Source organism: Vibrio sp. Vb1026 (assembly GCF_033338745.1).
Classification (GTDB): Bacteria; Pseudomonadota; Gammaproteobacteria; order Enterobacterales; family Vibrionaceae; genus Vibrio; species Vibrio alginolyticus.
Genome location: NZ_JAWOTH010000020.1, coordinates 1 through 57,671 on the forward strand (window position 1 = coordinate 1; position 57,671 = coordinate 57,671).

Here is a 57,671-nt window from a genome sequence, read left to right on the forward strand (position 1 = left end):
GGAGCGACACACGAGGTTCGAACTCGTGACCTCAACCTTGGCAAGGTTGCGCTCTACCAACTGAGCTAGTGTCGCATCAACAACGTTTCCGCTGTTTAGGGCTGCGAATTATAAGAGCATTTTTTTGTGATGCAAGTCCTTCCTTCAAAAAAACTTTATTTTTTTACTGAACGACGAAAAAGCAATCAAAAGCGATATAAATTACAACAATTTGGATCGCAACCTTAACAGTTAAATCTTGAAAATAGTACCTCGATAGTACTTAAGTTCCGCGATGGACTCACGAATGTCGTCCAAGGCCAAATGTGTTCCCTGTTTAGTGAACCCATTTAGCACCTCAGGTTGCCAGCGACGTGCTAGTTCTTTAAGAGTACTAACGTCAACATATCGGTAATGGAAGAACTCTTCCAACTCAGGCATATGCTTGTATAAAAAGCGACGATCCTGCCCAATGCTGTTACCACATATTGGCGACGCCCCTTTTGGCACCCATTTTTCTAAAAATTCAATGGTTTGTGCGACTGCGTCTTGTTCTGAGATTTGACTGTTTCGAACGCGCTCAACCAAACCGCTTGCCGTATGCGTATTAGTACACCAGTCGTCCATTTTCGCTAGTTCTTCTTCCGGCTGATGAATCGCTAACACTGGACCTTCAGCCAAAATATTTAGTTCGCTATCCGTGACAATAGAAGCAATTTCGATGATTTTGTGCGTTTCAGGATCAAGCCCTGTCATCTCTAAATCAACCCAAATTAGGTTTTGATCGCTAAAGGACATGGTTACGCCGCCTATTTGTTTATCGATAAAAGAGGTACTATACCTCAAAATACGAGAAACACGATACTCATACACGGAGCCAAGAGTACGGCTCAACCATTTGAGTAAATTCACATAAAGTACAGAATTGTGGCAAAGAAGAAAAAGTTAACCAAAGGTCAGGTGCGACGCGTACGTAGCAACCAACAAAAGCGTTTGAAGAAGCAAGAAGATTCCATCCAGTGGGATGAAAACATGCTAGGCGCCAGCAAGCAAGGTCTCGTGATCACTCGTTTTGGTCAGCACGCGGACATTGAAGACCTTGATACAGGCGAAATTCAACGCTGTAACCTCCGCCGTGGTATTGAGTCTCTAGTATCTGGCGATCGTGTTTTATGGCGCGAAGGATTGGAGTCTATGGCGGGCATCTCTGGTGTTGTTGAAGCGGTAGAACCTCGCTCTTCAGTGCTCACTCGTCCAGATTATTACGATGGCCTAAAACCCGTTGCAGCCAATATTGATCAAATGGTCATTGTCTCTTCGGTATTACCAGAGCTATCGCTAAATATTATTGACCGCTATCTCGTTGCATCAGAAACACTGAATATTGCGCCATTGTTGGTCTTAAATAAAGTCGACCTTCTAGAAGCCGATGATCGTGCAATGTATGAAGAATGGCTCAAAGAATATGAACGCATTGGCTATAAAGTGCTTCTGGTCAGCAAGAAGTCTGGAGAAGGCATTGCTGAACTAGAAACCCTGCTGCGTGACCGAATTAATATCTTTGTTGGTCAATCAGGCGTAGGGAAATCCAGCTTAGTCAACGCGTTAATGCCGGAACTAGAGAGCGAAGTGGAAGAAGGCGAAGTCTCTGAGAACTCTGGCTTGGGCCAACACACCACGACGGCTGCACGTTTATACCACATTCCAACGGGTGGCGATTTGATCGACTCACCTGGAGTACGTGAATTTGGTCTTTGGCATTTGGAAGCAGAAGAAGTAACAAAAGCATTCGTTGAATTTCGACCATATTTAGGCGGTTGCAAGTTCCGAGATTGTAAACACAATGATGACCCAGGCTGCCTTCTACGCGAAGCTGTCGAGAACGGGGAAATTAACGAAACTCGCTTTGAAAACTATCATCGCATTTTGGAAAGCATGGTTGAAAACAAAGCAAATCGTCAGTATTCACGTAATAAAAAAGCCGATCTGTAATTGAGTTAAGGCTGTAACTGTGTAAAAAGTCTTCACCTAATACTGACAAGCAAATTAAATTTCAGTAACATCACGCGCCCTAAAGCGCGAATCTAACAGAAGTATCGGAATTAAAGATGGACAAGTTTAAAGTTGGACTGCAGTACTGGATCCCACAACACGGCCTCACTCGCCTAATGGGTAAACTGGCTTCAGCAAAAGCTGGCGGTCTAACAACAGCAGTTATTCGTTGGTTTATCAAACAATACAATGTGAATATGGATGAGGCAAAGCACTCAGATCCTAAGCATTTTAAAACGTTCAACGAGTTTTTCGTTCGTGAGCTAAAAGAAGGCGCACGCCCAATTTCTGAAGGCGAAAACGTCATCACTCATCCAGCCGACGCTTGTGTTAGCCAGTTTGGCCCTATTGAAGATGGTCAACTTATCCAAGCAAAAGGTCATCACTTCTCAGCACAAGAATTGCTGGGCGGTGACGCGAATTTAGCTGACGAATTTAAAGATGGTTCTTTTGCGACATTGTACCTATCTCCGCGCGATTACCACCGTGTACACATGCCATGTGACGGCACTCTGCGCCAAATGATTTACGTACCAGGTGACCTGTTCTCAGTAAACCCTCTGACAGCAGAAAACGTACCAAACCTATTTGCACGTAACGAGCGTGTGGTGTGTATCTTCGATACTGAGTTTGGTCCAATGGCACAGGTGCTTGTTGGTGCGACAATTGTTGGTAGCATTGAGCAAGTATGGGCTGGCACGATCACTCCGCCTCGTGGAAACACTGTCTACAAATGGGATTACCCAGCAGAGGGTGACAAGGCCGTGATCTTGAAAAAAGGCGAAGAGATGGGCCGCTTCAAACTGGGTTCTACTGTTATTAACCTGTTTGCCAAAGACGCGATTGAGTTTGACGCAAGCATGGAAAACGGTAAGCCAACCGTTATGGGCACACCTTACGCCTTAAAAAATTGAGTAAAACACCGTTAAGAGCCCTTTATTCAGGGCTCTTTTTATTGATAAAAAGCAAAACTCCGTTCGAAATTTAGCCTCTATTTCTCAAACTCATACCTGCCTCTAAGACCCTCATTCCACAATCAATTATCCTGCGCTTAGAATGAATATTTAGAGGGGCAGCCAATGCCAAAGATGAGTGTAAACACGTTGGCGAAATTGCTGGTGTGCTTTTTAATTCCGCTCGGTGTTTTGATGATGCCGATCGATGCTATTCCTATTGACGATCTCACTTTAATTCAGCATCGCCTGTTAGCTATTTTTCTTCTTGCTGCCCTACTTTGGGTTCTCGAGCCGGTTCCCGTTTTTGCTACGTCCATTCTTATTATCGCTCTTGAACTGATCATGATATCGGATAAAGGTTTGCATCTATTTCGCAATCCACCAGCGGGGCATGATTTAGGAGAGTTAATTGCTTACACCGATATTTTCTCGGCCTTCTCTTCACCGATCATTATTCTTTTTATGGGTGGTTTTGCTCTTGCGATTGCGGCTTCCAAATACGAGCTCGACAACAACCTCGCCCGAGTTCTATTAAAACCATTCGGCACCCAACCTAAGTTCATCATGCTGGGCTTGATGTTAATTACCGCCGTTTTTTCAATGTTTATGTCCAATACTGCCACGACCGTGATGATGCTAGCCCTGCTTGGCCCCATCGTCGCTTCAGCACCTAAAGGGGATTTAGGCATTAAAGCACTGGTGTTGTGTATTCCAATTGCAGCGAATACAGGCGGCATTGCGACTCCGATAGGCACGCCACCTAATGCGATAGCGCTTCAATATCTCACTGGAGAAAACGCGATAGACTTCCTATCGTGGATGACAATGGGTCTACCCTTTGTGTTGGTACAACTCACTGTAGCTTGGTTCTTGTTGCAAAAGCTGTTTCCGTCTAGCGAACCAGAAATGAAACTAAAGCTAGATGGTACATTCAAAAAGAGCTGGCGTGCGATCGTCGTCTACATCACTTTTGCACTAACCATTTTGCTTTGGATGACAACGAAAGTGCATGGCATGAATACATATGTTGTCGCGATTATCCCACTAGCAGTGTTCACGTTAACGGGCATTATGGGAAAAGAAGAGCTCAAGCTAATTAACTGGGATGTTTTATGGCTGGTTGCCGGTGGTATAGCAATTGGTATTGCCTTAGACAAAACAGGCTTAGCCGAAGCATTAGCGCACGCTATTGATTACAGCCTGCTATCACCATTTGCCGTTGTTTTAGCCCTATCGGTAGTGTGCTGGTTAATGGCGAACTTTATGTCTAATACCGCAACGGCAAACTTATTGATGCCTATTGCTGCCGCTATTGGTACATCCATGCCAAGCCTTATTGCGGTTGGCGGCCTACAAGGTTTACTGGTTGTCGTAGCCTTCTCCGCATCACTTGGCATGATCTTACCGGTTTCCACACCACCAAACTCTTTGGCTTATTCAACAGGCCTCATCGAGAGCAAAGACATGGCGAAAGTAGGCCTGATTCTCGGTTTGATTGGTCTACTTATCGTGTATGGCGCAGTTTTGGTACTGTTTTAATCGAAGAGCTCCATGAAAAAGCGTGTTGTCATGGAGCTGCTCTCCAGCTACTGCCCTTACAGAGCGGCTTTTACATCCCATAAATTTCGTGCATATTAAGACTCCTCTACTCTACAAGGACGTCGACACATCATGGGTTACGAATGGCTTGCTTTATGCGCCGCTTTTCTGTGGGCAGTTTCTAGCCTAATTTCGGTCATTCCTGCACAACACCTAGGCGCATTTTCTTACAGCCGCTGGCGTATGGGCTGCACAGCCGTGATCTTATCAACTATGGCCTGGATAACTGGCGGCTGGTTAACGGTTTCTTGGGAACATGTAACGCCAATGATGGCCTCAGGACTGATTGGTATTTTTATTGGCGATACCGCTCTATTCGCGTGTTTGAATCGTATGGGGCCAAGACAAGCCGGGTTACTCTTCTCTTGCCACGCCGTGTTCTCTGCCATCTTGGGCTACTTCTTATTTAGCGAAGTCATGACCACAATAGAACTACTGGGCGCATCATTGGTATTTAGCGGCGTGGTGATGGCGATATTCTTTGGCCGAAGAGGTCAAGTGAATAACGTCTTGGAAGACATTAAAGGTAACATCTGGGTGGGCATTGGACTTGGCTTAACCGCAGCAATGTGCCAAGCATTGGGCGGCATCATCGCCAAGCCAGTAATGCAAACCAGTATTGACCCAGTTGCGGCTTCTGCTATTCGAATGATCAGTGCCTTTTTCGCCCACAGCATGTTGTTAATTCTAGGAGTCAAAGTCGCTCGCTCGACGCAACACATTACTTGGCGCATATTTGGTATTACTGCGCTTAATGGTTTCTTGGCGATGGCCGTCGGCATGACGCTAATCTTATACGCACTGCAAGAAGGAAATGTAGGTATGGTTGCCCTTCTATCTTCAACCACGCCAATTATGTTGCTACCACTGCTCTGGATTTACACCAAACGCCGACCAAACCGATTTGCATGGTTGGGCGCAGCCCTAGCTGTGATTGGTGCGGGCATATTGGTTCAGTAACCTTGCAGACCAGTCCTTACTGCCAGATACAAAAAAGCCCGAGTTTAAACTCGGGCTTTTGTCATGCTGAGCCGTTAGTTAACTATTTAACTAATACTTCACCCGTCATTTCTGCTGGGATTTCCAGACCAGCTAGAGAAAGCATGGTTGGTGCAAGGTCAGACAGTTTACCGCCTTCTTTGAATTCAACCACTTTGTCACCTACATAGATTAGAGGCACTGGTAGGTTAGTGTGAGCAGTGTGGATGCCGCCAGTTTCAGGGTCGATCATCATTTCTGCGTTACCGTGGTCCGCAGTGATCAATAGTTGACCGCCAACTTCTTTGATTGCTTCAACCACTTTACCCACACTTTCATCTAGAGCTTCGATTGCTTTCTCAGCCGCTTCATAAACGCCAGTGTGACCAACCATATCTGCGTTCGGGTAGTTACAGATGATGGTATCGAACTTACCAGACTTGATAGCCGCAACCATCTTATCTGTTAGTTCTGGAGAGCTCATTTCAGGCTGCATGTCGTACGTTGCAACTTTTGGTGAAGCAACCAATTGACGCTCTTCGCCTTCAAATTCGTTCTCAACACCACCGTTGAAGAAGAAAGTCACGTGTGCGTATTTCTCTGTTTCAGAGATACGTAGCTGAGTTTGACCTTGTTTAGATAGCCACTCACCGTAAGTGTTTTCTAGAGACGCAGGTGGGAATGCGATAGCTAGAGGGATATCAGCCGCGTATTGAGTCAGCATCACAAAGTTGATTGCTGGGAATACTGCACGCTCAAAGCCGTCAAACGCAGGAACGAATGCACGAGTGATTTGACGTGCACGGTCAGCACGGTAGTTCATGAAGATAACCGCATCACCATCTTGCATGATTGCGTCTTCTTGACCTTCCGCTTTGATAGCTGTTGCTTTAACGAATTCGTCGTTTTCTTCACGAGCGTAAGCCGCTTCTAGACCTGCAACTGCCGTTTCTGCTGTGAACTCAGCTTTAGCTTGAGTTAGAAGATCGTAAGCAACTTGGACGCGATCCCAGTTGTTGTCACGGTCCATTGCGTAGTAACGACCTACTAGAGAAGCAACGCGGCCTTTACCTAGTTTCGCAAATAGGTCTTGGAAACGTTGTAGTGAGTTTTCAGCACTACGTGGTGGTGTGTCACGGCCGTCTAGGAAGCAGTGTAGGTAGATTTTCTCTGCGCCACGCGCCGCTGCCATTTCAACTGCAGCGTAAATGTGGTCTTCGTGAGAGTGAACACCGCCTGGAGACATCAGGCCCATGATGTGTACTGCTTTTTCAGCTTTCACAGCAGAGTCGATTGCTTCAACTAGCGCAGGCGTTTGTTCGAACTCACCATCAGCAATTGATTTAGTGATACGAGTCAGGTCTTGGTATACAACGCGGCCTGCACCAATGTTAGTGTGACCAACTTCAGAGTTACCCATTTGACCATCAGGAAGGCCAACATCCATGCCTGAAGCAGAGATTAATGTGTGTGGGTTATTCGCAATCAGAGCATCCATTACTGGTGTTTTCGCATTCGCAATTGCGTTACTTGCTGTGTCTTCACGGTAACCGTAACCGTCAAGGATAACTAGAGCCAGTGGCTTCTTAGCTGACATAGTGATGACCTCATCAAATTTAAGTAACTTTTGGCGTAGGGCCTCGCTGCCCTATCTAACCTTGAAACAAAACTAGCGTAATTTTACTACACTTTTTAACCAAAACTGTAGGTTAAGATCAAATAATGTTTGCGATTTATTGTTGCTATCTTACAAGTTAAGCGAACAACGAGTCAGTGCCGACAATCGTGTTCCACAAGCATAGTCATTTCTAATACGCTTTGTACACCCCAGTCTAAGTTCGGTTTTCTTACGCTTCTCATTCTTATTTTTGCACTTGAAACAGCGCTAATTTAAAGCAACATCAAACAAGATGGGTTAATACCTATTGTTCTCTTTTCTCAGTAAAACAGAAGTCACTTAAACCGATAAGTCCAATAGGCAAAAGCAATCAAGCTACCAGAGCGAAATGTACGGATAGTAAGGGCATAAAGGGTTTATAGAGATCTCAATTATTCGTTAGAAAATTTTAACCCTCTCGCCTAAGAGCCGTAACCTCGCTATACTCCTGCTTTATTTTTCCGCCAACAGCGTAAGAGCTCAAGACATGCAAGAGTACATTGAATTTTTCCAACAGAACATGATTCTATCTTTGGTTTGGGTAGGTCTTCTTGTCGCCTTTATCATGAACATCGTGAAGTCAGCGACAGCCGCATACAAAGAAATCAACGTAAACCAACTGACTCATCTTATGAACCGTGAAAACGGCGTTGTAGTGGATATCCGTACCAAGGACGAGTTCAAAAAAGGTCATATCACCGACTCACTTCACATTTTACCGTCAGACATCAAAGCGGGTAACTTGGGTAACCTTGAAAACCACAAATCAGACCCAATCATTGTGGTATGCAAGACAGGACAGACCGCTCAAGAAAGCGCAAACCTATTAGTAAAAGCTGGCTTCGAAAAAGTGAGCCTACTAAAAAATGGTTTGATTGCGTGGAACGAAGCGAACCTGCCGTTAGTTCGCGGTAAAAAGTAGGAACGTGGCAAGAACGAAAGTTCGCGTTTAAACGCGCTTTTACCAAGCCTCGCGGACAAAAAACTGAGCAAATTGAAAGCAGTTGGAGCACTAAGTTGTGACGCTTTGCACGTAATACACGCTTCATCTAGTCAAGGTAGATTGGCTCAGTTAGTCTCAGGACATACCAGTTTTCTGAGCTTAGACGTTTCTAGGCTCAACAAATATTGATTTAAGGATTAAAAAATGGCTGAAGCAGCACCTCAAGACGCACAACAAAACTTCGCAATTCAACGCATCTTCCTAAAAGACGTTTCTTTTGAAGCGCCGAACTCTCCAGTAATTTTCCAGAAAGAGTGGAACCCAGACGTTAAACTAGACCTAGACACTCAAAGCCGTGAGCTTGGTGAAGGCGTTTACGAAGTTGTTCTACGCCTAACCGTTACTGTGAAGAACGAAGAAGAGACTGCGTTCCTATGTGAAGTTCAACAAGGTGGTATCTTCACTGCTGAACAAATGGAAGCTGGTCAACTTGCACATTGCCTAGGCGCATTCTGCCCGAACATCCTATTCCCATACGCTCGTGAAACTATCTCAAGCCTAGTCGTTAAAGGTACGTTCCCTCAACTGAACCTAGCGCCAGTAAACTTTGACGCGCTATTCATGAACTACCTACAACAGCAAGCTCAACAAGGCGAAGCTGAAGCGTAATTCACGTTTTATAAGTGACGAATAGCCACAGTGCTGACGTCACCGAATCAAATAAAATGCACAGAGCGTCTACCATCCGATGCAATGTGCATTTTTTATTTCTGACAAAAGTTCCTAGTTCCTAATCGCCAGAAGGCGTAAAATTTGACGATTAGGAACTAGATTCTACTAGTAGCAAGACAATTAGGCGGTAGCATGACACAAGCAAATACAAACAATGCTTACGGTAAAGACATCGCAATGACTGTGATTGGCGCAGGCTCATACGGCACCTCTTTGGCAATCTCACTCGCTCGTAACGGCGCGAACGTTGTCCTTTGGGGACACGAGCCAGAGCACATGGCTCGCCTAGAAGCAGACCGAGCTAACCATGCCTTCTTACCAGGTGTTGATTTCCCTGAAAGCTTGATCATTGAATCGGATTTAGAAAAAGCCGTTCAAGCAAGCCGAGATTTGTTGGTTGTGGTTCCAAGCCATGTCTTTGGCATCGTGCTAAACAGCTGTAAACCATTCTTGCGCGAAGACTCTCGCATCTGTTGGGCAACCAAAGGGCTTGAACCTGAAACGGGGCGCCTACTGAAAGACGTCGCTTATGACATTATCGGTGAAAACTACTCACTAGCAGTATTGTCTGGCCCAACGTTTGCGAAAGAGCTCGCAATGGGTATGCCGACAGCAATTTCAGTTGCGTCTCCAGATTCTGAATTTGTTGCGGATCTACAAGAAAAAATCCACTGTAGCAAAACCTTCCGCGTATACGCTAATAGTGACTTTATTGGTATGCAACTGGGCGGCGCTGTGAAAAACGTTATTGCGATTGGTGCAGGTATGTCTGATGGTATCGGTTTTGGCGCCAACGCCCGTACTGCATTAATTACTCGTGGCTTAGCTGAAATGAGTCGCCTTGGTGCTGCGCTGGGTGCACAGCCAGAAACCTTTATGGGCATGGCGGGTTTAGGCGATCTTGTCCTGACATGTACCGATAACCAATCACGTAACCGACGCTTTGGCTTGGCATTAGGCCAAGGTAAAGACGTTGATACGGCTCAAGAAGAAATTGGTCAAGTGGTTGAAGGTTACCGCAATACAAAAGAAGTATGGCTACTTTCTCAACGTATGGGTGTTGAGATGCCGATAGTTGATCAAATTTATCAAGTATTGTATCAAGGAAAAGATGCGCGCTTAGCAGCGCAAGATTTACTTGCTCGTGACAAAAAAGCCGAAGGAAAGTAGCAATCTACCGCCCTTTGCAGCTCATCTGAGAAAAATTGAAGTTGTCGGGTCACGGAAGAACCACTCTGGATATTGAGAATGAAACACTGCGAAAAACAAAAAGTCTGGAACAAAATTGTCTCAGAAGCCCGTGAAATGTCAGAACAAGAGCCTATGCTGGCGAGCTTCTATCATGCCACCATTATCAAGCATGAAAGTTTGTGTGCCGCTCTGAGTTATATTCTGGCTAATAAATTGAACACCGCTTCCATGCCAGCGATGGCTGTACGTGAAGTGGTTGAAGAAGCCTTTGCAGCTGATCCAACCATCACTGACGGCGCGGCTTGTGATATTTGTGCCACGGTCAATCGCGACCCTGCTGTTTCAATGTACTCAATGCCATTGCTGTACCTAAAAGGCTATCACGCACTGCAAGGCTACCGAGTAGCAAACTGGCTATGGAAGCAAGGTCGTCACGCTCTTGCGACTTACCTACAAAATCAGATTTCGGTAGCATGTCAGGTCGATATCCACCCTGCAGCGCGCATTGGTAGTGGCATCATGCTCGACCATGCAACAGGCATCGTGATTGGTGAAACTGCCGTGGTCGAAAACGACGTGTCTATACTGCAAGATGTCACCCTTGGTGGTACTGGTAAAGAATGCGGTGATCGTCACCCGAAAATTCGCGAGGGTGTGATGATCGGAGCTGGTGCAAAGATTCTTGGCAATATCGAAGTCGGTGAAGGCGCGAAAATCGGATCTTGCTCTGTGGTATTGCAAGCCGTGCCTCCTCACACAACGGTGGCTGGCGTGCCTGCAAAAATCGTCGGACGTCCAAAAACGGATAAACCCTCTCTCGATATGGATCAAGGCTTTAACGGCAAGTCGCAAAGCTTTATCCATGGAGATGGTATTTAATCGTCAACAAACCTTTTTGACAACAACGTGGTAGGTAACTCTCAAGTGCGAAAACAAAATCACCCTGTTCTACGCTCGGCTATTTTATTAACTTGTGCTTTATCTGCCACTTATCCCATTACCTCCTCTGCTGTGAGTCAGCAAGAGCTCAAAGGCGTATCCAGTGAGATAAGCCGTCAGCGCAAATCGCTCTCTTCCCAAGAAAAGCAGCTCAATGAGTTACAGAAATCACTAAAAGATCAAGAGCTTGGTATTTCTAAGCTTGAGCGTGAAATACGACAAACCAAGTCTAACCTCGCACAAGCAGACAAAAACATAGAAAACCTGGAAGAGAAAATTGCCTTGCAAGAAGCACAGCGTCAAGAGCAAGAAGAAGAACTCAAACAGCTGCTGCAAACGTATTACGTAACCGAGCGAGCGAAGGCCAATGGTCACTTGTTAAATCAAGGTGTGGAAGAAGACCGCATGAGCCAATACTTCCAGCATTTAGCTAAAGCACGTGCTGAAGTGATTGATGCGATCACCAAAATAACCCAAGAATTAGCGCACAACAAAAACCAGCTCGAGCTAGAAAAAGAGCAAATCGAGACTCTGCTCAAGCAGCAATCCGAAAAACGTACAGCGCTAGCGAGTACACAATCCAAGCGTAAGCAAACCCTGAATAAAATTCAGAGCAGTATCAAGAATGACAAACGCTACTTAGCCGAGCTGCAACGCAACGAAACCCGTTTAAAAGCAGAGATCGCCAAAGCAGCGAAGCGTAATGCGGTGCCAATGGACGGACTCGGCAAACAGCGCGGTAAGTTGCCTTGGCCACTCAAAGGCAGTGTGTTACACAACTTTGGTACGCGACAAACTGGGCAGGTAAATTGGAAGGGTATGGTGTTGTCTGCCAACTATGGTCAACAAGTGAAAGCCGTTTATCCTGGTACTGTCGTATTTGCTGAGTATCTGCGCGGATACGGTTTAGTGGTACTGCTCGACCACGGCAAAGGTGACATGACCCTCTATGGTTACAACCAAGCCTTAACTAAAAAAGAAGGCGACCGAGTCACCGCCGGCGAAGTGATTGCTCTCGCGGGTGATACAGGTGGTCAAGACAGACCATCGCTGTACTTTGAAATTCGTCGTAATAGTGAAGCGCAGAATCCGAAATCTTGGTTAAAACGCTGATTATCTGACTCATAGACTTATAATAAAAAAGGAGCCACTCGGCTCCTTTTTTGTATTCATATTTTGGAAAATGCTATGCGTAGTAGGTTTCTACCGCATCAATAAAAGCATTCACATCATCTTTGCTTAACGCGTTGATTCCTGCCGCCGCCTCTCGCCCCCCACCTGTCGGGAACTGACCACACACGGCAACGGCACCTTGTTTATTGTTTAATGGGGCGCGGAGTGAAACCGTATAAGTACCATCTGCATTTTCAGTAAGTACCGCATGCGCAGAGTCAGGGGTTTGGTTTGCTAGCCAGTTGCCATAAACACCACTGATTCGGCGTGATGCCGCCGTGTTTGGTAACTCAAACAACTTCAGCTTACCACTCTCATGCATGGCAGGCACTGCGAGAGCCGCCTCCATGTCTTGTTGGTAAGCCGATTGCAATTGGTAGTATGGCGAGGCCGTATCTTCAATAGCTTCAAATGGTGACGTGTACTTCAGCAAAGCTCGGTACAGCTCCGCAGGGTGAAAGTGTAAATCTTCGACCTTCGATCCGTAGCCGTTGTAGTTAATTAAAGTACCCAGCTCTTTTAGCTGCTCTTTCTGTTGCTGCAACAAGCCCGCGTTATTCGCTAACTCATCGGCTTTAGCAATCATGTTATCGCCATAAGCCGCCGTAATCGCCCAGTCATGAAAACGCCCATCAAGCAACTTATCGACAATCAACGCCGTGCACATGTTGGCATCGAGATCGATGTGCGCATCCAAATTACCATGCTGAGGAATGTCGCCCGCTTTGTGATGATCGGCGTAAAAGACGTGCGCGCCTTGAGCCAAAGCTTGCTCTAGACCTGCCATGTTCTTTTCCATCGAAATGTCTAACACAGTCAGCTCATCACCCGCTTGCACGTCTACTTTTTCCACCAGCTTGATGTCGCGCTTTACACCGGTTATTAACTGGGCATCGACAGGATCAGCCAAACGCAATTGTAGAAGAGCAATGATGCCATCAGCATCACCATTAAAAATGTCGTAATTCATGGGGCGATAGTTCCTTTATCGAGAATCTTATCCCTGCAAGGGTTTTTAGCGTATGGGACTATTGTGCGTGGCATATTTGACAAGTCAACTCGAGCCACGACTCGAAAATGAGAGTGACTCTCGAAATATTAAGCAGTTTGACGTTTAACTGTGTAGATTGCTAACCGCATCTTCTAATAACAGTAGCTGCTCTAAGCCCTGCTCAGTTGCTAATGGCTTAACGACATTAAGCATCTGCAACATCCCTTGCTTCACCATTTGCTCGGTAATGTTGGTTTTTGAAGCCATCGCGGATTGATACGCCAACCAACTACACGCAATCAAGTGCAATGTACATACCAATGACTTCAACTGTTGTTGATCGACATTCAACAGCTTCATCGTTACGAACTCTTGCATAATAGCAATGAGGTTCGCTTGCAGCTTCTCTTGCACATCGATGTACTGTTCGTGTAGCTGTTCATCTCGTGACAAGATTTCTGGTAAGTTTGCGTAGAAAAAGCGGTATTTCCACATCAAGGTAAAAATAGAGTCTAGGTAGCTCTTCAGCATAGTCAGGCTCTCTTGCGAACCTTGAATAGGGGTAAATCTTTCTAAAAGTTCTGCTGAATAAAGCGCAAAGATCTCACGAACGATTTCTTGCTTATTGCGGAAGTGGTAATACAGATTACCAGGGCTAATTTCGATGTGATCGGCAATGTGATTGGTGGTGATGTTGCGCTCACCATGTTGGTTGAACAACTCCAGTGCCGCGTAGACGATTTTGTCGCGCGTTTTCATTGTTATCGTGTTCCCTCTTCATTAACGAATCGAGTATAGCGACTTCACCAACCTAGGTCGATAGAGGCTCCAAATACGGTAACATAACAGACCAGTTAAGATGCCAGTTGAGTTGGCGACAAGGTCTAACCAAGAAGTTTGTCGCCCTACATACCCTTGCAACCACTCAATAACGGCGCTGAATAGCAAAATACTAATCGCCACCGCCCAACGTTGACGCCAACGCCACACACAAAAACAACCTAAAAACGCAAAGCCGCTATACGCCATAGCGTGCTGCATTTTGTCGAGATACGCGATATTGCCCCAGTCTTGCAGTTCACCTGAACTCAGAGATAAAAAAGCGATCAATATGGCGTAGCTAAAGATGACGAAACGTGCAGCCGTCAGGTTCATTGGACGTCCTTATGCAATTGGAAATGGAAAGGCCGTCACTTGATCAATGTGGTCACAGCCTAGCGCCAGCATGATCAAACGATCGATACCCAACGCGACCCCTGCACAATCTGGCAACCCTGCTTCCAGTGCAGAGATCAGATGATAATCGATCGGCTGTGGTTTTAAACCCATTTCGATACGCTTTGCGTTATCTTGTTCAAAGCGCGCTAATTGCTCTTTCGGGTTATCCAGTTCATGAAATCCGTTCGCCAGCTCTATCCCCTTAAAGTACACTTCAAAACGATCCGCGACGCGATGATCTTGAGGATTGATTTTCGCAAGCGCCGCCTGTGATGCAGGGAAGTCGTACACAAAAGCCGGCACGTCCTGACCAATTTTGTTTTCTACTCCCACGCTAAATAGTAGTTGCAGCAGCGTATCGCGATCTTCTTCTGGCTCAGCAATGTCACTCAAACCCAGCTTGCTTGCCGCCGCTTTCAGCTCAGTCATTGAGCCTTCCAGTGGACACGCACCCAACACATCAATGAAGGCTTGCTGATACGTCATGCGCTGCGCTGCGCCACACTTCAATACCAGCTGCAACAGGTCATCCATTTCATCCATCAATTTATGATGGTCAAAGCCAACGCGATACCACTCCAACATCGTGAATTCAGGGTTGTGGTAGCGACCATTCTCTTCATTACGAAATGCTTTGTTGATTTGATAAATACAACCGCTGCCCGCAGCCAAAAGGCGCTTCATATGGAATTCTGGGCTGGTCATAAAAAACAGCTTACTGCCATCGGCATAGCCTGGGCCAACAAACTCGGTTTGGAAAGTATGCAAATGGATGTCAGTCACGGTTGCGTGACTCATGGCTGGCGTATCGACTTCCATCACCTGTCGGTCAGCGAAGAATTGTCGAATCGACGCGATTAACGTCGCACGTTGACGAAGTTGGTCAATGGAAGCAGTAGGTTGCCAGTTGGTTTGCATAACAAGTCTCTCAAACTTTAATTCAGCGAGGAAAGCCTCATTCTACATTCTTTTTACTCTTCAAGAAGAGAGGAATATCCCTTCTTCTTTTTACTAATGTGCTCGCCAATTTGAGGCAAGCATTACTCGTGCCGCAGAACAAAAAACACTCAGTTAAAATCCTATTATCCATGCGGTTAATGTCGCGCAACACAGGTTTAACATCCCTAATGTTAATGCTTGAGGGCCAAAACCTCGATGCCGTGATAGCAGTCACATAACCTATAAATTCTATGCCCTTAAGTGCATTACCGAAGCAAAAACCCAATTACATCAATTTTTCTGCCATGTGGCTCATCTACACTAACCCTACTACTTTTGGGGAGTTCTTTTTAAAGAGCGCCTCGTAATGACAATAACAAGCGGATTTCCGCAATCACACACTGGAGGATAACTGTGCAAATTATCACCACAGATATCGCAGTCATCGGCGCAGGCGGCGCTGGTCTTCGTACTGCTATTGCAGCGGCTGAAGCAAACCCAGACTTAGAAGTCGCTCTGATTTCTAAAGTTTATCCAATGCGCTCCCACACGGTCGCTGCAGAGGGTGGCTCAGCAGCAGTTATCAAGGATGAAGATAGCTTAGACAACCACTTCAACGACACTGTTGGCGGTGGTGACTGGCTATGTGAACAGGATGTTGTTGAATACTTTGTAGAGAACGCGACTCGCGAAATGATCCAAATGGAGCAATGGGGTTGCCCATGGAGTCGTAAAGAGAACGGTGAAGTCAACGTACGCCGCTTTGGTGGTATGAAGGTTGAACGTACTTGGTTCGCTGCAGACAAAACTGGCTTCCACATGCTTCATACGCTATTCCAGACATCAATGAAGTACAGCAACATCAAACGTTTTGATGAGTACTTTGTGGTGGATCTGCTTGTTGATGAAGGCGAAGTTCAAGGTCTGATTGCTATTCACATGTCTGAAGGCGAGCTTGTTACTATCAAAGCAAAATCTGTTGTTCTAGCAACAGGTGGCGCGGGCCGTGTTTACCACTGTAACACCAACGGCGGTATCGTAACGGGCGATGGTATGGCAATGGCTTACCGTCACGGCGTTCCTCTACGTGATATGGAATTCGTTCAATACCACCCAACAGGTCTTCCTGGTACAGGTATCCTGATGACGGAAGGTTGTCGTGGTGAAGGCGGTATCATCGTTAACAAGAATGGCTACCGTTACCTACAAGATTACGGTATGGGCCCTGAAACTCCAGTTGGCCAACCGAAGAACAAATACATGGAACTGGGTCCTCGTGACAAAGTTTCTCAAGCTTTCTGGCACGAACAACAGAAAGGCAACACCATCAAACACCCACTGGGTGACGTGGTGCACCTAGACCTTCGCCATCTTGGTGAGGAGTACCTACAAGAGCGTCTACCGTTCATCTGTGAACTAGCAAAAGCTTACGTAAACGTGGACCCTGCAAAAGAGCCAATTCCAATTCGTCCAACCGTTCACTACACCATGGGTGGTATTGAAACGGACGGCGGTTGTGAAACTCGCATTAAAGGCCTATTCGCGGTGGGTGAATGTGCGTCTGTTGGTCTTCACGGTGCAAACCGTCTAGGTTCAAACTCACTGGCTGAATTCGTAGTATTTGGGCGCGTAGCGGGTGAAAACGCAGTGAAACGCGCGGCAGAATTCAAAGGTTGGAACGACGCGGCAATTGACGCGCAAGTCAAAGCCGTTGAAGAGCGCATCGCGAAACTGATGAACCAAGAAGGCGACGAAAACTGGGCAGAAATACGCACAGAAATGGGCCACACCATGGAAGCGGGCTGTGGTATCTACCGCCAAGAAGATTTGATGCAAGCGACTATCGACAAAATCACTGAGTTGAAAGAACGCTACAAACGCATCAGCATCAAAGACAAAGGTAAAGTGTTCAACACAGACCTTCTATACGCAATCGAAGTGGGTTACGGCCTAGAAGTCGCAGAAGCGATGGTTCACTCTGCGATTCTACGTAAAGAATCTCGCGGTGCGCACCAACGTCTAGACGACGGTTGTACAGAACGTGATGACGTGAACTTCCTAAAACACTCACTTGCTTTCTACAAGCCAGAGTCAGCACCAAGTATCGATTACAGCAATGTGACCATCACTAAGTCACAACCAAAAGCTCGTCTATACGGTGAAGCAGCAGAAAAAGCAGCGGCTGAAGAGAAGAACGCAGAGGAGCAAGCATAATGTCAGCAAATCGCATTCAAAAAGTAGACATCCTGCGTTACGACCCAGAAAAAGATGCAGAACCATACAAGCAAACATTCGAAGTCCCATTCGATGAAACCATGTCTGTACTTGACGCACTTGGTTACATCAAAGACCACCTAGACAAAGATCTGTCTTACCGTTGGTCTTGTCGTATGGCGATCTGTGGTTCTTGCGGCATCATGGTGAACAACGTACCGAAACTTGCTTGTAAGAGCTTCCTACGTGACTACCCAGACGGCGTGACTATCGAGCCTCTAGCGAACTTCCCAATCGAGAAAGACTTGATTGTTGATATGACGCCATTCATCGAGCGCCTAGAAGCAATCAAACCATACATCATTGGTAACGATCGTAAACCAGAAGACGGTACGAACTTGCAAACGCCAGAACAGATGGCGAAATACAAGCAATTCGCTGGCTGTATCAACTGTGGTCTATGCTATGCAGCATGTCCTCAGTTTGGTCTTAACCCAGAGTTCATCGGTCCTGCTGCACTAACGCTAGCCCACCGCTACAACCTAGACAGCCGTGACAACGGTAAAGATGAGCGCATGAAGCTTATCAACGGTGAAAACGGTGCTTGGGGTTGTACGTTTGTTGGTTACTGTTCTGAAGTTTGTCCGAAGAACGTTGACCCAGCAGCGGCTGTAAACCAAGGCAAAGTGGAGTCTTCTATGGACTTCGTGATTGCTATGTTGAAACCTGATGGTTCACCAAAGAAAGTGGAGGCATAAGGATGAGCAATCGTAAACCTTACGTTCGTGAAGTAAAACGCACTTGGTGGAAGAACCATCCTTTCTACCGCTTCTACATGCTACGTGAAGCGACGGTGCTTCCGTTAATTCTATTCACTCTGTTCCTAACTTTCGGTTTAGGTTGCTTGGTGAAAGGTCCTGAAGCATGGCAAGGTTGGTTAGCGTTCATGGCGAACCCAATCGTCGTCGCAATCAACATCGTTGCACTACTCGGTAGCCTATTCCACGCTCAAACTTTCTTCAGCATGATGCCACAAGTAATGCCAATTCGTTTGAAAGGCAAACCAGTGGACAAGAAGATCATCGTATTGACTCAGTGGGCCGCGGTTGCGTTCATCTCACTGATCGTTCTCATCGTGGTGTAAGGAGCTGAGCAATGAAACCGAATTATAGTGTAAACACATCACCAAAACGTTCTGATGAGCCAATCTGGTGGGGTCTGTTTGGCGCAGGCGGTACTTGGTTCGCGATGATCACGCCAATCACTGTTCTTGTGCTAGGTATCTTGGTACCACTAGGCGTGATTGACGCAGAAGCGATGAGCTACGAGCGTGTCTCTGCATTCGCAACCAGCATCATCGGTGCGCTATTCATCATTGGCACGCTAGCATTGCCAATGTGGCACGCAATGCACCGTGTACACCACGGCATGCACGACCTTAAATTCCACACTGGTGTGATTGGTAAAATTGCATGCTATGCATTTGCAGGCCTCATCACTGCACTAGCAGTTATCTTTATCTTCATGATTTAAGAGACTGACCAAAAAAGAAAAAGCTGGCTAAATGCCAGCTTTTTTATTGCTTTGGGTTACCTATGATCTTTTTGCTTTTTAAGCTTTTGACCACCCATGATCTTATTGCTGTGCGACCTTCTTTGTCTGGTCCATAAGACCCAGAGCACCAAAGCCAGTAATCACATCTAGGTTTGTTTTCAAGCCCGTTTCGTCACTTCCACCAATGTAATTTTGTGGCATCTGAACTTGGAAGTTTTGCAAATTGTTGTACAGCGAGTTCGCTACGTCTCGATTCAATTCTGCCAAGTAAACTTCACGGTTTGCTCCTAACGCCGCATACTTACCTTTTAGGACTTCAGATTCTGCGCGACCTTTCGCTAATATCGCTTTCGCTTCAAACTCAGCAGAAAGTGCGTTCGCTTTTTGAATCGCTAAGTTAGCCTCTGCGATAGCTAGCTCTTTCTCCTTCTCGACTTCAGCAAGTCGTTTGGTCTTTTCCACTTCAACGATTTCACGCTCTGCAATCTGACGTGCAACTTCCACTTCTTTTTGCTGAGCAATAATTGCGAGTTCTTTACCACGCTGGGCGTCTTGCACCTCACGTGTTCGTTGAATCTCTTTGCGTAACTGCTCGGTCTCTGCCTGTGCTTTCGACGTTTCTTGTTCCTGAATCGCGCGAATACGATCCGCCACTAAACGCTTTTTATCTGCCAATAGCTGATCTAATTGCTTTTCTGGCTGTGGGTCACCAATGGTCACCTGCGTCACTTGAATGCCGTATTGTTGTAACGGATTGTCTTGACGAATTGGTTGCCCGGTTTTGTCTACGACAGGCACGGTTTTCCATACCAGTTGATTGGTGCGCTGTAATTGGTTCGGATTGGCTTGATTCGCCCCAACAGGCGCAAGATCCAACTCTTCCACTTCAACCTGACGTCGCTCTGTTAGATAAATCCCCTCTCGTAACTGATCGCCAAGTTTCGATTTGAACTGGTTCAAGCCACCTTGGAAAAACTCTTCACCCGTGTATTGGGTTGCGGTAATCACCGTTACGTTACGTGCGTTCTTTACAAGCAGCGCATCGATCAAGTTACTGTTGTTGCGGAACTCTTTGTGCATCTTCTTCACCGCTTCAGGGTCATTACTGAGCTTAAAGCGGAATGTTACGGGGATCTGACCAATATAGGTGTCGGCAAATCGAACCTGAATCGCATCAAGGCGTTGATAAAAATCTTCGCCCTTGCTGTTACCGAATGACACGGTGATCACTTGGTCATACTTGGTGATTTTGGACAGAAATGGCATGCGAAAATGAATGCCAGGTTCAGTAAACACATCCAACTCACCAGTAATATTATTCTGATGCACGTAGCTGTAACCCGCATCGGTCATCAGCACCGAGCTATTAATCGTTAAGCCTATTGCCAACAGCGGTACGCCAAATACGGCTGCTTTTAATCCTTTATGTAGTAACTGACGTCTTTCTTCCACCTTTAAACCCCTTCCTAAACCTCTGCTTTCCATTTTGTTCTCCTTTTTGGATTGTTACTGAGTTAAATCGATAAAAATCAGATTGCTATGCAACTCAGCGACAAGTACTAATGTATCAAAATGTTACATTAAGGAATAATCGACAGATTCATGGAATAAATAAGATTTTTACGAATAATACAAAATCATCAAAAATTTGCGGAGAATATCGATGTTTTACGCTGAGGGATTAAAAGAGAAGAATCACAGGCAATAAAAAAGGCCGCCGAAGCGACCTTTCTAACAATCATATAAAGTGCTTACTTCACACGACCTACGTATTCAGCAGTACGAGTATCTACGCGAATCACTTCACCAATTGAGATGAACAGAGGAACACGAACAACAGCGCCAGTTGATAGCGTCGCTGGTTTACCGCCAGTACCTTGAGTATCACCTTTCAGGCCTGGGTCTGTGTCTACAACTTCTAGCTCAACGAAGTTTGGTGGAGTAACAGTAATTGGGTTACCGTTCCAAAGAGTGATCATACAAGTGTTGTTTTCTACCAACCACTTAGCGTTTTCACCTACCGCTTTTGCATCCGCTGCGATCTGTTCAAACGTTTCACTGTTCATAAAGTGGTAGAATTCGCCGTCTGAATATAGATAATCTAGGTCGATATCCATTACGTCTGCCACTTCACAAGTGTCACCAGACTTGAATGTTTTCTCTAGCACTTTACCAGAAAGAAGTTTACGAATTTTAACACGGTTGAACGCTTGGCCTTTACCTGGTTTAACGTATTCGTTTTCCAGAATTACACAAGGCTCGTTATCAAGCATTAACTTAAGACCGCCTTTAAATTCATTGGTGCTAACTGTAGCCATTTTTTCCTCTTACATTCTTAGAGCTAAATTCAATGCCGCACATAATAACCCGAAAAGTCGAATCTGTTGAGCAAAACTGGCTCAAACAGTTGGCGAATGGGATCTCTGATCCTGCAAAATTGCTCGAAATACTGGAAATTGATCCTTCACCGTGGCAAGACGGGTTTGCCGCGCGCAAGCTGTTTGCACAGCGTGTACCGCAAAGTTTTGTCGATAGGATGGAGAAAGGCAACCCTAAAGACCCTCTTTTACGTCAGGTTTTACCACTGAGCGACGAATTTGAGGTGCATCCGGGTTACTCCAATGATCCATTGGAAGAGCAGGACAATGAAGTCCCTGGCCTGCTACACAAGTATCGCAACCGCGCCCTGATGATTGTCAAAGGTGGCTGCGCGGTAAATTGCCGTTACTGCTTTCGTCGTCACTTCCCTTATCAAGAGAACAAAAGCGGGAAACAAGCCTGGACCAAGTGCTTAGAGTACATGGCACAACAACCAGAGTTGAACGAAGTCATCTTCTCAGGTGGTGATCCATTAATGGCAAAAGACGATGAGATTCATTGGCTTTTAGAGCACATTGCTCACATTCCTCACATCAAACGTCTGCGTATTCATAGCCGTTTACCTGTGGTGATTCCAGCTCGAGTCACTGATGAACTATGCCAACTTCTGCAAGCATCAAGGTTACAAATCATCCTCGTCACTCACATCAACCATGCCAACGAAATCAATGACGAATTTGCTGAACAGATGTTCAAGCTCAAAAGAGCGGGCGTTACGCTTCTAAACCAAGGCGTTCTGCTGAAAGGCGTGAATGATTCGGTAGAAGCTCAAGTGGCGTTAAGTGAGGCCTTATTTGACGCGGGTATCTTGCCTTATTACCTCCACGTTCTTGATAAGGTGCAAGGCGCAGCGCACTACTTTATTTCGGACGAAGAAGCGAAAGCTATTATGCGCGGACTCATCACGCGTGTATCGGGTTATCTGGTACCAAAACTCACACGAGAAGTTGGTGGCAGGCCAAGTAAAACGCCGTTGGATTTGCATTTAGAATAAGCTCTGACACTCAATTAAATTTGTCGTCTAGATTGATTATTTTTGTTCGCTTTGCACGGTAAGTCTATGCATACTCCGCACTTTTGGAGGTCAAGATGCATACAGCATTCGAACAAATTTTCGATCTTGGCCCATTCAGTTGGCCTGCCCTACTATGCTGCGCCATTAATGGGCTCATGATCGGTATAGAGCGCCAAACTCGTGGTAAACCGGTTGGCATTCGCACAGCAATATTAATTATTTCAGGCACCTACCTGTTTATGTCGATGGCAGTGTCGTTATCGCCAAATACTCTTGATCAAGCACGAGTGCTTGGTCAGATCATTACTGGCGTCGGCTTCTTAGGCGCTGGCGTTATGATGACACTTGATGGAAAAATCCATGGCGTAACATCCGCGGCTGTAATATGGGTGCTAGCAGGTTTAGGTTTGATGATAGGTTTGGGTTATTTAACGCAGTCGGTGGTTATTACTCTCCTGACACTAACCGTGTTGTTAGGTGTGGATAAAGCAGAAAACCACATCAAAGCATTACGCCGCGGTGTTCATCAAAGAATTCAACAACGCAAAACTTCATCACGATTAATTAAATAGTTAACGCTCCGAGAAACTCGCTTCATCTCATCAGTAATTAAAGAGCCCTCGACGAACATCGAGGGCTTTCTGTATATAAAGATTCTGACTTTCTCAGGGATTACTTAGCAAAGTTGATGAGTGGGAAACACTTGAAGAAACCGTTATCCGCACAGTTCAAAAGACCAATTTGCACGCCATCGATTTGTTCGGTCATGTTGAAGAAACCAAACTGGAAATTAGACTTCTTAGAGATACTCGCTAAGCCCACATCCGCCATGGTGTAGCCTTCAGAATAGTTCACCGCGCTCCAGTTCAAGCCTTTTACGTTGTTCGTAATGTTAACAGCACCCAAGTTAACACCCGTCGTCTGACCTTGGTTCCAGTTAACTAAGCCTAAAGACGCGCCTTTCATTTCTTGATTTACTTTTGCTGCACCAAAAAACAGACCGAAGTTCACACCTGTCGTACGATCCGTTTCTGACATACCAAGCAGTGAAAAGTCGACACCTTTAACCTCATTTACCTGTCCATGCAACACAGCTAAACGAACGCCACCAACTGAAGAATTAGAAGGTGCGTTTGTGTTATCGATAGTAGAGAACATCACAGGTGTACTGTCGGCAAAAGCAACAGGTGATGCGATAGCGGCTGCAACCGCCAATGACGTCATAAGCTTTTTCATTTTCATCTCCATGATGGGAAGCAACAATTTACAACATAGTGTAATGTTCAGATTTTGCTCTGTCCCCGTTCAAAAAGTGTTAGCAATAGGTCAGATTTAACCATCTGACTCAAAAGAAAAAATATTTCTCTTCGATTTTTTGCTTCTGAAATGGCGCTTTTTACGCTCAAAAATTTCATGATAAGCCACACCAGGACGTCATGTTTCTCAGGTGGCACGCATAAAAAAGTCGAGGCATCTGCCTCGACTTTTAAAGGTTTGGTCGGTTATCTTTCCGCTATAAGGGCTTCCTTAGAGCGATGAGATAAGCTGGCTTACATCATGCCGCCCATACCGCCCATGCCACCCATGCCGCCCATGTCAGGCATCGCTGGCGCGTCTTTTTGCGGTAGGTCAGTAACCATCGCTTCAGTTGTGATCATCAGACCTGCAACCGATGCTGCGAATTGTAGTGCAGAACGAGTAACTTTAGTTGGATCTAGGATACCCATTTCTAGCATGTCGCCGTATTCGCCTGTTGCCGCGTTGTAGCCGTAGCTACCTTCACCCGCTTTCACGTTGTTCGCAACAACTGAGTCTTCCTCACCTGCGTTCTTCGTGATTTGACGGATTGGCGCTTCCATTGCACGTAGTGCAACGCGGATACCAACGTTTTGTTCTTCGTTGTCACCCGTTAGGTGAGCAATCTTAGATGCCGCGCGGATAAGTGCAACACCACCACCAGCAACAACACCTTCTTCAACCGCTGCGCGAGTTGCGGCTAGCGCATCTTCTACACGGTCTTTCTTCTCTTTCATTTCAACTTCAGTCGCAGCACCAACTTTGATTACTGCAACACCGCCAGCCAGTTTAGCTACGCGCTCTTGTAGTTTCTCTTTGTCGTAGTCTGAAGTTGCGTCTTCGATTTGTTGACGAATCTGAGCAACACGGCCAGAGATCATCTCTTCTTCACCGATACCATCGATGATAGTCGTGTTTTCTTTCGTGATAGAAACACGCTTCGCTTGACCTAGATCTTCTAGTGCAACTTTTTCTAGCTCTAGACCGATCTCTTCAGAAATCACAGTACCGCCAGTTAGGATAGCGATGTCTTGTAGCATTGCTTTACGACGGTCACCGAAGCCAGGTGCCTTCACAGCTGCAACTTTTACGATGCCACGCATGTTGTTCACAACCAATGTTGCTAGCGCTTCGCCTTCTACATCTTCTGCAATGATAAGCAGTGGACGAGATGCTTTCGCGACAGCTTCTAGCGTTGGAAGAAGCTCACGAATGTTTGAGATCTTCTTGTCTACTAGAAGAATGAATGGGTTTTCTAGATCAACACTGCCTGATTCTTGGTTGTTGATGAAGTAAGGAGACAGGTAACCGCGGTCGAACTGCATACCTTCTACTACGTCTAACTCGTCTTGTAGCGCCTGACCTTCTTCAACCGTGATAACGCCATCACGACCCACACGCTCCATTGCTTCTGCAATGATATTACCTACGCTTGCGTCTGAGTTTGCAGAGATAGTACCAACCTGCGCGATCGCTTTTGTGTCGTTACATTCAACAGAAAGCTCTTTTAGTTGCTCAACTGCCGCTGCAACAGCTTTGTCGATACCGCGCTTAAGATCCATTGGGTTCATGCCCGCTGCGACTGCTTTTAGACCTTCGTTAACGATAGATTGCGCTAGTACCGTTGCTGTTGTTGTACCGTCACCCGCTGCGTCGTTTGCTTTAGACGCAACTTCTTTAACCATTTGTGCGCCCATGTTCTGGAATTTATCTTCCAGCTCGATTTCACGCGCTACTGATACACCATCTTTAGTGATAGTCGGTGCACCAAAAGATTTGTCTAGAACGACATTACGTCCTTTAGGACCCAGTGTTACTTTTACTGCGTCAGCCAGAACGTTTACACCTTCCAGCATTTTAACTCGTGCGTCATTACCAAATTTAACGTCTTTAGCAGCCATCTTTGATTTCCTTTCTAAAATTCTTTGTGTGTAATTTCGTAATTGAATCTGAGCAAAAAATTACTCAATGATTGCTATTATTCAACGATCGCCATGATGTCGTTTTCAGACATGACAAGCACTTCTTTACCGTCGATTTTTTCAGTTTTTGTACCGTAACCTTCAGCGAAGATAACGGTATCACCGACTTTAACGTCTAGTGGCAGTACGGTGCCGTTTTCTAGGATGCGGCCTTTACCCACAGCTAGAACAACACCGCGAGTCGATTTTTCTGCAGCAGAACCAGTCAGAACGATGCCACCAGCAGACTTAGATTCAACTTCTTTACGTTCAACGATAACTCGGTCATGTAATGGACGAATGTTCATCGGTCGTCTCTCCTGAAAATTTCCATGTTTATTTGATAATTGTCCTTAGGGACTGTAGCCCCAGACACGTGATCCCTATATAAGGGGTCGAAGCAGCGATCCCAAGGGGGTGGCACAAAATTTTTGTGACTTAGTTAAAATAACGAACAACTAGGCAACGGTTTGCGTTAGAAATGCTCACTCGCTCGGCATCTCGCTTTCTTGTATCCTTGCATTTTGCTCACCAGATAGTTGTCACACATGCAGGAAAATAACAAGCTGGAACCCCAAGCGACCGATAAGCATGGTTTGTTGACCGCACCCATTCCTGAAACGCTGCGGAAAATGACCGTACCCATGACCATGGGCATGATCGCAATTTTGATGTTTAACTTGGTGGACACGTTTTTTATCTCGTTGCTTGGCACTCAAGCGCTAGCAGCTATCAGCTATACCTTCCCTGTCACCTTTGCGGTTAACTGCATTACGATGGGGATTGGGATGGGACTATCGACCAATATTGGTCGCTTGCTTGGGCAAGGTCATGCACCACAAGCTGCTCGGTTCACCACCCACGGTTTGTTGTTAGCCGTGTTACTTGTGGCTATCACGTCTTCTATTGGCTTTACCACCATTGCGCCATTGTTTCGTTTTCTTGGTGCGTCTGATGATCTCATCCCTCTTATTGAGCAATATATGCAGGTCTGGTATCTCACCATTCCTCTGCTAGTGATCCCAATGGCGGGCAACAGTGCTATCCGAGCTACTGGCGACACAAAAACACCAGCAAAAGTCATGATGTTGGCTGGTTTGATTAATGGCATGCTCGATCCATTGTTGATTTTCGGTTATGGCCCTTTTCCGGAACTTGGCATTCAAGGCGCAGCCATAGCAAGTGCCTTTAGCTGGTTAGGTGCTTTGTGTGGCTCATTCTATGTGCTAATTAAACGGGAAAAATTGCTTGCTCACCCCCAATGGGCTTTGCTGAAACAAGACTGGCAACAGACACTAAAAATTGGTACCCCTGCTGCGCTATCAAACGCGATGAATCCGTTGTCCGGTGCCATTCTGATGATGCTGTTATCCAACCACGGTACAGCGGCGGTTGCTGCTTACGGCGCAGCGCAGCGTATTGAGTCCATATTGATTTTAGTATTGATGTCGCTGACCTCTGCCCTCACACCGTTTATGGCACAAAATTTAGGAGCCAAACAACCGCAACGAGCCTTTTCCGGTTTATTTATTAGCATGCGTTTTGCAGTGGTATTCCAAGGGTTTATCTTCTTGATGATGGTGCCGCTGAGCATTCCTCTGGCTGCGCTGTTTTCTCAGGAAGATGCGGTGAAAAACCTGCTTTGGCATTATTTACTGGTGGTGCCATTTAGTTATGGCTTCCAAGGCATCGTGATGATGTTAGTCAGTGGTTTGAATGCGATGCACAAGCCATTGCGTGCATTCCAGTGGAGCTTTATGCGGCTGTTCATTTTTACCTTGCCATCGGCGTGGATCGGGAGCCAAATCTACAGTATTGAAGGCTTGTTTATCGGTATCGCGGTTGGGAATACGTTAGGTGGGCTACTGGGCTACTTGTTTGCGCTGCGCGAGCGCAAATTAACGCTCATAGAACAGAGCAGCGTGTCTTAACACTCGTCTATCACTAGTTTCTTTTTGTTGATTCTCAAATACAAAAAAACCGCGGAAAGCCGCGGTTTTGTTTATCTATTTCAAGCTTGCTTAGAACAACTCTTCAGCAACTTTGTATAGATCGTTGCGTACTGGACGCTTCATGTTTTCGATTGCGTCGATGATATCGTGGTGAACAAGTTGCTCTTTCACGATACCTACACAACGACCACCATGACCTTCGATCAATAGGTGAACAGCGTAGTTACCCATACGAGATGCTAGTACGCGGTCAAATGCAGTTGGACGACCACCACGTTGGATGTGACCAAGTACTGTTGCACGAGTTTCACGACCTGTCGCGGCTTCGATGTCACGTGCTAGTTCATTAGCATCCATCATTAGCTCAGTAAGCGCGATGATCGCGTGTTTCTTACCTTTAGCGATACCATCTTGGATGTTGCTGATCAGCTTGTCTTTGTCTAGACCAGTTTCCGGAGTGATGATGTATTCACAACCGCCCGCAATTGCAGACATCAGAGTCAAATCACCACAGTGACGGCCCATGATTTCTACAATTGAAATGCGTTGGTGAGATGAAGAAGTATCACGTAGACGGTCGATTGCATCGATAACGGTGTTTAGTGCACTTAGGTAGCCCACAGTGTAATCAGTACCTGCGATATCGTTGTCGATTGTGCCCGGAAGACCGATACATGGGTAACCCATTTCAGTCAGTTTCTTCGCACCCATGTACGAACCATCACCACCGATTACCACTAGCGCATCGATACCATGCTTTTTCAGGTTCTCAATCGCTTTTTCACGAACTTCCACTTGTTTAAACTCAGGGAAACGTGCAGAACCTAGGAACGTACCACCTTTGTTGATCACATCTGAAACGCTAGAACGATCTAGCTTCTCGATGCGGCCTTCGTATAGGCCTAGGTAGCCGTCGTACACACCGAATACTTCCAATCCTTCGGATAGTGCTGTACGTACTACGCCGCGTATCGCAGCATTCATACCAGGTGCGTCACCGCCACTTGTTAAAACACCGATCTTCTTAATCATGCTCACCCTCGATCTTTGGCAATCAATTATTTAATTTTCTTTTAGGCCCCTTGTTACCAAGCAACCTGCATAATCCAGAACTGTGCGTTATGTTACATTTCCTCTACAGGATTACCAATGAAAACGCACTTTTTTATGTAACTTTTCTACTTATGTAAGAGTATTACAGTTTCTCTATGAAACTTTGTTGATTCATATCAGGATCACGAATCTTAATAAGTATTGATGGAAAGATAGTCAATAAGTACCTTTTTGTCGTCGGGCACTGATGGATTTTTCAAGCCTACCAATCTTGCGCTTTCTGCTCTTTCTCAGGTCCGAAAACGACAGACAATGGATCTTGATGGATCAATACGTCCGCATCAGGAAACAGAGCCAATAAATTATCTTCCACTTTATCAGCGATGTAATGCGCCTCAATTAATCGTAAGTTATCGTCTAGCTCTAAATGCAACTGTATAAAGCGCGTCGGTCCGGACATTCGCGTGCGTAACTGATGCACGCCCAATACCCCTTTTACGCTCAAACAAGCTTGGTTAATTTGCTCAAGTTCTTCATCGGGCAACTTTCTATCAAGTAAGGTTTGAATCGCTTCGCTGACCATTTTGAAAGCGCTATAAAGAATGAAGACACCAATACCAATCGCAAACACAGCATCCGCTTGAGTCACTCCAAAATAACTGAGCCCCAGAGCAACCATGATCGCAGCATTCATATACAAGTCAGTCTGATAATGCAGAGAATCCGCCGCTATTGCTTGGCTCCCCGTCACGCGAACCACATGTTTTTGGAACATCACCAAGCCAAGTGTGACCACAATCGCAAACAGCGATACATACACACCTAACTCCGGTGCGTGTAAAGCATGCGGGCGGAAAAATCGGTCAATCCCGTTAAGAATCAAAAATACTGCCGAGCCCGAAATAAACATTGCTTGGGCTAGGGCCGCTAAGGACTCAGCTTTACCATGTCCAAACGCATGTTCGCGGTCTGCCGGTTGTAAGGCGTAACGAACCACCACAAGATTCACAACCGAAGCCGCGATATCTAACATGGAGTCAATCAATGACGCCAATAAGCTCACTGAGCCGGTTACCCACCACGTGATGACTTTTACTATCAGAAGAAGCGTCGCCACAATGGTTGCAGTCCAAGCGGCGGTCGTAACTAAACGTGCGTATTGCTGTTTCATAATCAAAGAGTTAACTAAAACCATACGTTGAGTATATTGAATGACCATGAAATAACCAGATCAAAAAGAGGCAACCAATGGCTGCCTCTTTATATAACATCAATTCATGACTTAATTATTGCGCGACTTTTCCATGCGCTTGTGCATTCTGTCGCCACACTCTTGCATACGTTCATTTTGTAGCTCAACAAATTTCGCTTTCTGCTCAGGTGTTAATACGCTAAGCATTTGGTGCTTTCTTTCTAGCATTTGCACGCGACGTTCCGTTTGGCGCTCAACCATCTCTTTTGCTAATTCGCTAGCTTGAGCTTCATCAAAGTTATCCGCCAGCAAAAGCGATTGTACTTTTGCGTGATGCGCTTGACGCTCAGCCATACGTGCTTCTTTGCCATCAGCGAATTTTGCTTTCATTTCTGCTTTGTTTGCTTCACGCATTTCATTTAGCTGATCTTTTTGTGCATCAGTCAGGTCTAGTTGACGCATGACACCTCGGTCCATACCCATGCCGCATTCGTCACGAGGGCCTTTATGATGGTTTTTACCACCGTAAGCGAATGCGCTTGCGGCGCCAAGAGTAAGAGGTAGAACAACAGCAGCTAACACAAGTTTTTTTGCAGACTTCATAATACGATTCCTTACACAGGTGAGTGGTTCTTCTGAGCTGTTCTCACAGCGCTTGAGTATAGAATACGACCCGCTAGGTAAAGCGACGTATAGGGAGCGTAAAGAATCGTAAAGAGTGATTTTTCTCCTCTTCGTTGCGCATCATTCCAATGTAATATTAGGCTATCGGTAACTTACTATAGGTGCCCCCATGGCAAACATTCTTTTAATCGATGACGATATCGAGCTAACCAGCTTATTAAAAGAAGTACTCAGTTTCGAAGGGTTTGACGTCAGCGAAGCAAATGACGGTGAAGCCGGCTTAGCCGCGATCAATGATAAGATTGATTTGATTTTGTTGGATGTCATGATGCCAAAACTCAATGGCATGGAAACGCTGAAACGCTTACGTGAAAATTGGGAAACTCCCGTCTTGATGCTGACCGCTAAAGGGGAAGAAATTGATCGCGTGATCGGCTTGGAACTGGGCGCGGATGATTATTTACCAAAACCTTTTAGTGACCGAGAGCTGTTGGCGCGTATCCGTGCGATTTTACGCCGCACTAGCAGCACACAAAAAAATACCAAAAACAGCGATTGCATTGAGTATCAAGAAATCCGCCTCTATCCCGGTAAGCAAGAAGCGTATTGTGAGCAACAGCTACTCGACCTCACGGCAACCGAGTTTGCGCTACTCACCCACTTCGTACAAAACCCAGGACAAGTGCTGACCAAAGAGACACTGAGCTTAGATGTGCTTGGTAAACGACTCGCTGCTTTTGATCGCGCTATCGATATGCATGTCTCGAACTTACGTAAAAAATTACCAGATCAAAGCAATGGCAAGCCGCGAATTAAAACCCTGCGTGGTCGTGGCTACATGCTGCTTGAGGAGGATTAATGCACCTATCACGCATCAAACTGCCAAACATCAATAGCCTGTATGGACGCATCTTTGCCATTTTTTGGTTCACCATGTTATTAGTATTGATAGCCGTGCTATCACTGCCACATTTGGACCCACGCAAAGCTCGCGATATTCCAGAAGAACACTACAAACGTATGGTAGAAACGCGTGACTCAATCCAACAAAAATACAGCCAGCAAACTGATTTAGGCCGCATACTTTTTCGTATCGAGGGCAACCGCCACGGCAAGCACGACCCTCGCCCACGAGTCTTTTTTTCTGACTACAGCGGTAATGTTCTTACGACAGAAAAACGCAGCAATTTTCAATTGCGTGCCATGCAAAACTTTGTCACCAGTATCGAAGATTACAATAATCCAAAGCAGAAGCTGTATGGTCGATACATGATTGCGGGCCCAATTCCTATCACTTTGGCAGGTTCCGATATCTTGATGTACGTGGGCTTCAAGTGGAATGAGCCACCACCTCTACTCCTGCGTCTGTTTGATCACCCATTCCAGCTCTTGCTTGCGGTCATGCTGGTTAGTACACCATTGCTGTTATGGCTTGCTTGGGCTTTGAGTCAACCAGCACGTCGTCTTGAAGCCGCTGCTCAACGTGTGGCGAAAGGTGAATTTGTCACAGACCCAAATTTAGAAAAAGGCACGGCGGAGTTTCGTCAAGCAGGTAGCAGCTTCAACCAGATGGTCGAAGCGGTTAATCAGATGATTTCAGGACAACAACGTTTGCTATCCGATATCTCTCACGAGCTGCGCTCACCTTTAACTCGTCTGCGCATGGCAAGCGCATTAGCGACGCGTAAACAAGGCGAAAGCCCAGAACTGACTCGTATCGATACCGAAGCGCAGCGCTTGGAACAGATGATCAGCGAACTATTAGAGCTTTCTCGCATGCAGGCGAACAGTCATATGACTCGCGAAACACAGCCACTAGAAAGTTTATGGGAAGAAATCATTAAAGATGCGCAGTTTGAAGCAGAGCAAATGGGCAAACAGCTACACTATTCAGAATTACCTAAGCGCAATATTTCCGGTAACCCTAAACTGCTGATGAGTGCGGTGGAAAATATCGTTCGTAACGCCATTTACTACGGAAAAGATGAGGTACAAATCGACATCAAAGCCGATGACGATACGCTTCGTATCACGGTTGACGATAATGGAGAAGGTGTACCAGAAGAGGAACTGGCCGCGATTTTTCGCCCGTTCTATCGCGTTTCCACGGCACGCGATCGCCACTCTGGCGGCACAGGTCTCGGCCTAACCATTACCGAAAGTGCCATTCGCCAGCACAGTGGCACGATCGCAGCCAGCCGAAGTCCTTTAGGCGGATTGCGTATGAGTATCACCTTACCGATCAATTGTTAGTCTCAATTTGATGAACTAACAATAATTCGCACCATATTTCTAGAGTGAGTGATTAACAGCCCCACCCTCACTTTAGAAATTGGTGAGGCTTCTTAGAATACCCTTACAAAGATCAAAGTTGATAATAATTATCGTTAGCATTAAAGTAAATTTTCCAATTAAGGAGGATTTACTATGTCACATACATTTCCCGCTCTGCCTTACCCGTACGATTCACTAGAGCCGTACATCGACGCGAAAACCATGGAAGTGCATTACAGCAAACACCACAAGACGTACTTTGATAAGTTTGTAAATGCCGTTGAAGGGAGCGAGCTCGAAACTCAGTCATTAGACGAGATCTTTGACAATATCTCTAAGCTCAGTCCAGCAGTACGTAATAATGGTGGCGGCTATTACAACCACATCATTTATTGGAATTGCATGTCACCAAACGGTGGCGGAGAGCCTCAAGGCGCGCTTGCTCAAGCAATTAACGATAAATTTGGTAGCTTTGCGCAATTTAAAGAGGCGTTTGCCCAAGCTGCCATCAATACCTTTGGGTCTGGCTTTGCATGGCTGATCGTAAAAGATGGTGAGATTCACATTACGTCCACCAGTAATCAAGACAACCCTCTGATGGACGTAGTGGATGTGCGCGGTGAACCAATCCTCGCATTAGACGTGTGGGAGCACGCGTATTACATCAGCTACCAAAACCGTCGCCCAGAATATATTGATGCGTGGTGGAACGTCGTCAACTGGCGAGCAGTTGAAGAAAACTATGCTCACGCTCTCTTATAAAGAGCATCGCTACTTACGGTATTAACATCCGCGCTAATGCCTGCTTTCATACCCAGGTCAATTTTGCTGAATCTCGCATCTCTCGGTGACTTGGGTATATACTGCCCTTCTCTTTGACCAACTCTATTTCAATACCATGTTTGATATCGCTTTATACGAACCAGAAATCGCGCCGAACACCGGCAACATCATTCGACTATGCGCCAACTGCGGTGCAAACCTTCACTTAATTGAACCTCTGGGTTTCGATCTTGAAGAGAAAAAAGTCCGCCGTGCTGGTTTGGATTACCATGATTTAGCTCGCGTAACACGCCATAAAAACTATCAAGCGTTCTTAGAGTATTTAGAGAAAGAGAAGCAAGGTAACTATCGATTGTTTGCCTGCACCACCAAAACCACAGGTCACCACGTTGATGCACAATACCAAGCGGGTGATGTTTTGATGTTTGGTCCAGAAACTCGTGGCTTGCCTGCTGAAATCATCGATAGCTTGCCAATGGAGCAGCGTATTCGCATTCCAATGATGCCAGATGCGCGCAGCCTAAACCTTTCGAATGCCGTTGCGATCATTGCTTTTGAAGCATGGCGTCAAATGGGCTTTGAAGGCGCATTGTAAGCAGCACGAATTCCAAATACAGAAAAGGGCGCTTGATGCGCCCTTTTGTTTTCTTTACTGTCTAACTCAATCAGTTGAGCTTGTTGCGATCATCATCGTCTTTACGCTCGTATTCCCCTTCGAAGGTCTTGCCATTATCTGACTGGGAATCAAATGGGTCACGACGGAACGGGTCTTGCTCAAATGGCCCCTGGTTAGAGAAACCACCTTGGAAGCCACCGCCATGCATGGTTTTCACCACCATTTTGCTCATCAAGTATTTAGCTATCGCGGCGCGTGGCGCAGGAAGCAACACCAACATACCAAGGGCATCGGTCATAAAGCCCGGGGTTAACAGTAGCACGCCAGCCACCGCTAGCATTACGCCTTCAAAAATTTGCTGGGCTGGAATTTCACCTTGTTCAAGACGCCCCTGTACTGAAATCAGTGTTTGTATACCTTGGCTACGAACCAACGATGCACCAACAAATGCCGTGATTAAAACTAGTGCAATGGTCGGCCATAAACCTAAAAAGCCGCCCACCTGAATAAATAAGCCGATTTCAATGATCGGAACAAAAATAAACGCTAATAATAAGATAGGAAACACACGCCCTCCTTTGTTTAATTCAGTGTAATGGTAAAAGCAGACTAAGCTCAAACGAATCGTTGTAAAAAAGCGTGTTCATACTGGTCTCCTTCTCTTTTAGGCAAAGTAGCAGGAGCACGTTTCATTCAATTGCATACCGATTTTTTCGTGCTTTTAAAGTGCTAATTTCGAACTCTAAAAACTCATGTTTGTCGAGGAAAATCGAGTACCTATAAAGGGTTATTAATAACCCGTTCATACTTTGCAAATTATTGACTCATGAAAAACGAAAAAGGTGATCTAGTTACTATTTTTATGCGCTAGGTGCAGTATCATGTGCCACATAAGTCAGGACGGATTTTCCAGCCAAAAATTCTGATGAATGGATTCTAGATTGCAGAAATGGCTAATAAATAACTTTATTATCAGAATTATCATCTAAGGATCCTGCTATGGCTACCCTATCTGATGCTCCAAAAACAGCAAACCCAGCCACTCGTATTGAAGAAGATCTATTAGGTCAACGTCATGTCCCTGCAGATGCGTACTACGGTATTCATACGCTACGTGCGATCGAGAACTTCAACATCTCTAATATGACCATCTCTGACGTACCAGAATTTGTACGCGGCATGGTAATGACCAAAAAAGCAGCAGCGTTAGCAAACAAAGAACTTGGCGCTATTCCAAAAGACGTTGCAAACTACATCATCGAAGCGTGTGATTTGATCCTAGAAACTGGCAAGTGTATGGATCAGTTCCCATCAGACGTATTCCAAGGCGGTGCAGGCACTTCAGTTAACATGAACACGAACGAAGTGATCGCAAACGTTGCGCTTGAGTTGATGGGTAAAGAGAAAGGCCAATACGAATTTGTTAACCCAAATGACCATGTAAACAAGAGCCAATCAACCAACTGTGCGTACCCAACAGGTTTCCGTATTGCGGTATACAACAGCGTACACAAGCTAATGGAAGCAATTGAGTACCTAAAAGGCGCATTCGAACTTAAAGCCGTTGAGTTTAAAGATGTACTGAAAATGGGCCGTACTCAGCTTCAAGACGCAGTACCAATGACAGTCGGTCAAGAGTTCCATGCGTGGGCGGTAACACTAAACGAAGAGATTCGTGCTCTAGATTACACATCTAAACTCCTCCTAGAAATCAACCTAGGCGCAACCGCAATCGGTACTGGTCTAAATACACCAACTGGCTACCAAGCGCTTGCAGTAAAACACCTAGCGGAAGTAACAGGCCTTGACGTTGTTGCAGCAGAAGACCTTATCGAAGCAACGTCTGACTGTGGTGCATACGTAATGACTCACGGCGCGCTAAAACGCCTAGCAGTGAAACTATCGAAGATCTGTAACGACCTTCGTCTACTTTCTTCTGGTCCTCGTGCGGGTCTAAATGAATTGAACCTACCTGAAATGCAAGCAGGCTCTTCAATCATGCCAGCTAAAGTAAACCCAGTTATCCCAGAAGTAGTAAACCAAGTTTGCTTCAAAGTTCTCGGTAACGACAACACGGTTTCTTTCGCAGCAGAAGGCGGTCAGCTACAGCTAAACGTAATGGAACCAGTTATCGCACAAAGCGTGTTTGAGTCTATCTCTCTACTACACAATGCGTGTGTGAACCTACGCGATAAATGTATCGACGGCATCACTGTGAACAAAGAAGTTTGCGAAAACTACGTTTACAACTCTATCGGTATCGTCACTTACCTAAACCCATACATCGGCCACCACGAAGGTGACATCGTAGGTAAGATTTGTGCAGAAACTGGTAAGAGTGTTCGTGAAGTCGTGCTAGAGCGCGGTCTGCTTACAGCAGAGGAGCTTGATGAAATCTTGTCAGTAGAAAACTTCATGCATCCTACTTACAAAGCAAAACGTTACGAGTAATAACGAATCCGAAGGGGGCCACTCAGGCCCCTTTTTTAGGCTCTCATACGGTTAACCACATTTTTTATATGCTTTTATTGCCGCTAAACCACTAGGTTCTCATTCTCTGAGCATTTACTCCTGTTCCTGAGTGTTCAAAAAATCAGAATCAAATAAAAAACTAAAGAGGTATCAATATGGTCATGGTCGAACTCTTCGTGGTTCTGCTCTTCATCTATTTGGGGGCAAGAATCGGTGGTATCGGCATTGGTTTTGCCGGTGGTGCTGGGGTCATTGCGTTGTCTTTGATCTTGGGCGTACCAACAAGCCAAGCTTACATTCCCGTTGACGTAATTTTGATCATCATGTCTGTAATCACCGCTATCGCAGCAATGCAGGTAGCGGGTGGTTTAGACTGGATGGTGCAAGTTGCTGAAAACTTTTTGCGCAAGCATCCTGAGCGCATCACCTTTTATGCGCCTATCGTAACTTACCTAATGACATTAATGGCGGGTACTGGCCACACGGCATTCTCTACTTTGCCAGTGATTGCAGAAGTAGCGAAAGGCCAAGGCGTGCGCCCTTCTCGTCCACTGTCTATCGCGGTCGTAGCATCGCAAATCGCTATCACCGCATCACCAATCTCAGCGGCTGTTGTAGCGTTCGCGGCAATGCTGCACCCATTTGGCGTTGACTACCTAACACTACTAGCAATCTGTATCCCAACGACGTTCATCGCGTGCATGATCGGTGCGTTCGTGGCGAACTTCATGGGCTGTGAGCTAAAAGACGATGCTGAATACCAAGAGCGTCTAGAAAAAGGCTTAATCAAGCTAAATACAGAAGCAAAACGCGAAATCCTACCAACAGCGAAGAAAGCAACATTCATCTTCCTAGGCGCAATCGCATTTGTCGTGTGTTACGCAGCAGCAATTTCTGGCTCTGTTGGCCTTATCGAGAACCCTGCTCTAGGTCGTAACGAAGCTATCATGACGGTAATGCTAGCAGCTGCGGCAGCTATCGTAATGAGCTGTAAAATCGATGCTGGCAAAATCCCAGCAGCAGCAACATTCCGCTCTGGTATGACAGCATGTGTGTGTGTTCTTGGTGTGGCATGGCTAGGTTCTACGTTCGTTAACGCGCACGTTGACGGCATCAAAGAAGTTGCGGGTGCGCTACTAGCAGACTACCCATGGATGCTAGCACTCGTTCTATTCTTCGCTTCAATGCTGCTTTACTCACAAGGTGCAACCACTGTTGCGCTGATGCCAGCAGCACTTGCTATCGGTGTGGCACCACTTACCGCAGTTGCATCTTTCGCAGCAGTAAGTGCGCTATTCGTGCTGCCAACTTACCCAACGCTTCTAGCAGCGGTTGAGATGGACGACACGGGTTCAACTCGTATCGGTAAGTACGTATTCAACCACCCATTCTTTGTACCTGGTGTGGTAACCATCGCTTCTGCGGTAGCACTTGGCTTCGCATTCGGTGGTCTACTGATCTAGTAGAAACAGAGTCTTACTCGGGGAGCTTCGGCTCCCTTTTTTATTGCCTGTTGTCTTGATTTATGCTCAATAAATCTTCATTTTCATGAAACTTATTGACTCGCCTCCGGGTCTGATTGAGTTACACTAACGGCAATTATCTAAGATGAATTGACTCTTTTATGCGCGCATTACTTTCCGTTTTACTCTTAGGGCTCATTACCTTTTCCACTCCGTCTTTAGCTTTATTTGGCAAAGACCAGTTTAACAGTAGCCAGAACAACAGTTTTGGTAGCAGCAGCGACAGCTTTGTTCCGGTTGATCAGGCGTTTCCATTTAACTTCTACCAGCAAGATGACAAATTGATGCTCGATTGGCAGGTACGTGACGGGTACTACCTATATCAAGAGCGCTTGTCTGTAGCTGGTGAGAAAGTATCGCTAGGCGAACTGCAAATGGAAGACGGCACACCGCATAAAGATGAATTCTTTGGTGACGTGCATATCTATACGCAACCTCTCTTCGTTAACGTACCAATGTATGATTGGCAAGACGGTGCGCGCGTGGTGGTGCAATACCAAGGTTGTGCGAAAGCAGGCTTCTGTTACCCGCCAGAAACTCGCGTGATTCCTATCAGCGCGTTTACTTCGTCGAACTCAGATTCAACAACGGCGACAACTGCATCAAAAGCAGAACAGGCACCAACAGCAACGCCACCAGCGGTGCAATCATCTACGTCTGGTGACACATCATCAGTGCCAGTAACACAGCAAGATAGCCTTGCTGCCAACCTTGCTGATAACTGGTGGACACCACTTCTGTTCTTGGCGCTTGGTGTGGGCTTGGCGTTTACACCTTGTGTGCTGCCGATGTACCCAATTCTGACCAGCATAGTGCTTGGCAGTGGCAAGCTAAGCCAACGCCGCGCGCTAGGCTTGTCATTCGTCTACGTGCAAGGCATGGCACTGACTTACACCCTACTCGGCCTTGTGGTGGCATCTGCAGGTATGCAGTTCCAAGCGGCAATGCAACACCCTTATGTGCTGATTGGCTTGAGCGTACTGTTCATCGCACTCGCTTTGTCTATGTTTGGTCTGTACTCATTACAGCTACCAAGCAACGTTCAAACGTGGTTAAACAACCTCAGCAACAAACAGCAAGGCGGCAGCAGTGCAGGCGTATTCGCCATGGGGGCGATTTCTGGACTGGTGTGCTCACCATGTACCACGGCACCTCTGTCTGGTGCGCTACTTTACGTGGCACAAAGCGGCGATTTGCTTACCGGTGGTATCGCGTTATACGCGCTGGCGATGGGCATGGGTATTCCGCTGATTCTTGTTGCGGTCTTCGGCAACAAACTGCTACCAAAAGCAGGTGGTTGGATGGACCGAGTGAAAACACTCTTCGGCTTTATTCTGCTTGCCGCACCTATCTTCTTACTAGAACGCATCATGCCAGAAATGTGGTCAACGATTCTGTGGTCAGCACTGGGTATTGCTGCTTTTGGTTGGCTATACCACATCAAAAACAGTCTAGAGTTTGGTGGCTGGAAACAAAGTGCCGTGGGCATAATCGCCGTCTTAGGTTTGCTAGCCTCAGCACAACCTATCTTAAATTACTGGTTTGGCAACAGCACAACACAAACTCAGCAAGCCACTGTTAGCTTTACTCGCATTGCTAACGTGGCGGATCTTGAAGAACAACTGGCACTTGCGAAAGCGGCAGGTAAACCCGTCATGCTCGATTTCTACGCCGATTGGTGTGTAGCATGTAAAGAGTTTGAAAAGTACACCTTCCATGACCCAAGCGTCGAAGCCAAACTGCAAGACTTCGTTCTTCTGCAAGCGGACGTGACCAAAAACCAAGTGCAAGACATCGAACTACTGAAGCACATGAGTGTGCTTGGTTTACCAACAATTGAGTTTTGGGATGCCAGTGGTGAACACGTTTCAAACGCTCGTTTGACGGGCTTTATGCAAGCCGAGCCTTTCTTAGAGCATATCAAGCAGTTCTGATAACCAGATATTCAAACGCCAGTGATGTCCACTGGCTTTTTTTGTTGCTCAGATTTGAATAAGAACATTGCGTTTATATGCAATTTTCCTAATAAAAGTCGATTTGGTTCAGACTTTTAGCGAATAAATATTGTCCACTCTCTCAAAGCTGGACAATAATAAATTTAACGAAATAGTCAAAAGTGTTTAACGTCATGGATTCGACCTACACCATCATTATTGCAGATGATCACCCACTCTTCCGGAATGCCTTGTTTCAATCTATCCACATGGCTATTAGTGGCGCAAATTTGCTGGAAGCGGACTCACTCGACGCACTTCTGGCTTTGTTGGAGCGCGAGGAAGAGCCAGATTTAGTGCTATTGGATCTCAAAATGCCAGGAGCAAATGGTATGTCTGGCTTGATTCATTTGCGAGCAGAGCATCCAGATTTACCTATCGTCGTCGTTTCAGCGAGTGAAGAGCCGGCGATCGTGACGCAGGTGAAAAGCCATGGTGCATTTGGTTTTATTCCCAAGTCCAGCGACATGCGCGAATTAGTGAACGCGCTCAATCAAGTGCTGAATGGCGACCCATACTTCCCTGAAGGGTTGATCACCAATAACGCGGCATGTAATGACTTAGCGGAAAAGATTGCTGCGCTAACACCGCAGCAATATAAAGTGTTGGGAATGTTGTCCGATGGCTTGCTGAACAAGCAAATCGCTTACGAATTGAATGTTTCAGAAGCCACCATAAAAGCGCACATGACAGCGATTTTCCGTAAGCTCGGTGTAAAGAACCGCACGCAAGCCGTGATTATGCTGACGGAAATGAGCGACTAGATTGACATCTTATCGTCAGACTTACTTTTTTCGTTTGGCAATCGGATACCGACTTTAGTGACCTGCTGATCAACAACATCAGCGACGATCCAATGCAAACCTTGCCACTCGAAATGGTCTCCCAATACTGGCGTGCTACCTAATTGCTCTTCGACAAGGTTTCTCAAACTTTTATCCAGCGGTTCATCCCCCAGATTCAAACCATACATCACGGCAATATCGGCAAGCTTCACTTCAATATCGAGGAAGAAGTCACCGAAGAATCGCGCTAGCGACGCTTTCTCTGGGGCTTCACTAAACAGTAAGCTCAGTGCATCTAAATCCTTTTCTTGTGCTAATACACACAAGGTATCATCTTCCTCAAGACGCGTACTGCCGGATGGGTGCAATAGCTCTTTACTGCGAAATACAGCGGCGATACGCGTTCCTTCCGGCATCGAAAGACTACGTAATGGCTCACCAATGCACCATTTATCTGCTTTAAGTCTATAGATAAACAGCTCCCACTCACTGGTCGGGTAAATCTCTACACCCGTACGCGAAATTGGCTCAGGCTTAGAAGGTAGCTCGACCTTTGCAAGAGACATCGCCTTAGTCAACGTGCCCCCTTGTACTATCAAAGACACCATTACTACAAAGAATGCCAAATTGAAGTACAGTTGAGCATCTGGCAACCCTGCCATCATCGGAAATACCGCGAGGATGATAGGTACAGCACCACGCAGTCCTACCCAAGAGACAAACCACTTTTCACGTGGCGTGAAACTCTTGAATGGCAGTAAACCAATCCAAACTGAGATTGGTCGGGCAAACAAAATCATCCCGAAAGCAAGCGCAAGACCTGGCAACGCAATAGAGAGTAAATTGGATGGCGTAACCAACAAACCAAGCACCAAGAACATACCAATTTGAGCTAGCCACGTCATACCATCTAAAACATGAAGAATAGAGTGGCGGCTGCGTGTTGGACGGTTACCTAATAAAAGACCAACAAGGTAAATCGACAAAATACCACTGCCACCCAAAGTGTTAGATAAAGCGAAAATAAGCAAGCCACCACTGACCGTTAAAATAGAATACAGCCCATCTGGTAATTGATTGCGATTGATAACTTTCCATAAGATCCAGCCACCAGCGAAGCCAAGTAACGCGCCAATACCAAACTGCTTAAGAAAACTGAACGCCAAAAAGCCCGCACTTAAATCTGCGCCAGGGTTCGCTAAAATAGCAATCAGAGTTACGGTCAGAAACACCGCCATTGGGTCATTGGTGCCGGATTCAATTTCCAGCGTTGAACCAACACGTTCGTTCAGGCTACGACCTTTGAGTAGAGAGAAGACCGCGGCAGCATCGGTGGAACCAACAATCGCACCAACCAATATGCCTTGCAATAAATCTAAGTCGAATAACCACGTTGCCATCAGCCCGGTTAAAATGGTGGTGATCGCAACGCCAAATGTCGCCAAAGAGACCGAGGGCCATAACGCAACCCTAAAGCTGGCGACCCGCGTTCTCATCCCACCATCAAGCAAAATGATGGCTAATGCGAGGTTACTAACCAAATAAGCGATCGAAAAGTTATCGAATAAAATGCCGCCTAAGCCGTCTTCCCCCGCTAGCATTCCAACGGCTAAAAATACCAAAAGAATTGGGATTCCCAACTTAGAAGACACTGGGCTTAAAAGAACGCTAAGTGCGATTAACAACGCACCTATTAGAAAAAAACTGTTAATGGTGTCTGCGTCCATTCTCACCCTCCCTTAATGAAAAACGATAATAATTGTGATGAGCAAGGCTACTTCGTTAATGAGGTAATGCCCTAATCTGCCTCCCCTTTACACCGTCTCAAAATGCGAGGTTGTACGAGAATGACTCAGTTATATTACTTTATTGTGCGTTAAAACGGTGATTTGATGCGAAAACTTTATGTAAATAAATTACTTGTGAGCTTTCTTATCTACGCCTTCTCTCTTTAAGAGCCACAAGATCACCACCAATACTTACACAGCATCTCCAAGTTCAATGAAGAAAAGATTAATGGCCCGTCTTAATCATGCCTGTTTATCCAATCAACCTTTAGACCTTTGGCTAACTTAACAGTTTATTAACATAACGTTTTGCCCCTTTGTTCGCTGCAAAAGCCCATAATATGGGGGTTCTTCATTTTTAACACCCCGACTAAAGTTGAAAAGAGTTATTGCCAACACCTTGCTAATGTACATATTGAAACATTTCATTAACAACAATACCAATCGTAAGGAGACGGCAATGGCATTTGAAAGCGAAGAAAGAGCCAAAGCCTATTGGGACAAAAACGTGAAGCTCATGATCGGCCTAATGGTCATCTGGTTCGTCGTGTCTTTCGGCTGCGGCATTTTATTTGTCGACGTACTAAATCAATTTCAACTAGGCGGTTACAAACTCGGTTTCTGGTTTGCTCAACAAGGCTCCATCTATGCGTTCCTAGGAATTATTTTCTATTACGCATGGAAGATGCGCCAAATTGACCGTGAATTCGGCGTGGACGAATAAGGAGTCACTCAGATGGATTTGAAAACTATTACCTACCTGGTCGTTGGCGCCACGTTCATCCTGTACATCGGGATTGCTATTTGGGCTCGCGCCGGATCAACCAAAGAGTTTTATGTTGCTGGTGGCGGTGTAAACCCGATTGCAAACGGTATGGCAACCGCAGCCGATTGGATGTCCGCAGCGTCGTTTATCTCAATGGCAGGCTTAATTGCCTTCATGGGCTATGGCGGCTCAGTATTTCTAATGGGTTGGACTGGTGGCTACGTTCTGCTTGCGCTGTTGCTAGCGCCTTACCTACGCAAATTTGGTAAGTTTACGGTGCCAGAGTTTGTTGGTGAACGCTTTTACTCCAACACAGCACGTATCGTAGCGGTTGTTTGTCTTATCATCGCATCAGTGACTTATGTTATCGGTCAGATGAAAGGCGTGGGCGTTGCGTTTGGTCGCTTCTTAGAAGTGGATTACTCCACCGGCCTATTAATTGGTATGTGTATCGTTTTCATGTACGCGGTTCTTGGCGGCATGAAAGGCATCACTTACACGCAGATTGCTCAATATTGCGTACTCATTCTTGCTTACACTATCCCTGCAATCTTTATCTCTCTGCAACTCACTGGTAACCCAATCCCACAAATTGGTCTGGGGAGTACCATGGCTGGTACCGATGTCTATCTACTCGATCGGCTTGACCAAGTTGTGACCGAACTCGGATTCAGTGAATACACGACCCAAGTACGTGGCGACACACTTAATATGTTTGTCTACACCATGTCACTGATGATTGGTACTGCCGGTCTACCACACGTAATTATCCGTTTCTTTACCGTGCCGAAGGTTCGCGACGCACGTACATCAGCAGGCTGGGCTCTGATCTTCATCGCAATCCTTTACACTACAGCACCAGCGGTATCAGCGATGGCTCGTCTCAACCTAATGAATACGGTAAATCCAGCTCCGGGTCAGCACCTAGCGTATGACGAGCGTCCTGCGTGGTTCAAAAACTGGGAAACAACTGGACTACTCGGTTTTGACGATAAAAATGGCGATGGCAATATCCAATACACTTCAGATGCGTCCACCAACGAACTGCGCGTTGATAACGACATCATGGTATTGGCTAACCCAGAGATCGCTAAACTACCAAACTGGGTGATCGCACTTGTGGCAGCAGGTGGTCTTGCAGCTGCACTATCTACCGCAGCAGGTTTACTACTCGCCATTTCTTCAGCTATTTCCCATGACTTAATCAAAGGGGTTATCAATCCGAACATATCCGAGAAAAAAGAGCTACTTGCTAGTCGAATATCAATGGCAGTAGCGATAGCAGCCGCAGGCTATCTCGGTTTAAATCCGCCTGGATTTGCCGCAGGTACGGTAGCACTCGCCTTTGGTCTTGCCGCTTCATCCATCTTCCCTGCATTGATGATGGGCATCTTCAGCAAGAGCATCAACAAAGAAGGCGCAATCGCCGGTATGATTGCAGGTATCAGTATTACGCTGTTCTACGTATTCCAACACAAAGGCATCCTTTTCGTTGCTGATTGGAAATATCTAGAAAGCTGGGGAACAAACTGGTTCCTGGGTATTGAGCCAAACGCGTTTGGTGCTATTGGCGCACTATTTAACTTCATCGTCGCATTCGCTGTCTCCAAAGTAACAGCAGAAACGCCACAAGAAGTAAAAGACCTAGTCGAACACGTTCGCGTGCCAGTAGGTGCTGGTAGTGCAGTGGATCACTAAAAACTAATCAAAACCACAAAAGCCCCGTTTGGAACCAGCCGTCCGGGGCTTTTTTATTCTCACTTTTCAGTTACCATATTCGCAGTATGTCGTTGCAAGGAAGCCAAGATGTTCAAAAACAAGCACTTTATTCTCGCTCTACTGATTGCGCCAGTTCTCTCTTTGATCGCTTACTTCGGTACCGATATGGCCCTCAGCGAGAAACCCCACGCGGCGCAAGAAGGGGAAACTTACAAACTCGCGAGTAAGTCTAATTGTCGTTACACCAGTGGTCTGTGTGATATGGAAAATGGCGATTTTAAAGTGAAATTTCGCTCTGAAAAACTCACTAAAAATAACTTAGAATTGTCACTCAACGCCGCTTACCCACTCGAAGGGGTTAAAGTTTCTATTGTGAGTGACAAAGAGAAAAACGCTCAACCGATTGATATGAAGCCCGCCGATCAAGCAGGCCAAAGCTGGTACATCACCTTACCAAAGCCTGCATCTGCAGAAAGCTGGTTAAGAGTCGTCATTCAATCAGGCGGCACACTGTATTATGGTGAAACACAAACCGCATTTGTGAAGTACGAAACCTTATTTACTGAATAACGGCGACAAGCTAATTCACCGGTATTCAAACGACAGTGACTTAGTTTCACTCAGCATAAATGAATTCCTACTCAGCCGACGCCTTTGCGTCGGCTTTTGTTTCCGTAAGTCTTTCTTCAACAACCTCTTACTCTAAAAAGGGTTGCCAACCCACAATTTAATTGATAATAATTATCATTACATTTAATGAGAGGTGGTTATGGACAACAAACGGGACATCTTTAACGCATTTTTTAAAGCCCAAGATAGATTCCTTCTCGCCGCACCACATGGCTTTGAGCCAGACGTGATTCATGACTATATTCATTGGGGAATGGTGTTGTCTTCTTGTTATGAACACGATGCCGATGAAGAAAATCTATTGTTGTGTGAGCTGTTTTTACGTCAGGTTTATTTCCATTTACTAGACGCAATTCAAGACTCAACTCGCAGCCGTATCTTCCGTCGTGTCTGTCTCGATTCTATCCATACGCCATTATTCTGCCTCAAACGCTATTACTACCAGTTTGAACAAGGCGACGTGAAATTTCTCGCACTACAACAACAATTACGCCTGATTCAAATCTCACTCGATTAACCAAAAGGATCCCTACCATGAGCACCGAATTCCGCATAGAAACTGACAGTATGGGCGAAGTAACGGTCCCTGCAGATGCTCTCTACCAAGCCCAAACTCAACGCGCCGTCGATAACTTCTCATTCAGTCAACATAAAATGCCATCTGGTTTTATCAAAGCGTTAGCACACATCAAGCAGACTGCGGCACTCACCAACGCACAGCTAGGGCTGCTTGAAGGAGATATTGCCAACGCGATTGCTGACGCAGCTCAAGCAATTATCGAAGGCAATCATATTGAGCAATTCCCAATTGACGTGTTCCAAACAGGATCAGGCACTAGCTCAAATATGAATGCGAATGAAGTAATTGCAACACTGGCCTCCCAGCATCTAGGCGGCACTGTTAGCCCTAATGATCACGTCAACATGGGGCAAAGCAGCAACGATGTGGTACCGACGGCCATTCAAGTTAGCGCAGCATTAGCCATCGAAAAACAGCTCTTCCCGGCCCTGTCACACCTCAGCCAAACACTAGAGTCTAAACAGCAAGCATTGAAAGATGTTGTAAAAACCGGTCGCACCCACTTAATGGACGCGATGCCAATTACCTTTGCTCAAGAACTTGGCGGTTGGCAGTTCCAAATCGAGCATGCAAAACAAGCGATTGAACAAACACTTCCTGCTGTAAAAGCCTTAGCCCAAGGTGGTACGGCGGTTGGAACGGGGATCAATGCCGATCCACGCTTTGCAGACTTATTCGCTAGCAACCTAACCCAATCAACTCGCATTCAGTTCACGGCCAGTGATAACTTCTTTTTCAATTTAAGCAGTCAAGATGCGATCGTCGCTCTGTCGGGACAGCTCAAAACAGCAGCAGTTGCGATCATGAAGATCGCAAATGATCTTCGTTGGATGAATTCAGGCCCATTGGCTGGTTTAGGTGAAATTGAATTACAAGGCTTGCAGCCGGGTTCTTCCATCATGCCTGGCAAAGTAAATCCTGTGATCCCAGAAGCAGCAGCTATGGCATCAGCGCAAGTCATTGGTAATGACACCACCATAACCGTCGCAGGCCAAGCGGGCAACTTCCAGCTTAACGTCATGCTGCCAGTTATTGCTCATAACGTATTGGAGAGCATCGAGTTACTCTCTAACAGCGCAACCGCTTTAGCTGACAAAGCCATTGCGACGTTTGAAGTTCGCCAAGATAACTTGGATGTAGCACTCGCCAAAAACCCAATTTTGGTCACGGCTCTCAACCCGGTCATTGGTTACCTAAAAGCGGCAGAAGTCGCGAAAAAAGCCTACAAACAGGGACGCGCGATTATTGATGTCGCGGAAGAAGAAACGGATTTGGATAGAGCCACACTAGAGCGATTGCTTAATCCAGCCAAACTGACTCAAGGCGGCGTCGCAGAATAAGCGGCAAACTCAGCCTATCAACTAAGATTACAAACATCGAGACCTCCATTCGGAGGTCTCTTTTTATAGCGATTTTTCAAACACTCCAATCCTAAGCGACTCGATTGAGCACCGAACGCAGCTTAAGCGGCTTAACTGGCTTAGCAATAAAGCTGAACCCATTTGCTTTGATGCCATCAAGCATATCATCGGTACGATCTGCACTGATGATGACGCCTTCAAAGCTGTGGCCTAATCTCAGGCGGCATTGCTGTAGCACTTCTAAACCAGTACGACCATCATCAAGTCGGTAATCGGAGAAAATTACATCCGGAATCCAACCATCCTCAAGCGCTTGTAGACTTTCAACTAAATCAATCGCAACTCGTGTATCGCAACCCCATCGGGAAAGTAAGTTTTCCATGCCGACTAGAATGTCAGGCTCATTATCGACACAAAGGATTCTCAGATGACCAAGTTCAGATTGCTTATTCATCGCCACGTGAACTGGATGAGGCTGAACATGATCAGCTTTATCTAGGGTGATGGAAAAAACACTGCCTTTTCCAACCCAAGAGCGCATCGAAATTTCATGCCCAAGTACCTGAGCAATTCCTTTCGAAATCGCCAAACCAAGTCCGAGACCTTGGTCGGAACGAACTTGAGTTCCGCGATTAAACTCTTCAAAAATCTCTTGCTGCTTCTCTTCTTCAATCCCCACTCCATTATCCCATACATCAATACGCACTCGCCCTTTCACGCGGCGAACACCGAGTGCGACTTTGCCATTCGGGTTATAACGAAACGCATTGGTCAGGAAGTTTTGCACCACACGGCGCAGCAGTTTGGGATCCGACTTAACCATGAGTGAGGACGGAATCATGGTGAACTCTATACCTTGCTGTTTGGCTAACGCACTAAACTCAGCATTCAAATTCGATAACACATCATTTAACGCAAAGCCATGCACGTTGACTTCCAACTTGCCCGATTCCAAACGCGAGATATCCAGCAAATCTCCAATTAAGTCTTCGGCAGCCTCTAAAGCACTTTCAATGTGTGCTGACAGCTTTTTGGCTTCGCTGTCTTTGGCGACTTCCGATAGTGAAGATGCGAATAGACGCGCCGCGTTGAGCGGTTGCATCAAGTCATGGCTTACTGCCGCCAAGAACCGTGATTTGGACTTCGATTCCAAATCCGAGCGCTGCGTCGCTTCCACCAGCTGCTTGTTAAGTTGTTCTAATTCTCGAGTCCGCAGACGTACCCTTTCTTCCAATGTCTCGTTGGCGTCTTTCAGTGCTTGCTCTGCATCACGGAATACGGTGATGTCGGTAAAGCTCATCACAAAGCCACCACCTGGCATTGGGTTACCTTGCACCTCTATCACGCGACCATCGGGACGAACCCGAGAAGAGGTGTGCCGAGTCCCTTGCTCGAGGTGATAAACACGGCGACGGACGTGGTCATCAGGGTCACCAGGGCCACACAACCCCTGCTCTGCATTGTGCCGAATCACATCCGCAATCGGTCGACCTACTTGAATCAGGCCTGGCGGAAATTCAAAGAGTTCTAAATAGCGTTGGTTCCACGCAACCAAGCGTAGTTGCTTATCGACGACCGCAATACCTTGTCCAATATGCTCAATCGCGCCTTGGAGTAAACCCCGACTAAAATCGTACAGTTCAGAGGCTTCATCGACGATAGTCGCCACCTCTTCAAGCTGCATGTTTCTTCCTTGCAGAGCGGAAGTAAGCACTAACTTAGCAGAAGATGCACCAAATACCCCTGCTAGCACACGCTCCGTATGCCGAATCAGAGAAGATGGCGCTTGTTGATTCGGCATCAACTCTTCTCGTTGCTGGCTCCAGTAGGCTTGAAACGCCGCTTTAACTCGCGTTCGTCCTACAAATCTGGACGCTAGCATTTCCAGTTCTGCAACCGTAACGCGGCTCTGGTACAGACTCATATTTTCGCTTTCAGGCAACGGTGTACCAACGAATGATGCCGATTGTAAGCGCTCACTTAGGCTTGGTCGGGTAGCCATAGAAACCACAACAAAACACACTGCATTAGCGACCACGCTGAGGATCATCCCCCAATCTGAAATCGCGATATCAAAACTAGCCAATACCTCTGGTGGCGTAATCAACCAGATCAGGAAGTTATTACTGGCGTCTCCGGCAAGCATGTCTGTTTGGCTCATTAACGTAATCAACCAGGTAGCAAAACCCACCGCGAGGCCAACATACACACCTTTCTTATTCCCTTGACGCCAATACATACCGCCAACCAGCGCAGGAGCGAATTGCGTGATAGCCGCGAACGAGAGAAAGCCGATAGCAGAAAGTGAATGAATGGTGTCCAACGCTTGATAGAAACACCACGCGCCAATCAACAAAACTAAAATCAAACCACGGCGGATCCGCAGTAATAATTCAGAAAAATGGTGATGGTTACGCTGCGTCAGTCGCATGCGACGCAATAGCAATGGCATAACCAAGTCATTCGAGACCATGATCGCTAAGGCAATCGTCGATACGATAACCATGCCACTTGCCGCTGAAGTACCGCCTAGAAACGCAAGTAAGGCGATTTCACTCGCCCCTACCGACATCGGCACACTGATGACATAAGTATCAGGCGAAGCGCCACTCAAGAGACCTTGCCCTACCCACGCAATAGGTAAAACAAAAATCCCCATTAAGATCAGATAAATGGGGAACAACCAACGAGCCACGTGCAAATCTTGAGCACGTTCATTTTCCACCACCATCGTATGGAATTGTCGCGGAAGGCAAACGATCGCCAGCATGGTCAGTACAGTATGAATCAATATAGTCGGGATATTTGGTGACTGATACGTCTGTGCGGCAACATCAAGTAAGCTCAAATTCTCGGTGTTCATCGCCAACCAAACAATGAAGACACCAACCACTAAAAAAGCCAGCAGTTTGATAATGGATTCGAAGGCAATTGCCATCATCATCCCACGATGGTGTTCCGTGTTATCAATGTGGCGGGTACCGAATAGCATCGTAAAAATCGCCAATGCGACCACAACAAACCACGACACGCTATCGTTTTGATAACCAAAATCAGTAGCCAGCTCCGGAGCAATGATTTCAAGCCCCATAGTGATACCACGCAGCTGTAAAGCGATGTACGGCAAAATTCCCGCAACCGCTATGAGCGTAACAACCACGGCCAAACCTTGGGATTTACCGTAGCGTGCTCCGATAAAGTCAGCAATCGACGTGATGTGTTCCCGTTTAGCAATCAAAATAAGCCGAGCTAAAACGCGCCATCCGATGGTAAACACTAAAATGGGAGCAATATAAATGGGCAAGAAAGACCAAGGATTACTGCTGGCCTGCCCGACCGTGCCGTAGAAGGTCCACGATGTACAGTACACCGCAATGGAAAGGCTATAAATCCAAGGCCGCCAGCGTGCTAGCCACCTTTTCTGAATGTCGCCGTACCACGCGATGATAAATAAAGCTCCCAAATACGCTAAAGAAACGGGAACCACCAGCCATCCTTGCATCCGATATCCTTTCTTGCCTTTCTTGCTACTTTTAAAGCAAGAGAATAAAAAACCTCTCCATGAGGGAGAGGTTTCATTTAACACTGCTTTGATAACGGAGACAAAGCTTAGTTTTTAACCTTTGTTACATAAGTCTAATTCTGTGTTTCAAGTGGCTTGTCTGATACATCAACCACCTGATGTGGGTCTTGCGAATCAAGCTTGATGAACAGAGCCAATAACCCCATCGCGGCCATGCCCCAGAACACAAGCGGTCCCCAGTGCTCATAACCCCAGCCACTCAATACGGTCATTAACGCGATAAATGCGCCCAACGGAATCGCGTTATACAACGCTTGCAACGCTACGATCTTATTTTCTTCGGAGTTTTGGATATATTGGATCGCGGCAATGTGTGCGGTAGCGAAAGTCACACCATGCAATAGTTGAACAATCACCAAAGCAATAATTGATGTTGTCGACGCCGTAATACCCCAACGCATCATTACACCAACGGCAGCAGCAATAAACAGCGCGCGTATTGACCAACCTACGAATAAACGCTTACTCAGTGCAAACACTGCCACTTCTGCGGCCACCCCCAAGCTCCATAAGTAGCCAATGACATCTTCCGAGTGACCAGCGGCCTTCCAGTGAATCGCACTAAAGCCGTAGTAAGCCGCATGACTGCCCTGAATTAGTGACACCAACACTAAGAATTTTAGTATCGGCTTGTCGGTCAAAAGAGCGGTCAGCTTTGGACGTTCTGCGCTTTGCCCACCGTGCGTTACAGGCATTGGGTTAGTCGGTCGCATAGCAAACAGCAACGAGATAAACACGCCGAACATCGCAGTGTACAAGATCATATCGGAGCCAAATTCAGCCACCAGGTAGCCCACTGCCGTCGAGCCTGCGATAAAGGCGATCGAACCCCATAGCCGCGTGCGGCCATAATCGAGCATTTTCAGGCGAGCGTAGTAATTTGCCATCGCGTCCGACAACGGAATAATCGGTCCACAACAAAGATTGAACAACACTGTCGCTAGTGCCATTAACCAAAAGCTACCACCCGTAAAAAAGTGAAATCCAACAAAAAGGAGGGCAGCGAAACTCAACCAACGTAAAGCAGGCATAAGATGTTCGACTTTGTGTACTCGTGGGGTGATCACGATATTGGCAACACAACGTGTCGCAAGGCCTAACCCGACCAGCAAACCGATATCTGTCGAAGATACGCCCTGATCCTTAAACCAAAGTGACCAAAATGGCAGATACACGCCATACGCAAAGAAGAATCCGAGAAAGTACTGGGAAATCCAGCCATACGGAGAAGGTTTCAACATTACAAATATCCTAAAACGGGAACACCAACGTTCGAGCCGGGAATTATGGATCGCCATGCGTATTATAAAAAGGGAAGAATAAGAAACTTATCGTTTCCTCGATGGAATACTAACTTTGCGACATTTGGCATCTTCAAGCGAAAACATCGTAATTTAGACCAAAGTCGTCTGGCTTCCGGTAAGAAATTTGTCAGACTTAGAGAGTGTTCCTTCCATCATTATTGGGTGTTCTCATGCCTGACAAATTTAACATGCAATCTCCACCGTTCGATCGCTTAACTGAAGCACAACAAACGCGACTGCGATCGTCTCTGGACGTCGCCTACTATCGAGCTCGAGATGTTATTTTATCCTGCGGACAGAAGAACCCCCACTTACATATTCTGATCAAAGGCGCGGTAGAAGAGCGCTCCAACGATCAACAGGAAGTGTTCGCACATTATGCCAACGACGATATGTTCGATGTACGCTCGTTACTTGAAGACAAGGTACGTCATCACTACATCGCGCTTGAGGACACGCTCTCTTACCTACTGCCGAAAGAAATTTTCCTTGCCCTTTACAACGAAAATGGCCAGTTTGCAGCCTATTTCGATAACAATTTATCGAAACGGCAAGAGCTCATCGAAGCGGCCCATCAACAGCAAAACTTAGCGGAGTTTATTCTCACTAAAGTTGACCGCAGCATTTATCACCCACCGATGATCCTTGAACCAAATACACCAATTAACGAGGTAACACGTTCCTTAAAAGAAAATGGGATTGACGCTGCATTGGTTCAACTCCATGGCGATGATCCACGATTGGAAAAATGGCCATCAGCCCACCCGTACGCAATAGTGACTCGTACTAATATGCTGCATTCTGTGATGATAGATGGTTGCGCGCTCGACACACCAGTGGGTGAGATCGCGAGCTTTCCTGTTTATCACGTTGATGATGGAGACTTTCTATTCAACGCCATGATCACAATGACCAGAAATAGAATGAAACGCCTCATGGTATGTGAAGGCAACAGAGCTGTCGGCATGCTGGATATGACCCAAATTCTCAGCGCATTCTCAACCCACTCTCACGTGTTAACGCTCAGTATTGCTCGAGCAAGCAGCGTGGAAGAGCTCGCTTTGGCCTCAAACCGCCAACGTCAATTGGTCGAGAGCTTATTGAAAAACGGCATCCGCACTCGCTTCATCATGGAGCTTATCTCAGCCGTAAACGAACAAATTATCGAGAAAGCGTTCGAGTTAGTGATACCACCAGCCTTGCACGACCATTGTTGCTTGATCGTACTCGGCTCTGAAGGCCGAGGAGAGCAAATTCTCAAAACTGATCAAGACAATGCCCTGATTATTCAAGATGGTCTGGAATGGCCTCATTGCGAACAAGTGATGCAATCCTTCACACACACCCTACAACAGCTCGGTTATCCACTTTGCCTTGGCAAAGTGATGGTTAACAACCCGAAGTGGGTCAAAACACAGCAAGAATGGATAAGCACCCTAAACCACTGGATAGCTAAAGCCGAACCAGAACAAATCATGGACTTAGCCATTTTCAGTGACGCCCATGCTGTTGCTGGGAATTGCGAGCTGCTGGCTCCAATTGCGGCGCATCTTCGTGACACAATGAAAGATCGCATGTTGATATTGTCTGATTTTACTCGCCCTGCCTTGCAGTTTTCTGTGCCCCTAACTCTATTTGGCAACGTAAAAAGTGCTAAAGACGGATTGGACATTAAACGCGGCGGTATTTTCCCAATTGTACACGGCATTCGCACCTTGTCTTTGGAATATGCCATTGAGGAGAAGAACACGTTTGAGCGCATTGAAGCTCTGAGAAATAAGCGCATCTTAGAATCCGAAACGGCAGATAATCTCAACGAAGCACTGAAATTGTTCTTTAAACTTCGCCTCAATCAGCAACTCAAAAAGCAAGAAGCGTTGAATAACATTGATATTAAACAACTGGATAGAACTGAGCGTGATTTGCTTCGCCACAGCTTACATGTGGTGAAGAAATTTAAGCAATTTTTAGGCTTCCATTATCAAATTCGTGATTAACCCTGATTTTCATAAATCACAGAGGCGTAGGCAATGAACTGGTTACAACGCAAATACTGGCACTACAAACTGAAAGGTTCGCCTTATCAGTCGCTGTTTTGCACGCCAGATAAAACAGAATACGTCTCTCTTGACTGCGAAACCACCAGCCTTGACCCAAATCGCGCCGAGCTGGTGACTATTGCAGCCACCAAGATCATCGACAACCGCATCATCACCAGTCAACCATTTGAAGTCCGCTTACGCGCGCCGCAATCGCTCGACTCAGGCTCGGTCAAGATCCATCGAATTCGCCACCAAGACTTAGTCGATGGCATCAGTGAAAAAGAGGCGCTGCTCGAGCTGCTCGACTTTATCGGCAACCGACCACTTGTGGGCTATCACATTCGTTACGATAAAAAGATCTTAGACCTTGCTTGTCTGCGGCAACTTGGCTTCCCACTTCCTAACCCACTTATCGAGGTCAGTCAGATTTATCACGATAAGTTGGAACGACATTTGCCGAATGCCTATTTCGACTTAAGTCTGGATGCCATTTGTAAACACCTCGAACTTCCTATCCAAGACAAACACGACGCCTTGCAAGACGCGATTTCTGCCGCTTTGGTCTTTGTCCGCTTAACGAAAGGCGATTTACCCAACCTAACCGCGCCGTATACATAAAAATCAGTTGACCTAGCTCCCATAAATACTTTTGTTTCAGCGATTTCCCGGCGCTTCCATCACTCTCATCCTAAAGTCTAATTGTGGAAATACGCGCGGTGACTGACAGTTATAAGCACAACGTCGTCATTACCACGACCAAGTTATTTAGAACCAAAAAACAGCCCTACAAAAATATATTCAAAATCTTATCTAGATTGGTGTAAGGCCGAGAAATAAGGCACAAGGAGAGAAGCCATGAGCGAAGCCCACGTTTATCCGGTAAAAGAAAATATTAAAACTCATACACACGCGGATAATGATACTTACTTAGCCATGTATCAGCAGTCGGTAACCGATCCAGAGGGCTTCTGGAGCGAGCACGGCAAAATCGTTGATTGGATCAAACCTTTCACCAAAGTAAAAAGCACTTCTTTCGACACTGGCCATGTTGATATTCGCTGGTTTGAAGATGGCACACTGAACGTCTCGGCTAACTGTATTGACCGTCATCTTGCAGAACACGGGGACGACGTCGCCATCATTTGGGAAGGCGATGATCCAGCCGACGACAAAACACTCACTTTCAACGAACTGCACAAAGAAGTGTGTAAATTCTCCAACGCATTGAAAGAGCAAGGCGTACGCAAGGGCGACGTGGTGTGTCTATACATGCCAATGGTGCCAGAAGCCGCAGTGGCGATGCTCGCTTGTACCCGTATTGGTGCGGTTCACACCGTAGTATTTGGCGGTTTCTCACCAGAAGCACTATCCGGCCGTATCATCGACTCTGACGCTAAAGTCGTGATCACCGCTGACGAAGGCGTACGTGGCGGACGCGCTGTTCCACTGAAAAAGAACGTGGATGAAGCACTAACCAACCCAGACGTAAAAACCATCAATAAAGTCGTCGTGCTTAAACGTACAGGTGGTGATGTTGAATGGCATGAACACCGTGATGTTTGGTGGCACGAAGCAACAGCCAACGTTTCTGACGTTTGCCCACCAGAAGAGATGAAAGCCGAAGACCCGCTGTTCATCCTCTACACATCTGGCTCGACAGGTAAACCTAAAGGCGTACTACATACTACAGGCGGTTACCTCGTCTACGCGGCAATGACCTTTAAATATGTCTTCGATTATCAACCAGGTGAAACCTTCTGGTGTACCGCGGATGTGGGCTGGATTACAGGCCATACTTACCTAATTTATGGTCCACTAGCGAACGGGGCCAAAACCATTCTGTTTGAAGGTGTTCCAAACTACCCAAGCACGGCTCGTATGAGTGAAGTGGTTGATAAGCACCAAGTGAACATTCTCTACACTGCGCCAACCGCTATTCGTGCACTAATGGCAAAAGGTAACGAAGCGGTAGCAGGGACATCTCGTTCAAGCTTACGTGTGATGGGTTCAGTAGGTGAGCCTATCAACCCTGAAGCGTGGGAGTGGTACTACAAAACGATTGGTAACGAGAGCTCGCCTATCGTTGATACTTGGTGGCAAACAGAGACCGGCGGTATCTTAATTGCACCACTACCAGGCGCAACAGACTTAAAACCAGGCTCAGCAACTCGACCATTCTTCGGAGTCCAACCTGCACTGGTTGATAACATGGGCAACATCATTGAAGAAACCGCAGCAGAAGGTAACTTGGTGATCCTTGATTCATGGCCAGGTCAGATGCGTACTGTTTATGGCGACCACGAGCGCTTTGAACAGACCTACTTCTCAACCTTCAAGGGAATGTACTTTACTAGTGATGGGGCTCGTCGTGACGAAGACGGTTACTACTGGATCACGGGCCGTGTTGATGACGTACTAAACGTGTCGGGTCACCGCATGGGTACCGCTGAAATAGAATCGGCTCTTGTCGCACATCATAAAATTGCTGAGGCCGCTATTGTGGGCATTCCGCATGATATCAAAGGCCAAGCTATCTACGCTTACATTACCTTGAACGATGGTGAATTCCCGTCAGCAGAGCTACACAAAGAAGTGAAAGATTGGGTGCGTAAAGAAATTGGTCCAATTGCAACACCAGATGTACTGCACTGGACGGATTCCTTACCGAAGACTCGTTCTGGTAAGATCATGCGTCGAATCCTGCGTAAAATTGCAACGGGTGATACTAGCAACCTCGGAGACACATCAACGCTTGCCGATCCGAGCGTTGTAGATAAACTTATCGCAGAGAAAGCAGAATTGGCATAAATTCAACCAACTGTTTTAAAAGCACTTTAAAAACCGCCATCACTCATGGCGGTTTTT

At 46.3% G+C, this 57,671-nt stretch carries 50 protein-coding genes and 1 tRNA gene; 32 read left to right on the plus strand and 19 right to left on the minus strand.

Annotated elements, in window-relative coordinates:
* Positions 1-2 precede the first annotated feature (2 nt).
* Both R7E47_RS21005 and orn read right to left on the minus strand, forming a co-directional pair.
* Positions 3-75 (minus strand) — tRNA-Gly (locus R7E47_RS21005).
* A 156-nt stretch (positions 76-231) separates the two neighbouring features.
* Positions 232-777 carry an oligoribonuclease gene (gene orn / locus R7E47_RS21010; RefSeq protein ID WP_017635574.1) on the minus strand — a complete coding sequence of 182 codons (546 nt, stop codon included), beginning with the start codon at positions 775-777 and terminating at the stop codon, positions 232-234.
* A 129-nt stretch (positions 778-906) separates the two neighbouring features.
* Here orn and rsgA point away from each other — a divergent pair, with 129 nt between their 5' ends.
* The 4 genes from rsgA (at position 907) to R7E47_RS21030 (ending at position 5,546) form a co-directional block, all read left to right on the plus strand.
* Positions 907-1,971 carry a small ribosomal subunit biogenesis GTPase RsgA gene (gene rsgA, locus R7E47_RS21015; RefSeq protein ID WP_256901389.1) on the plus strand — a complete coding sequence of 355 codons (1,065 nt, stop codon included), beginning with the start codon at positions 907-909 and terminating at the stop codon, positions 1,969-1,971.
* Positions 1,972-2,087: 116 nt separating this feature from the next.
* Positions 2,088-2,945, plus strand: coding sequence for an archaetidylserine decarboxylase (gene asd, locus R7E47_RS21020; RefSeq protein WP_033907177.1), 858 nt, complete (start codon positions 2,088-2,090; stop codon positions 2,943-2,945).
* Positions 2,946-3,110: 165 nt separating this feature from the next.
* Entirely contained in the window at positions 3,111-4,526 is a 1,416-nt protein-coding gene (locus R7E47_RS21025; RefSeq protein WP_005386418.1) for an SLC13 family permease, read from the plus strand.
* 132 nt (positions 4,527-4,658) lie between these two features.
* On the plus strand, positions 4,659-5,546 hold the full coding sequence (locus tag R7E47_RS21030) for a DMT family transporter (protein WP_005386417.1): 888 nt from the start codon (positions 4,659-4,661) through the stop codon (positions 5,544-5,546).
* 82 nt (positions 5,547-5,628) lie between these two features.
* Here the strand turns inward: R7E47_RS21030 and gpmM are convergent, their stop codons facing one another.
* A complete protein-coding gene (gene gpmM, locus R7E47_RS21035; RefSeq protein WP_172563464.1) occupies positions 5,629-7,161 on the minus strand; it encodes a 2,3-bisphosphoglycerate-independent phosphoglycerate mutase in 1,533 nt (510 codons plus the stop codon).
* Positions 7,162-7,708: 547 nt separating this feature from the next.
* Between gpmM and R7E47_RS21040 the strand changes: the two genes are divergently transcribed.
* The 5 genes from R7E47_RS21040 to R7E47_RS21060 all read left to right on the plus strand — a co-directional run bounded on the left by R7E47_RS21040 (position 7,709) and on the right by R7E47_RS21060 (position 12,139).
* On the plus strand, positions 7,709-8,143 hold the full coding sequence (locus R7E47_RS21040; protein WP_054389116.1) for a rhodanese-like domain-containing protein: 435 nt from the start codon (positions 7,709-7,711) through the stop codon (positions 8,141-8,143).
* A 225-nt stretch (positions 8,144-8,368) separates the two neighbouring features.
* The gene (secB, locus tag R7E47_RS21045) at positions 8,369-8,833 is read left to right on the plus strand and encodes a protein-export chaperone SecB (protein ID WP_005386410.1); all 465 of its coding nucleotides are present in this window, start codon (positions 8,369-8,371) and stop codon (positions 8,831-8,833) included.
* A 195-nt stretch (positions 8,834-9,028) separates the two neighbouring features.
* Positions 9,029-10,066, plus strand: a complete 1,038-nt coding sequence (gene gpsA, locus R7E47_RS21050; protein ID WP_005381474.1) for an NAD(P)H-dependent glycerol-3-phosphate dehydrogenase — start codon at positions 9,029-9,031, stop codon at positions 10,064-10,066.
* 78 nt (positions 10,067-10,144) lie between these two features.
* Positions 10,145-10,966, plus strand: a complete 822-nt coding sequence (gene cysE, locus R7E47_RS21055; RefSeq protein WP_005381475.1) for a serine O-acetyltransferase — start codon at positions 10,145-10,147, stop codon at positions 10,964-10,966.
* Between the two features lie 27 nt (positions 10,967-10,993).
* Positions 10,994-12,139 (plus strand): murein hydrolase activator EnvC family protein, encoded by a 1,146-nt coding sequence (locus R7E47_RS21060; protein ID WP_005381476.1) that lies wholly within the window; start codon positions 10,994-10,996, stop codon positions 12,137-12,139.
* Between the two features lie 73 nt (positions 12,140-12,212).
* Here the strand turns inward: R7E47_RS21060 and R7E47_RS21065 are convergent, their stop codons facing one another.
* From R7E47_RS21065 to epmA, 4 genes are all read right to left on the minus strand, one after another.
* Positions 12,213-13,169, minus strand: coding sequence for an acetyltransferase (locus tag R7E47_RS21065; protein WP_017821834.1), 957 nt, complete (start codon positions 13,167-13,169; stop codon positions 12,213-12,215).
* Positions 13,170-13,313: 144 nt separating this feature from the next.
* On the minus strand, positions 13,314-13,949 hold the full coding sequence (locus R7E47_RS21070; protein WP_005381480.1) for a TetR/AcrR family transcriptional regulator: 636 nt from the start codon (positions 13,947-13,949) through the stop codon (positions 13,314-13,316).
* Positions 13,950-13,970: 21 nt separating this feature from the next.
* On the minus strand, positions 13,971-14,345 hold the full coding sequence (locus R7E47_RS21075; RefSeq protein WP_017635567.1) for a VanZ family protein: 375 nt from the start codon (positions 14,343-14,345) through the stop codon (positions 13,971-13,973).
* Positions 14,346-14,354: 9 nt separating this feature from the next.
* On the minus strand, positions 14,355-15,326 hold the full coding sequence (gene epmA, locus R7E47_RS21080) for an elongation factor P--(R)-beta-lysine ligase (protein WP_132937287.1): 972 nt from the start codon (positions 15,324-15,326) through the stop codon (positions 14,355-14,357).
* A 435-nt stretch (positions 15,327-15,761) separates the two neighbouring features.
* Between epmA and frdA the strand changes: the two genes are divergently transcribed.
* Genes frdA through frdD form a run of 4 tightly spaced genes read left to right on the plus strand, consistent with a single transcriptional unit; the run spans position 15,762 to position 19,094 of the window.
* On the plus strand, positions 15,762-17,561 hold the full coding sequence (gene frdA, locus R7E47_RS21085; protein WP_005381487.1) for a fumarate reductase (quinol) flavoprotein subunit: 1,800 nt from the start codon (positions 15,762-15,764) through the stop codon (positions 17,559-17,561).
* Positions 17,561-18,319, plus strand: a complete 759-nt coding sequence (locus tag R7E47_RS21090) for a succinate dehydrogenase/fumarate reductase iron-sulfur subunit (protein ID WP_005381489.1) — start codon at positions 17,561-17,563, stop codon at positions 18,317-18,319. The genes frdA and R7E47_RS21090 overlap by 1 nt, the downstream gene beginning before the upstream one ends.
* Positions 18,320-18,321: 2 nt before the next feature.
* Positions 18,322-18,705, plus strand: coding sequence for a fumarate reductase subunit FrdC (gene frdC / locus R7E47_RS21095; RefSeq protein WP_005381491.1), 384 nt, complete (start codon positions 18,322-18,324; stop codon positions 18,703-18,705).
* 11 nt (positions 18,706-18,716) lie between these two features.
* Complete coding sequence (gene frdD / locus R7E47_RS21100) at positions 18,717-19,094, plus strand: fumarate reductase subunit FrdD (RefSeq protein WP_005381493.1); 378 nt, start codon at positions 18,717-18,719, stop codon at positions 19,092-19,094.
* A gap of 102 nt (positions 19,095-19,196) precedes the next feature.
* On the opposite strand, the gene R7E47_RS21105 is transcribed toward frdD, so the two are convergent.
* Positions 19,197-20,600, minus strand: a complete 1,404-nt coding sequence (locus tag R7E47_RS21105) for an SPFH domain-containing protein (protein ID WP_005386397.1) — start codon at positions 20,598-20,600, stop codon at positions 19,197-19,199.
* A gap of 266 nt (positions 20,601-20,866) precedes the next feature.
* On the minus strand, positions 20,867-21,433 hold the full coding sequence (gene efp, locus R7E47_RS21110; protein ID WP_005381500.1) for an elongation factor P: 567 nt from the start codon (positions 21,431-21,433) through the stop codon (positions 20,867-20,869).
* A gap of 32 nt (positions 21,434-21,465) precedes the next feature.
* Here efp and epmB point away from each other — a divergent pair, with 32 nt between their 5' ends.
* Entirely contained in the window at positions 21,466-22,488 is a 1,023-nt protein-coding gene (gene epmB / locus R7E47_RS21115; protein WP_053307395.1) for an EF-P beta-lysylation protein EpmB, read from the plus strand.
* A gap of 95 nt (positions 22,489-22,583) precedes the next feature.
* Complete coding sequence (locus tag R7E47_RS21120; protein ID WP_005381504.1) at positions 22,584-23,081, plus strand: MgtC/SapB family protein; 498 nt, start codon at positions 22,584-22,586, stop codon at positions 23,079-23,081.
* A gap of 100 nt (positions 23,082-23,181) precedes the next feature.
* Here the strand turns inward: R7E47_RS21120 and R7E47_RS21125 are convergent, their stop codons facing one another.
* The 3 genes from R7E47_RS21125 to R7E47_RS21135 form a co-directional block, all read right to left on the minus strand.
* Positions 23,182-23,745 carry a VC2662 family protein gene (locus R7E47_RS21125; RefSeq protein WP_054701976.1) on the minus strand — a complete coding sequence of 188 codons (564 nt, stop codon included), beginning with the start codon at positions 23,743-23,745 and terminating at the stop codon, positions 23,182-23,184.
* A gap of 314 nt (positions 23,746-24,059) precedes the next feature.
* A complete protein-coding gene (gene groL / locus R7E47_RS21130) occupies positions 24,060-25,706 on the minus strand; it encodes a chaperonin GroEL (RefSeq protein ID WP_005381509.1) in 1,647 nt (548 codons plus the stop codon).
* Between the two features lie 77 nt (positions 25,707-25,783).
* Positions 25,784-26,074, minus strand: coding sequence for a co-chaperone GroES (locus R7E47_RS21135; protein WP_005381516.1), 291 nt, complete (start codon positions 26,072-26,074; stop codon positions 25,784-25,786).
* 240 nt (positions 26,075-26,314) lie between these two features.
* Between R7E47_RS21135 and R7E47_RS21140 the strand changes: the two genes are divergently transcribed.
* Complete coding sequence (locus R7E47_RS21140) at positions 26,315-27,697, plus strand: MATE family efflux transporter (RefSeq protein ID WP_054701973.1); 1,383 nt, start codon at positions 26,315-26,317, stop codon at positions 27,695-27,697.
* 90 nt (positions 27,698-27,787) lie between these two features.
* Here the strand turns inward: R7E47_RS21140 and pfkA are convergent, their stop codons facing one another.
* From pfkA to R7E47_RS21155, 3 genes are all read right to left on the minus strand, one after another.
* On the minus strand, positions 27,788-28,750 hold the full coding sequence (gene pfkA, locus R7E47_RS21145) for a 6-phosphofructokinase (RefSeq protein WP_005381521.1): 963 nt from the start codon (positions 28,748-28,750) through the stop codon (positions 27,788-27,790).
* A gap of 283 nt (positions 28,751-29,033) precedes the next feature.
* Complete coding sequence (fieF, locus tag R7E47_RS21150) at positions 29,034-29,942, minus strand: CDF family cation-efflux transporter FieF (protein ID WP_053350704.1); 909 nt, start codon at positions 29,940-29,942, stop codon at positions 29,034-29,036.
* Positions 29,943-30,053: 111 nt separating this feature from the next.
* Positions 30,054-30,566, minus strand: coding sequence for a CpxP family protein (locus R7E47_RS21155; protein WP_213906768.1), 513 nt, complete (start codon positions 30,564-30,566; stop codon positions 30,054-30,056).
* A gap of 190 nt (positions 30,567-30,756) precedes the next feature.
* On the opposite strand from R7E47_RS21155, the gene R7E47_RS21160 reads away from it, so the two are divergent.
* The 4 genes from R7E47_RS21160 (at position 30,757) to trmL (ending at position 34,239) form a co-directional block, all read left to right on the plus strand.
* Positions 30,757-31,446: a response regulator gene (locus R7E47_RS21160; protein WP_005382384.1), complete on the plus strand. Its 690-nt coding sequence runs from the start codon at positions 30,757-30,759 to the stop codon at positions 31,444-31,446.
* The gene (gene cpxA / locus R7E47_RS21165) at positions 31,446-32,840 is read left to right on the plus strand and encodes an envelope stress sensor histidine kinase CpxA (protein WP_054579327.1); all 1,395 of its coding nucleotides are present in this window, start codon (positions 31,446-31,448) and stop codon (positions 32,838-32,840) included. Before R7E47_RS21160 ends, cpxA begins: the two co-directional genes overlap by 1 nt.
* A 174-nt stretch (positions 32,841-33,014) precedes the next feature.
* A complete protein-coding gene (locus R7E47_RS21170) occupies positions 33,015-33,623 on the plus strand; it encodes a superoxide dismutase (protein WP_005382382.1) in 609 nt (202 codons plus the stop codon).
* Positions 33,624-33,759: 136 nt separating this feature from the next.
* Complete coding sequence (trmL, locus tag R7E47_RS21175; protein ID WP_005382381.1) at positions 33,760-34,239, plus strand: tRNA (uridine(34)/cytosine(34)/5-carboxymethylaminomethyluridine(34)-2'-O)-methyltransferase TrmL; 480 nt, start codon at positions 33,760-33,762, stop codon at positions 34,237-34,239.
* Positions 34,240-34,309: 70 nt separating this feature from the next.
* On the opposite strand, the gene R7E47_RS21180 is transcribed toward trmL, so the two are convergent.
* Positions 34,310-34,828: an FxsA family protein gene (locus tag R7E47_RS21180; protein WP_005382380.1), complete on the minus strand. Its 519-nt coding sequence runs from the start codon at positions 34,826-34,828 to the stop codon at positions 34,310-34,312.
* 431 nt (positions 34,829-35,259) lie between these two features.
* Here R7E47_RS21180 and aspA point away from each other — a divergent pair, with 431 nt between their 5' ends.
* The 4 genes from aspA to R7E47_RS21200 all read left to right on the plus strand — a co-directional run bounded on the left by aspA (position 35,260) and on the right by R7E47_RS21200 (position 41,013).
* The gene (gene aspA, locus R7E47_RS21185; RefSeq protein ID WP_005382379.1) at positions 35,260-36,711 is read left to right on the plus strand and encodes an aspartate ammonia-lyase; all 1,452 of its coding nucleotides are present in this window, start codon (positions 35,260-35,262) and stop codon (positions 36,709-36,711) included.
* A 176-nt stretch (positions 36,712-36,887) separates the two neighbouring features.
* A complete protein-coding gene (locus R7E47_RS21190) occupies positions 36,888-38,195 on the plus strand; it encodes an anaerobic C4-dicarboxylate transporter (RefSeq protein ID WP_005382378.1) in 1,308 nt (435 codons plus the stop codon).
* Positions 38,196-38,356: 161 nt separating this feature from the next.
* Positions 38,357-40,189: a protein-disulfide reductase DsbD gene (locus tag R7E47_RS21195; protein WP_225455800.1), complete on the plus strand. Its 1,833-nt coding sequence runs from the start codon at positions 38,357-38,359 to the stop codon at positions 40,187-40,189.
* A gap of 194 nt (positions 40,190-40,383) precedes the next feature.
* Positions 40,384-41,013 carry a response regulator gene (locus R7E47_RS21200; RefSeq protein WP_005382375.1) on the plus strand — a complete coding sequence of 210 codons (630 nt, stop codon included), beginning with the start codon at positions 40,384-40,386 and terminating at the stop codon, positions 41,011-41,013.
* Here the strand turns inward: R7E47_RS21200 and R7E47_RS21205 are convergent.
* Complete coding sequence (locus R7E47_RS21205) at positions 41,010-42,761, minus strand: potassium/proton antiporter (protein ID WP_054577280.1); 1,752 nt, start codon at positions 42,759-42,761, stop codon at positions 41,010-41,012. The genes R7E47_RS21200 and R7E47_RS21205 overlap by 4 nt on opposite strands.
* A 520-nt stretch (positions 42,762-43,281) precedes the next feature.
* On the opposite strand from R7E47_RS21205, the gene R7E47_RS21210 reads away from it, so the two are divergent.
* The 5 genes from R7E47_RS21210 (at position 43,282) to R7E47_RS21230 (ending at position 47,856) form a co-directional block, all read left to right on the plus strand.
* Complete coding sequence (locus R7E47_RS21210) at positions 43,282-43,545, plus strand: DUF4212 domain-containing protein (protein ID WP_005382373.1); 264 nt, start codon at positions 43,282-43,284, stop codon at positions 43,543-43,545.
* Between the two features lie 12 nt (positions 43,546-43,557).
* The gene (locus R7E47_RS21215) at positions 43,558-45,285 is read left to right on the plus strand and encodes a sodium:solute symporter family protein (RefSeq protein ID WP_005382372.1); all 1,728 of its coding nucleotides are present in this window, start codon (positions 43,558-43,560) and stop codon (positions 45,283-45,285) included.
* A 108-nt stretch (positions 45,286-45,393) separates the two neighbouring features.
* Positions 45,394-45,876: a hypothetical protein gene (locus R7E47_RS21220; RefSeq protein WP_005382371.1), complete on the plus strand. Its 483-nt coding sequence runs from the start codon at positions 45,394-45,396 to the stop codon at positions 45,874-45,876.
* 199 nt (positions 45,877-46,075) lie between these two features.
* Positions 46,076-46,453 (plus strand): hypothetical protein, encoded by a 378-nt coding sequence (locus R7E47_RS21225; protein WP_005382370.1) that lies wholly within the window; start codon positions 46,076-46,078, stop codon positions 46,451-46,453.
* Positions 46,454-46,470: 17 nt separating this feature from the next.
* A complete protein-coding gene (locus tag R7E47_RS21230; RefSeq protein ID WP_005386369.1) occupies positions 46,471-47,856 on the plus strand; it encodes a class II fumarate hydratase in 1,386 nt (461 codons plus the stop codon).
* Positions 47,857-47,947: 91 nt separating this feature from the next.
* Here the strand turns inward: R7E47_RS21230 and R7E47_RS21235 are convergent, their stop codons facing one another.
* Positions 47,948-51,379, minus strand: coding sequence for a PAS-domain containing protein (locus R7E47_RS21235; RefSeq protein ID WP_017635559.1), 3,432 nt, complete (start codon positions 51,377-51,379; stop codon positions 47,948-47,950).
* Between the two features lie 134 nt (positions 51,380-51,513).
* On the minus strand, positions 51,514-52,701 hold the full coding sequence (locus R7E47_RS21240) for a 3-phenylpropionate MFS transporter (RefSeq protein WP_005382367.1): 1,188 nt from the start codon (positions 52,699-52,701) through the stop codon (positions 51,514-51,516).
* 233 nt (positions 52,702-52,934) lie between these two features.
* Between R7E47_RS21240 and R7E47_RS21245 the strand changes: the two genes are divergently transcribed.
* The 3 genes from R7E47_RS21245 (at position 52,935) to acs (ending at position 57,614) form a co-directional block, all read left to right on the plus strand.
* Positions 52,935-54,761: a DUF294 nucleotidyltransferase-like domain-containing protein gene (locus R7E47_RS21245; protein WP_017821769.1), complete on the plus strand. Its 1,827-nt coding sequence runs from the start codon at positions 52,935-52,937 to the stop codon at positions 54,759-54,761.
* A 33-nt stretch (positions 54,762-54,794) separates the two neighbouring features.
* The gene (locus R7E47_RS21250) at positions 54,795-55,424 is read left to right on the plus strand and encodes a 3'-5' exonuclease (RefSeq protein WP_005382363.1); all 630 of its coding nucleotides are present in this window, start codon (positions 54,795-54,797) and stop codon (positions 55,422-55,424) included.
* Between the two features lie 237 nt (positions 55,425-55,661).
* Positions 55,662-57,614, plus strand: coding sequence for an acetate--CoA ligase (gene acs / locus R7E47_RS21255; protein ID WP_025768819.1), 1,953 nt, complete (start codon positions 55,662-55,664; stop codon positions 57,612-57,614).
* Positions 57,615-57,671: the final 57 nt, after the last annotated feature.

Coding starts and splice junctions, on each gene's coding strand:
- R7E47_RS21070 (WP_005381480.1), bottom strand. CDS start 13,949: ATGAAAACGCGCGACAAAATCGTCTACGCGGCACTGGAGTTGTTCAAC.
- R7E47_RS21250 (WP_005382363.1), top strand. CDS start 54,795: ATGAACTGGTTACAACGCAAATACTGGCACTACAAACTGAAAGGTTCG.
- R7E47_RS21205 (WP_054577280.1), bottom strand. CDS start 42,761: ATGGACGCAGACACCATTAACAGTTTTTTTCTAATAGGTGCGTTGTTA.
- cpxA (WP_054579327.1), top strand. CDS start 31,446: ATGCACCTATCACGCATCAAACTGCCAAACATCAATAGCCTGTATGGA.
- R7E47_RS21220 (WP_005382371.1), top strand. CDS start 45,394: ATGTTCAAAAACAAGCACTTTATTCTCGCTCTACTGATTGCGCCAGTT.
- R7E47_RS21190 (WP_005382378.1), top strand. CDS start 36,888: ATGGTCATGGTCGAACTCTTCGTGGTTCTGCTCTTCATCTATTTGGGG.
- R7E47_RS21160 (WP_005382384.1), top strand. CDS start 30,757: ATGGCAAACATTCTTTTAATCGATGACGATATCGAGCTAACCAGCTTA.
- R7E47_RS21245 (WP_017821769.1), top strand. CDS start 52,935: ATGCCTGACAAATTTAACATGCAATCTCCACCGTTCGATCGCTTAACT.
- R7E47_RS21195 (WP_225455800.1), top strand. CDS start 38,357: ATGCGCGCATTACTTTCCGTTTTACTCTTAGGGCTCATTACCTTTTCC.
- efp (WP_005381500.1), bottom strand. CDS start 21,433: ATGGCTACAGTTAGCACCAATGAATTTAAAGGCGGTCTTAAGTTAATG.
- R7E47_RS21215 (WP_005382372.1), top strand. CDS start 43,558: ATGGATTTGAAAACTATTACCTACCTGGTCGTTGGCGCCACGTTCATC.
- R7E47_RS21040 (WP_054389116.1), top strand. CDS start 7,709: ATGCAAGAGTACATTGAATTTTTCCAACAGAACATGATTCTATCTTTG.
- asd (WP_033907177.1), top strand. CDS start 2,088: ATGGACAAGTTTAAAGTTGGACTGCAGTACTGGATCCCACAACACGGC.
- R7E47_RS21210 (WP_005382373.1), top strand. CDS start 43,282: ATGGCATTTGAAAGCGAAGAAAGAGCCAAAGCCTATTGGGACAAAAAC.
- epmB (WP_053307395.1), top strand. CDS start 21,466: ATGCCGCACATAATAACCCGAAAAGTCGAATCTGTTGAGCAAAACTGG.
- orn (WP_017635574.1), bottom strand. CDS start 777: ATGTCCTTTAGCGATCAAAACCTAATTTGGGTTGATTTAGAGATGACA.
- frdC (WP_005381491.1), top strand. CDS start 18,322: ATGAGCAATCGTAAACCTTACGTTCGTGAAGTAAAACGCACTTGGTGG.
- R7E47_RS21090 (WP_005381489.1), top strand. CDS start 17,561: ATGTCAGCAAATCGCATTCAAAAAGTAGACATCCTGCGTTACGACCCA.
- frdD (WP_005381493.1), top strand. CDS start 18,717: ATGAAACCGAATTATAGTGTAAACACATCACCAAAACGTTCTGATGAG.
- fieF (WP_053350704.1), bottom strand. CDS start 29,942: ATGAAACAGCAATACGCACGTTTAGTTACGACCGCCGCTTGGACTGCA.
- R7E47_RS21075 (WP_017635567.1), bottom strand. CDS start 14,345: ATGAACCTGACGGCTGCACGTTTCGTCATCTTTAGCTACGCCATATTG.
- R7E47_RS21125 (WP_054701976.1), bottom strand. CDS start 23,745: ATGAAAAAGCTTATGACGTCATTGGCGGTTGCAGCCGCTATCGCATCA.
- R7E47_RS21120 (WP_005381504.1), top strand. CDS start 22,584: ATGCATACAGCATTCGAACAAATTTTCGATCTTGGCCCATTCAGTTGG.
- R7E47_RS21225 (WP_005382370.1), top strand. CDS start 46,076: ATGGACAACAAACGGGACATCTTTAACGCATTTTTTAAAGCCCAAGAT.
- gpmM (WP_172563464.1), bottom strand. CDS start 7,161: ATGTCAGCTAAGAAGCCACTGGCTCTAGTTATCCTTGACGGTTACGGT.
- trmL (WP_005382381.1), top strand. CDS start 33,760: ATGTTTGATATCGCTTTATACGAACCAGAAATCGCGCCGAACACCGGC.
- R7E47_RS21200 (WP_005382375.1), top strand. CDS start 40,384: ATGGATTCGACCTACACCATCATTATTGCAGATGATCACCCACTCTTC.
- R7E47_RS21230 (WP_005386369.1), top strand. CDS start 46,471: ATGAGCACCGAATTCCGCATAGAAACTGACAGTATGGGCGAAGTAACG.
- acs (WP_025768819.1), top strand. CDS start 55,662: ATGAGCGAAGCCCACGTTTATCCGGTAAAAGAAAATATTAAAACTCAT.
- R7E47_RS21105 (WP_005386397.1), bottom strand. CDS start 20,600: ATGGAAAGCAGAGGTTTAGGAAGGGGTTTAAAGGTGGAAGAAAGACGT.
- R7E47_RS21235 (WP_017635559.1), bottom strand. CDS start 51,379: ATGCAAGGATGGCTGGTGGTTCCCGTTTCTTTAGCGTATTTGGGAGCT.
- gpsA (WP_005381474.1), top strand. CDS start 9,029: ATGACACAAGCAAATACAAACAATGCTTACGGTAAAGACATCGCAATG.
- R7E47_RS21170 (WP_005382382.1), top strand. CDS start 33,015: ATGTCACATACATTTCCCGCTCTGCCTTACCCGTACGATTCACTAGAG.
- R7E47_RS21240 (WP_005382367.1), bottom strand. CDS start 52,701: ATGTTGAAACCTTCTCCGTATGGCTGGATTTCCCAGTACTTTCTCGGA.
- secB (WP_005386410.1), top strand. CDS start 8,369: ATGGCTGAAGCAGCACCTCAAGACGCACAACAAAACTTCGCAATTCAA.
- R7E47_RS21025 (WP_005386418.1), top strand. CDS start 3,111: ATGCCAAAGATGAGTGTAAACACGTTGGCGAAATTGCTGGTGTGCTTT.
- epmA (WP_132937287.1), bottom strand. CDS start 15,326: ATGCAAACCAACTGGCAACCTACTGCTTCCATTGACCAACTTCGTCAA.
- cysE (WP_005381475.1), top strand. CDS start 10,145: ATGAAACACTGCGAAAAACAAAAAGTCTGGAACAAAATTGTCTCAGAA.
- R7E47_RS21155 (WP_213906768.1), bottom strand. CDS start 30,566: ATGAAGTCTGCAAAAAAACTTGTGTTAGCTGCTGTTGTTCTACCTCTT.
- groL (WP_005381509.1), bottom strand. CDS start 25,706: ATGGCTGCTAAAGACGTTAAATTTGGTAATGACGCACGAGTTAAAATG.
- R7E47_RS21065 (WP_017821834.1), bottom strand. CDS start 13,169: ATGAATTACGACATTTTTAATGGTGATGCTGATGGCATCATTGCTCTT.
- R7E47_RS21030 (WP_005386417.1), top strand. CDS start 4,659: ATGGGTTACGAATGGCTTGCTTTATGCGCCGCTTTTCTGTGGGCAGTT.
- pfkA (WP_005381521.1), bottom strand. CDS start 28,750: ATGATTAAGAAGATCGGTGTTTTAACAAGTGGCGGTGACGCACCTGGT.
- aspA (WP_005382379.1), top strand. CDS start 35,260: ATGGCTACCCTATCTGATGCTCCAAAAACAGCAAACCCAGCCACTCGT.
- R7E47_RS21140 (WP_054701973.1), top strand. CDS start 26,315: ATGCAGGAAAATAACAAGCTGGAACCCCAAGCGACCGATAAGCATGGT.
- R7E47_RS21135 (WP_005381516.1), bottom strand. CDS start 26,074: ATGAACATTCGTCCATTACATGACCGAGTTATCGTTGAACGTAAAGAA.